The organism is Streptomyces sp. NK15101 (genome assembly GCF_020400725.1).
GTDB lineage: Bacteria > Actinomycetota > Actinomycetes > Streptomycetales > Streptomycetaceae > Streptomyces.
The window spans coordinates 1-49,768 of the sequence record NZ_JAINVG010000056.1; the positions used below are offsets into that span (position 1 = coordinate 1).

The following is a 49,768-nucleotide window of genomic DNA, read 5'->3' on the forward strand; positions in this document are numbered from 1 at the left end:
GAAGAGCGTGGAGGCGGCCATGGTGGCGCCCCAGTCGCTGCCGAACGCGGTCTGGAACTGGGTCAGCCAGAGCGTCAGGGTCTGCGACTCCTTCTCCTTGTTCAGCATCAGGATCATGGCGAACTCGTTCCAGGCGGTGATGAAGCCGAAGAGCGAGGTCGACATCAGGCCGGGCGCGAGCAGCGGGAAGATCACCTTGCGGAAGGCCTGGCCGCGGGTGCAGCCGTCGATCTGCGCGGCCTCCTCCAGTTCGACCGGGACGGCGGCGATGAAGCCGCGCAGGGTCCAGATCGTGAAGGGGAGGACCATGACGAAGTAGATGAGCGTGAGCATCGGGATGCTGTTCAGCAGGTCGTTCTCACGGGAGATCATGTACATCGCGATGACCATGACCTCCCAGGGGGCCATCTGCGCCATCATCACGACGAGGACGATGCCCTTGCGCCCCTTGAACCTGAGGCGGGCGATCGCGAAGCTCGCGGCCAGGGCGACGACCAGGGCGAGCAGTACGGCACCGATGGTGACCGTGAGGCTGTTGGTGACGTACGTCCAGAAGAGGTCGACGCCGGTCGCGGTCCCGTAGTTCTCGAACGTGGGCGCGAAGACGAAGACCGGGTCCTTGGTCATGATCTCGTGCTGCGGCTTCAGCGAGGACGAGAACATCCAGTAGACCGGGAAGACGAAGACGACCGCGATCACGAGGGCGCCGAGGTTCTTGGCGACCGCACCGACCGTGAGGGGCTTCCTGGTGCGCAGCTTCTGCGGAGTCGGGGTGGTGGCGGCGCTCACAGCTCCTCCTCCTTCAGGATCAGGCGGAAGTAGAAGGACATGACCGCGATGAGCATCACGATCGTCAGGATGGAGATGGCGGCGGCGACGCCGTAGTGGAACTGGCCGACGCCCTCGATGTAGGCGAAGACCGGGAGCGTCTCGGAACCTCGGTCGGGACCGCCCAGGTTCATGGCGTAGACCTGCGCGAACGCCTTGAAGATCCAGATGATCTCCAGGAACGTCGTGATCATGAAGAAGGACCGGAGGTTCGGGAAGACCACGGCCCAGAAGGTCCGCCAGCCGCTCGCGCCGTCCATCTTCGCGGCCTCGTACAGCTCGGTGCCGATGGTGGTCAGGCCGGCGTACATGTTGAGGGCGACGAACGGGACGGAGCCCCAGACGAGCAGGATCAGGACGATGACCAGGGTGGAGAAGCCGGTCTCGAACCAGTTGTGCTGGTCGTAGCCGGAGAAGCCCAGCGTGCGCATCAGCCAGTTCACGACGCCGAACTGCTCGTCGAAGAGCCAGCGGAAGACCGTGACGGAGGCGACGATCGGCATGGCCCAGGCGAACATCAGGGCCAGCGAGAGGACCAGTCGCATCTTCTTGCCGAGGCGGTTGAGCAGCAGGCCGATGCCCGTGCCGATCGCCATGATGAGGGCGACGTTGACGGCCGTGAAGACGACGCTGCGGACGACGACGGTCCAGAAGTCCGCGTCACCGAGGAGCTCGGTGTAGTTGTCGAAGCCCGTCCAGACCGTCTCGCGGGTGATGAACTCCTTCCGGTTGAGCTGCTGGAAGGAGAGGATCACGTTGCGGATCAGCGGGTAGAGCAGCAGCACCGCCATGGACAGCAGGGCCGGCGCGACGAGCAGGTAGGGCAGCACCCCGCCGGGCAGGGAGCGCCTGCCGCGTGGAGGCTGAAGGACTTCCTTCGGGCCCGAAGAGGACGGCGGAGTCCGATACTTCCCTGTCGCCCTTCCGGGCGCGTCCTGGGGACCGGCGGTCGCCGTCCCCTGGGAGTCCACGGTCATGGTCTCATTCCTCGCGGTTCTGGGGCTCCCGCGCCCACCGGGGCGCGGCCCGGGGGAGCGGGCCGCTGATCACTGCATCGCTGCGACACCCCGGTGGTGCGGCCGGTGCGAACCGGCCGCACCACCGGGGCTGTGGATTACTGCTGGTTGATGCGCTCGTCGATGACCTTGTCGGCCGCCTCGCCGGCCTTCTTGGCGTCCTCGCCCTTCAGGACCTTGGTCATGTAGTCCTTGATCGGGTTCGGGGCGGTCTCGACGTTCGCCCAGCCCGGGGTGACCGGGGTGACCTTGCCGGAGACGGACGAGGCGGCCATGGCCTCGGCGAAGGAGCCCGGGGCGGGCTTGAACTGCGCGGAGTCGGTGTTCGGGAGCAGCGCGCCCTCGGTGGCGGCGGCGTACTTCGTCATGAACTCCTTGCCGGCGGCGAGGGCCAGCCACTCCTTCGCGAGCTCCTTGTTCCGGGAGCGCTCGGCGACGGCGAGGTTGGAGCCGCCGAGGAAGACGGAGCCCGGCTTGTCGGCGGTCTTGCCCGGGATCGGGAAGTAGCCGAAGTCGGCGGTCTTGCCGGCCTTCTTCATGGCGTCGATCGCGCCGCCGGCCTCCCAGCCGAGGCCGATCCAGGACGCCACGCCGCCCTTGGGGACGATGTCGGTGGACTGCTGCGGGGTCGCCTCGTCCTTGTCCTTCGGAGCGGTCGAGTAGGACGCCAGCTCCTTGTAGAAGTTCATCGCGGCGACGGCCTCGGGGGAGGACAGGTTGCCCTTCCACTTGTCGCCGTCCTTGACCGCCAGGTCGCTGCCCTCGTCCCAGATGAGGCCGGCGAGGACGTACCAGGACTGACCCGGCAGGTAGATGGCCTGCGACTTGGGGTCGGACGCCTTGAGCTTCTTCAGGCCCTCGATCCACTCGGCGCGGGTCTTCGGCGGGGTGACGCCGGCCTTCTTGAAGGCGGCCTTGTCGTAGACGACGACGCGGTTGGCGGCGTACCAGGGGGCGGAGTAGAGCTTGCCGTCCAGCTCGTTGGAGGCGACCATGCCCTTGTTCCAGGCGTCGTAGCCGAGCTTGGCCTTGTCGCCGGAGAGGTCGGCGAGGCCGCCGGTGACCGCGTAGCCGGCGGTCTGCGTGTTGCCGAGCTCCAGCACGTCCGGCGGGGTGTCCTCGGAGAGGGCGGTGGTGACCTTCTCCTGGATGCCGTTCCAGATCTGCTTCTCGACCTTGACCTTGACGCCCGGGTGCTTGGCCTCGAAGGCCTTGTTCACCTCGGCCATCCAGGCGTCCGGCGCGGACCCGTCCATCACCCAGACGGTCAGGGTCTTGTCGCCGCCGGCCGTCCCCTTGCCGCCGTCCTTGCCGCTGTCGCTGTCCGAACCACACGCAGCGATGGAGACCATCATGCCCGCGACGCCGATCGCCGCGATGAGCTTGCGCTTCACGCCACCCTCCTCAGGGATGCCTGCAACCCCTGCCCACCGCGCGAAGACATACGTCAGGTAATGCTCGTGGGGCTGGGACCTGGTCTTTAATGGTTTAGACCAGTACCCGGAGCTTGGCCTAGACCTTTAGGGGTGTCAAGGGTGTATAAGAAGGGCAGTCGCGTCCGTTATCGGACCGACACCTGAGGGAGGGCGACGACCCGTGACCGGTCCGTGCCACCATGTGAGCCGCGACAGACGGAGGAGCCGGTGACGGCAGCAGCACAGGACTCGGGAAGGCAGGCCATGGCCACGGACGCGGGCAGTACGGAGACAGAGAGCGGGGCACCGACCCGCACCGCGCGCGTGCCCAAGTACTACCGGCTGAAGCGGCACCTGCTCGAGATGACGGAGACCCTGCCGCCCGGCACGCCGGTCCCGCCGGAGCGGACGCTCGCCGCCGAGTTCGACACCTCGCGCACCACCGTGCGCCAGGCGCTCCAGGAACTGGTCGTCGAGGGCCGCCTCGAGCGCATCCAGGGCAAGGGCACCTTCGTGGCCAAGCCCAAGGTCTCGCAGGCCCTACAACTCACCTCCTACACGGAGGACATGCGGGCCCAGGGCCTGGAGCCCACCTCGCAGCTCCTCGACATCGGATACGTCACGGCCGACGACACCCTCGCCGGACTGCTCGACATCTCGGCCGGCGGCCGGGTGCTCCGCATCGAACGCCTGCGCCTCGCGAGCGGCGAGCCGATGGCGATCGAGACCACCCACCTGTCGGCGAAGCGCTTCCCCGCGCTGCGCCGCTCGCTGGTGAAGTACACCTCGCTCTACACGGCGCTCGCCGAGGTCTACGACGTGCACCTCGCCGAGGCCGAGGAGACCATCGAGACCTCCCTCGCCACCCCGCGCGAGGCCGGGCTGCTCGGCACGGACGTGGGCCTGCCGATGCTGATGCTCTCCCGCCACTCGCTGGACGCCCAGGGCGAGCCGGTGGAGTGGGTGCGGTCCGTCTACCGCGGCGACCGGTACAAGTTCGTGGCGCGCCTCCAGCGCCCCAACGGCTGAGCTCCCGTACGACACGAACGGCTGAGCCTCCGTACGACACGAACGGCCGCACCCCGGCGGGGGGTGCGGCCGTTCGGCGTTGAAGCGCTTCCGTTATGCGGACAGGGGTTCCCACCACGGAAGCAGTCCCCTAGATTTCCCCAGCATTACCGAGGTGATCAGCGAGGGGACGGGAATCGCCATGTCAGAGGCGCCAGATGTGACACAAGGGAAACAACCGGCCATCACTCCCCTGCGGGTGGTGATCGCGCTCTGCCTGTTCGCCCCGTTCGTGGCGATGCTCTGGGTGAGCTCCTACGCGAAGGTCGAACCGCTCTTCGCCGGCATCCCGTTCTTCTACTGGTACCAGATGCTCTGGGTGCTGGTCTCCACGGCCCTCACCATGATCGCTTACAAGCTGTGGCAGCTGGACCAGCGCGCCCGCAAGGGAGGTGACGCGCGATGAAGGACGGCGTGAACGGCGTGGCGCTCGGCGTCTTCGTCTTCTTCTTCCTGGCCGTCACGGTCATGGGCTTCCTGGCCTCGCGCTGGCGCAGGGCCGAGAACGAGCACAGCCTCGACGAATGGGGCCTGGGCGGCCGGTCGTTCGGCACCTGGGTCACCTGGTTCCTGCTCGGCGGCGACCTCTACACGGCGTACACCTTCGTCGCCGTCCCCGCGGCCATCTACGCGGCGGGCGCGGCCGGCTTCTTCGCCGTCCCGTACACCATCCTGGTCTACCCGCTGATCTTCACCTTCCTGCCGCGCCTCTGGTCGGTCTCCCACAAGCACGGATACGTCACCACCTCCGACTTCGTGCGCGGCCGCTTCGGTTCCAAGGGCCTGTCGCTCGCGGTGGCGGTCACCGGCATCCTCGCCACCATGCCGTACATCGCGCTCCAGCTCGTCGGCATCCAGGCCGTCCTGGACGTGATGGGCGTCGGCGGCGGCGAGAACACCCACTGGTTCGTCAAGGACCTGCCGCTGCTCATCGCCTTCGGCGTGCTGGCCGCGTACACCTACTCCTCCGGCCTGCGCGCCCCCGCGCTCATCGCCTTCGTCAAGGACACGCTGATCTACATCGTCATCGCGGTGGCGATCATCTACATCCCGATCAAGCTCGGCGGCTTCGACGAGATCTTCGCCAAGGCCGGCGAGGCCTTCGCGCAGACCAACCCGGCGACCGGCAAGCCGCGCGGCGCGCTGGCCCCCGGCGAGGCGGGCCAGTGGACGTACGCGACGCTCGCGCTCGGCTCGGCACTGGCGCTCTTCATGTACCCGCACTCCATCACGGCGACGCTGTCGTCCCGGAGCCGTGAGGTCATCCGCCGCAACACCACGATCCTGCCGCTGTACTCGCTGATGCTGGGCCTGCTCGCGCTGCTCGGCTTCATGGCGATCGCCGCCGGCATCAAGGTCAAGAACGGCCAGCTCGCCATCCCGCAGCTCTTCGAGACCATGTTCCCGGACTGGTTCGCGGGCGTCGCGTTCGCCGCGATCGGCATCGGCGCGCTCGTCCCGGCCGCGATCATGTCGATCGCCGCGGCCAACCTCTTCACCCGCAACATCTACAAGGACTTCATCAGGAAGGACGCCACCCCGGCCCAGGAGACCAAGGTCTCCAAGCTGGTCTCCCTCCTGGTGAAGGTCGGCGCGCTCGTCTTCGTCCTCACCATGGACAAGACGGTCGCCATCAACTTCCAGCTGCTCGGCGGCATCTGGATCCTGCAGACCTTCCCGTCGCTCGTCGGCGGTCTCTTCACCCGCTGGTTCCACCGCTGGGCGCTGCTCGCCGGCTGGGCCGTCGGCATGATCTACGGCACGGCCGCCGCGTACGGCGTCGCCAGCCCGACCCAGAAGCACTTCGGCGGCTCGGCCGCCGAGATCCCCGGCATCGGCGAGATCGGCTACATCGGCCTCACCGCCTTCGTGCTCAACGTCGTCGTCACGGTCGTCCTGACCTTCGTCCTCAAGGCCGTCAAGGCCCCCGAGGGCGTCGACGAGACCTCCCCGGAGGACTACACGGCGGACGCGGGCGACGCGGGCGTGCACGAGCTCCCGAAGGTCGGCGCCGCCACGCACTGACCGGGCGACTCCCCGCAGGGGCCCGGGACCTCACCACGAGGTCCCGGGCCCCTCGCGTGTGAGCGGGCGCGGCAGACTGGGGCGCATGGACATCATGATCAGGGCGGTGCGGCCCGAGGAGCACGAGGAGCTCGGTGACCTCACCGGGCTGACCTATCTGAACGACGGTCTGCTGCTGCACGGCGAGGACGACTTCTACCTGGACGTGCTCCGCGACACGGCCCGGCGGGCCCGCGAGAGCGAGGTGCTCGTCGCCGTCGACGCGGAGGGCGGGATCGTCGGCGGCGTGACCTTCGCCCCCGGCGGCACCCCCTGGGCGGACATCGCCGTCGCCGGCGAGGCCGAGTTCCGGATGCTCGTGGTCGCACCGGCGGCCCGCGGCAGGGGCATCGGAGAGGCGCTCGTACGCGCCTGCGTGGACCGGGCGCGGGCCCTCCCCGGATGCGCGCGCCTCGCGCTCTCCACGGACGCCAAGATGGTCTCGGCGCACCGGATCTACGAGCGGCTCGGCTTCGTCCGCACCCCCGAACGGGACTGGGAGCCGATCCCCGACCACTCGCTGAGGACGTACGCCCTGGAGCTGTAGCCCCGGGACCGACACAACATGTGGGGGGTGCCGCGAGCGGCGCCCCCCACATGTATGCTCATCCTCGCTGTCGACGCAGGGGAATCCGGCGCGAATCCGGAACTGTCCCGCAACGGTGTGCTTCGTGCGGTTTCGTACGCGGTGAGTCCGAAGACCTTCCGACAGCGCGCCCGGTCCGTCCGTTCCGGGTGCCACAGACGTCCGGGCCTCGCGGAGTGGGCCGGTGGACGCGGCGCGCCCGCGCGTACGGGTGCCCGCCTGCCCACCTCCCCGCCCGCGCGCCCCGCCGAGCGAGGGAGAGCCCCCACGTGACCATCGCGCCCGCCGATCCGGCTTCGGCCGAGGCTTCCGCGGTCGAGAGCGACGGACCCGGGACCGTGCTGCTGCGGACCCTGACCGACCTCACCGCCGATCTCCCCGACACCGACCCCGGCAAGGTCGCCGCCGCCGCGCTCCGCGGCCGCAGCGCCACGTCGGACGAGGCGGAGCTGCGCGAGCTGGCCACCGAGGCGGCCGCCGGCCTGATCGCCGAGGACCCGGCGTACTCCCGGCTCGCCGCCCGGCTCCTCACGATCACCATCGCAGACGAGGCGGCGGGCCAGGGCGCCGTCTCCTTCTCGGCCTCCGTCGCCGTCGGTCACCGCGAGGGCCTCATCGCCGACCGCACCGCCGACTTCGTCGCCCTGCACGCCGCGCGGCTCGACGCGACGATCGACGCGGCCGGCGACGACCGCTTCGGCTACTTCGGTCTGCGCACCCTCTACTCGCGCTACCTGCTGCGCCACCCGATCACCCGCAAGGTGATCGAGACCCCGCAGCACTTCATGCTGCGCGTCGCCTGCGGCCTCGCCGAGGACGACAGCGTCCGCGCCCTCGACGAGGTGGCCGCGCTGTACGGCCTGATGAGCCGTCTGGACTACCTGCCCTCCTCCCCCACGCTCTTCAACTCCGGCACCCGCCACCCGCAGATGTCCTCCTGCTACCTGCTGGACTCCCCGCAGGACGAGCTGGACTCCATCTACGACCGCTACCACCAGGTCGCGCGCCTCTCGAAGCACGCGGGCGGCATCGGCCTCTCGTACTCCCGCATCCGTGCCCGCGGTTCGCTGATCCGCGGCACCAACGGACACTCCAACGGCATCGTGCCGTTCCTGAAGACGCTCGACGCCTCCGTCGCCGCCGTGAACCAGGGCGGCCGCCGCAAGGGCGCCGCCGCGGTCTACCTGGAGACCTGGCACGCCGACATCGAGGAGTTCCTGGAGCTCCGCGACAACACGGGCGAGGACCAGCGCCGTACGCACAACCTGAACCTGGCGCACTGGATCCCGGACGAGTTCATGCGCCGGGTCAACGCCGACGCCGAGTGGTCGCTGTTCTCCCCGTCGGACGTGCCCGAGCTCGTCGACCTGTACGGCGAGGAGTTCGACGCCGCCTACCGCAAGGCCGAGGCGGCGGGCCTGGCCCGCAAGACGATGCCGGCCCGCGACCTGTACGGCCGGATGATGCGGACCCTGGCCCAGACCGGCAACGGCTGGATGACCTTCAAGGACGCCTCCAACCGGACCGCGAACCAGACCGCCGAGCCCGGCACCGTCGTCCACTCCTCGAACCTCTGCACCGAGATCATCGAGGTCACGAACGACGGCGAGACGGCGGTCTGCAACCTCGGCTCCGTCAACCTCGGCGCCTTCGTCACCGGTTCGGACATCGACTGGGAGCGCCTTGACGAGACCGTCCGCACGGCCGTCACCTTCCTCGACCGGGTCGTCGACATCAACTTCTACCCGACCGAGCAGGCGGGCCGCTCCAACACCAAGTGGCGCCCGGTCGGCCTCGGCGCCATGGGTCTCCAGGACGTCTTCTTCCAGCTGAGGCTGCCGTTCGACTCCGCCGAGGCGCGCGCCCTGTCCACCCGGATCGCCGAGCGGATCATGCTCGCCGCGTACGAGGCGTCCGCCGACCTCGCCGAGCGCAGCGGCCCGCTCCCCGCCTGGGACAAGACCCGCACCGCGCAGGGCGTGCTGCACCCCGACCACTACGACGTGGAGCTCAACTGGCCGGAGCGCTGGGCGGCCCTGCGCGAGCGGATCGCCGCCGTGGGCATGCGCAACAGCCTCCTGCTCGCCATCGCGCCGACGGCGACGATCGCCTCGATCGCCGGCGTCTACGAGTGCATCGAGCCGCAGGTCTCCAACCTGTTCAAGCGCGAGACGCTGTCCGGCGAGTTCCTCCAGGTCAACTCGTACCTCGTGGACGAGCTGAAGAAGCTCGGCGTGTGGGACGCGCAGACCCGCGAGGCGCTGCGCGACTCCAACGGCTCGGTGGCCGGCTTCACCTGGGTCCCGGCCGAGGTGCGCGAGCTGTACCGCACGGCCTGGGAGATCCCGCAGCGGGGCCTCATCGACATGGCGGCGGCGCGTACCCCCTTCCTCGACCAGAGCCAGTCCCTGAACCTGTTCATGGAGACGCCGACGATCGGCAAGCTGTCGTCGATGTACGCGTACGCCTGGAAGCAGGGCCTGAAGACGACGTACTACCTGCGCTCCCGCCCGGCGACCCGGATCGCCCGCGCGGCCCAGGCCGCGACGACCGCCGCCCCGATCCCCGTCCAGCAGGCGACCCCCGACGCGGACGCGATCGCCTGCTCCCTGGAAAACCCCGAGTCCTGCGAGGCCTGCCAGTAATGAGCTCCACCGAGAAGAAGAACCTGCTCGACCCGGGCTTCGAACTGACCCTGCGTCCGATGCGCTACCCGGACTTCTACGAGCGCTACCGGGACGCCATCAAGAACACCTGGACCGTGGAGGAGGTCGACCTCCACTCGGACGTCGCCGACCTCGCCAAGCTCACCCCCGGTGAGCAGCACATGATCGGCCGCCTGGTCGCGTTCTTCGCGACGGGCGACTCGATCGTGGCGAACAACCTGGTCCTGACGCTCTACAAGCACATCAACTCCCCGGAAGCGCGCCTCTACCTGTCGCGGCAGCTCTTCGAGGAAGCGGTCCACGTCCAGTTCTACCTGACGCTCCTGGACACCTACCTGCCCGACCCGGACGACCGCGCCGCCGCGTTCGCCGCCGTCGAGAACATCCCCTCCATCCGCGAGAAGGCGCAGTTCTGCTTCAAGTGGATGGACTCGGTCGAGAAGATCGAGAAGCTGGAGACGGCCGCGGACCGCCGCCGCTTCCTGCTGAACCTGATCTGCTTCGCGGCGTGCATCGAGGGCCTGTTCTTCTACGGCGCCTTCGCGTACGTCTACTGGTTCCGCTCCCGCGGCCTGCTGCACGGCCTGGCGACGGGCACCAACTGGGTGTTCCGGGACGAGACGATGCACATGAACTTCGCCTTCGAGGTCGTGGACACCGTCCGCAAGGAGGAGCCGGAGCTCTTCGACGACGCCCTCCAGCAGCAGGTCACGGACATGCTGAAGGAGGCCGTCGAGGCGGAGCTGCAGTTCGGCCGCGACCTGTGCGGCGACGGCCTGCCGGGCATGAACACCGAGTCGATGCGCGAGTACCTCCAGTGCGTCGCCGACCAGCGCCTCCAGCGCCTCGGCTTCCCGCCGGTGTACGGCTCGGAGAACCCGTTCGCGTTCATGGAGCTCCAGGGCGTCCAGGAGCTGACCAACTTCTTCGAGCGCCGCCCGTCCGCCTACCAGGTGGCGGTCGAGGGCTCGGTGGACCTCGACGAGGACTTCTAGCCGGTACGGCGAAGGGCCCCGCACTCCTGGAGTGCGGGGCCCTTCGCCGTGGGCTCACTCGTTCGGGACGACCGGGTAGCGCGGCGTGCCCTCTTCCATCTGGCGGAGGGCGTCCTTGCGGTCGCGCTTGGAGAGCTTGTCGATGTACAGGAAGCCGTACAGGTGGTCCGTCTCGTGCTGGAGGCAGCGGGCGAAGTAGCCGGTGCCGCGGACCTTGATCGGGTTGCCCTTCATGTCCTGGCCGGTGACCTCGGCGTAGTCCGGGCGGGGCAGCTCGGCGTACGCCGTCGGGACCGACAGGCAGCCCTCGTTGGAGTCGTCGAGGTGCCGCTGGTCGGCCGGCAGGTCGACGAGGACCGGGTTGACCACGTGGCCGACGTGGCGCTTGCCCTCGTCGTCCATGCAGTCGTAGACGAAGACCTTGAGGTCGACGCCGATCTGGTTGGCGGCGAGGCCGACGCCCTCGGCGGTGCGCTGGCTGGCGAACATGTCGTCGATGAGCTGCGCCAGCTCGTCGTCGAAGTCGGTGACGTCCTTGCACTCCCGGTGCAGGACGGGGTTGCCCACGACCGTGATGGGGCGCGAGGTGCCGCGCTCGCGGTGGGCGGTCTCGCGCTCCTCGGTGTCCTCGGTGTCGACGATGAAGCCCTCGTCGTCCACGGCGTACACGCCCGTCTGCTCCTGATCAGTGCCCTGCTGCGACATGTCCGCCGTATGCCTTCTTCCTCGAACCGGTACACCTCGTGGTAGGTGCGGAGTACAGCCTACGGGCAGCGGTCAGCAGACTTCCTCGAGATCCCGCCACTCGCGGGAGTCCGGGCTGTCCGCGACCCAGCCGTCGAGGAGGCCCCGCACCAGGCCCGCCGGGGCCGCGATGCCGCACTCGCGCTCGGGCACCCACAGCTCGCCGGGCGAGCGGTGGCCGAGCGGGCCCGGGTGGCCCGGCTCGCTGTGGTCGTGCGGGTCGGAGTGCTCGCCCTCGCCCTCGGCGCTCGGCATGGTCGACTCCGAGCAGGCACGGCAGAGCAGCCGCACGGAGGACGACCAGTCCTCGGCGGCGAAACCGGCCTCGGCGGCGAGCTGTTCCAGGGCGTCCCGGTCGGCCTCGGTGGCCGCCTCCAGGAGCACCACCCAGGTGGGGACGGGCGAGGGCGCCCACAGCTCGATCTCGTCGAAGACGGGGTAGGAGGGGCCCGCGGTGGTGGTCCGCTCGCCGTTCGGCACGCCGTCGTGGAGGACGACCTCGCCCCAGCGGCGGCCGGAGGAGGGCAGCGGGATGGAGAGGACCTCGATCCGGGCGGGGTCGAGCCGGCGGCCCCACACGACCTCGGCCTCGCCCTCGGGCGAGAGCCGGACGGCGGCGCTGCCCAGCTCCATGCCGGCGGGCTCGCCGGTGCCCGCGGCGGCGCCCGGCACCTTGAGGCCGTAGGCCTGCCAGGCCCGACGGGCCAGCGGCCAGTCCTGGAGCGCGGTGGCGGCGATGCCGACGTTCCACCAGTCGGGGGCCCCGCTCTCCTTGTCGAGCAGCGCGACCGCGCGCAGCCCGGCGGCCCGGGCCTGCTCCCAGTCGTGCCGGAACTTGTGCAGCAGCGCGAGGTTGAACCAGGACTCCGAGAGCCAGGGCTCCAGATCCGCCGCCCGCGTCAGCAATGCGCCCGCGTCCTCGTACCGGCCGTCGCCGATCAGCGTGAACGCGCGGTCGGTGGCCTGCCGCCACGAGGCGGAGGGCCGATGCCGTACCTTCCCGAAGATCTTCACGATTCCCGCCTGCCGGTCGCTTCACCCTCTTGTTCGCATCCAACCATGCCCGGTCGGACGCGCGCTCATTACCCATGGGTTACCCAGGGACCGCGGAGGTCACCCCAGTGGCTCCGCCCCGCCCCAGGACCCTGGCCAGGCATTCGACGACATCCGGGTGATAGTCGCGGGCGGTGCCGAGCCTGAGCCGCTCCAGGGCCCCGAGCGCGGCGCCCGCGCCCTCGCCCGTTCCGGCGCCCGCGAGGTCGTCGTAGGCGTTCACGGCCCGGACGATCCGGGCGGGAAGCGGCTGCTCGCGGTACGGGTCGGCCTGCCGCTCCACGACGACGGCGACGGCCTCGGGGACGCCGGTCCTGCGGACGACCTCGCCGCCCAGGAGGGCGATCCTGCGCTGCTCCTCGGCCGGGAGGAGGGCGGTGGCGCCGCCCGCGACGGGGTCCACGAGGGAGAGCTGGCCGATGTCGTGCATGAGCGCCGCGTGCTCCAGGACGGCCAGCTCGGGCCCGGACAGGCCCAGCTCGCGTCCGACGGCGGCGCTGAGGGCGGCGACCCGGTGGGCGTGCCCGGGCGGGGTGCAGCCGGCGATCTCGGTGGCGCGGGCGAGGGAGGCGATGGTCTGCCGGTTGACGGTCCGCACGGCCGCGTACCGCCGGAAGGAGACCTGGGTGAGCAGGAGGGGGACGGCGAGCACGGGCAGCGCCCAGAGTCCGGCGGCGGCGACGCCGAGCGCCATGACGGTGCCGGTGGCGCAGACGGCGGAGCCGATGCCGAGGAAGGCGCGGAGTTCGTCGCGCAGGAGGGAGCCGTACGGGAAGCCGGTGCGGGCGCGGAGCAGCAGGGCGCCGAGCACGGCGTCGCACAGCGCGGTCAGGACGAGCAGGAGGCCCAGGAAGAGGGCGTACGCGGGGCCCTGGCCGAGGTGCTCGGTGACGAGGCCCGCGTTGTAGAGGGGCTGGAAGCAGAGCGCGGCGAAGCCGACGGTGAGGACGCGGCGGGCGAGGTGGTCGAGTCCGGGGCCCCGGCCGCGGGCGATGTGCGGGACGATCCCGGCGAGGCCCGCGGCGACGACGACGGCGACGGTCTGCGGGACGCCGTGGGTGGTGGCGGTGCCGGCGCTGGTCCCGAGCAGGGCGTACGCGAGGGCGCCGGCTGCGGCCAGGGGGGCGGGCTCGCGTTCTCCGGGTGCGGCGTCCCAGCGGGCGAGTTCGCCGAGGGCGACGAGGGTGCCGAAGGCGAGGGCGTTGCCGGGTTCGTCGAGGCCGTACCAGAGGGTGCTGCCGAAGCCGGCGAGGCCGAGGAGGAGCGCGGCGCCGTGCACGGCGCCGACGGTGAGCGCCCCGGGTCTCACGCGGGTTCCTTGGAGGCCGGTGCGGGGAGGGGTCCGCGCGGCGGCGGGACGTGCTCGGGCTGCGGGGAGGCGCCTTCGTCGGCCGTGACGACGGGTTGCCAGCCGTGCCGGTCCAGGGCCCGGACGAGGGCGGTGACCATCCGGGGGTCGAACTGGGTGCCGGCGCAGCGCTCCAGTTCGGCGAGGGCGGTGGGCACCGGGCGGGCCCTGCTGTAGCAGCGGGTGGAGGTCATGGCGTCGAAGGCGTCGGCGACGGCCACGACCCGGGCGAACTCGGGGATCTGCTCCCCGTGGAGCCCGTACGGGTAGCCGCTGCCGTCCATGCGTTCGTGGTGGTGGAGGATGGCGGCCCGCGCCTCGCCGAGGAAGCCGATGCCGCGGACCATCTCGTGGCCGTACTCGGGGTGGAGTTCGATGACCCGGCGCTCCTCGGGGGTGAGGGGCCCGTCCTTGGTGAGCACCCGGGTGGGCACGCCGAGTTTGCCCACGTCGTGCAGGATTCCGGCGAAGCGGACGACGTCGAGGCGGTCCTCGGCCATGCCGAGCTCACGGGCGATCAGGACGGAGGCCTGGCCGACGCGTTCGCTGTGGCCCCGGGTGTAGCGGTCCTTGATGTCGACGGCCTGGACGAGGGCGCGGATGGTGGCCTGGTGGGCGGCGCGCTCGCGGTGGTACTGGGCGAAGACCCAGCAGGAGATGTACATGGGGAGGAGCACGAAGAGCGCCGCGACGGGACCGTACGTGCTGCGCCAGAGGACGGCCATCATCAGTCCGGCGAGGCCGTGGACGGTGTGCGGGGCGAGGGTCCGGCCGAGGAGGCCGCGCCAGGCGGCCCGGGGCGGGAGCCCGCCGACGGTGGCGCGGATGCCGCCGTCGAGGGCGGTGAGCACCAGGCAGAAGGCGAGGGCGGCGGCGCCGGCGGGCAGCAGTGCGTACGGCAGGTCGGGGGCGTCCGGGCCCCGGCCGAGGGCGGCGGGGCCGCCGAGGGCGCCGGCGGTCAGGGCGGCGGCCCAGACGGCGAGGGCCGCGGCGGCGGCCCGCCAGGCGCGGCGGGGGGCGGCGGGGGGTTCCTCGACGTGGGCGAGGAGGCTGCCGGGGATCGCGGTGAGCGCGGCGGCGGCGGGCGGCAGGAGCAGCGCGGCGGCGAGGAGGACGGGGAAGAAGGAGCCGGTGCCCGCCGGGAGGGAGCGGCCGAGCGCGCGGCCGATGAGCCGGCAGCGGGCGGGGGGTTCGCAGAGCGCGTAGAGGGCGGCGAGGAGCGCGACCGTGCCCCAGGGGACGGCCGCGCCGGAGCGCAGCGCGGGCAGGACGCAGGCCCCTGCGCCGAGCAGGGCGCAGCCGATGTACACGCGGGCCGCTCGCGGAATGACCTTCACGCCCATCACGCCCGTCACGCTAGCGAGTCGGGCGGGCGGCGACGGCGCGGCCTGAGTGATTCGCACCATCGGGTGATACAAGCTGACATATGCGTGAGGCCGCCGCGAGCGGTGCGCGACGGCCTCGGTTCCCGGTACGGGAGGGGTGCTACTCCTGCGGCGCCGGTGTGGTGGGGGCGCTCGCCGTGACGTCCTGCTCGGGCACCAGGTGTCCGGCGCGGATCAGGTCGATCCGGCCCATGACCTTGGCGCGCAGGTCGGTGGGGACGTCGTCACTGCCGCAGCAGCGCTTGACGAGCTTCTTCACCGCCTGCTCCAGGCCGTACTTCTCCAGGCACGGGGAGCACTCCTCGAAGTGCACCTCGAACTTGGTGCAGTCGCTGTCGGGCATCTCATGGTCGAGGAACTCGTAGAGATGATCCAGGACCTCTGAGCAATCCGTCTCGTGCGGCTCTCCGCAGCTCATGAGCCCGAGCCTTTCAGATCGTTCGACGACTCTCCGGCGCCCGCGGGTACCAGCCCGCGGTCGCGAGCGTAGTCCTCGAGCATGCCGCGCAGCTGGCGGCGGCCCCGGTGCAGTCGGGACATCACCGTACCGATGGGTGTCCCCATGATGTCCGCGATCTCCTTGTACGCAAAGCCCTCGACATCGGCGAGATAGACGGCGATGCGGAACTCCTCGGGAATCGCCTGGAGCGCTTCCTTCACGTCGGAGTCGGGGAGGTGGTCGAGCGCCTGGGACTCGGCGGAGCGCAGACCGGTCGACATGTGCGACTCGGCGCGGGCGAGCTGCCAGTCCTCGATCTCCTCGGCGGCGCTGCGCTGGGGCTCGCGCTGCTTCTTGCGGTACGAGTTGATGAAGGTGTTCGTGAGGATGCGGTACAGCCAGGCCTTGAGGTTCGTGCCCTCGCGGAACTGGTGGAACGACCCGTACGCCTTGGCGTAGGTCTCCTGCACCAGGTCCTCCGCGTCCGCGGGGTTGCGCGTCATGCGCAGCGCGGCCGAGTACATCTGGTCGAGGTAGCCGAGGGCGTCCCGCTCGAAGCGCGCGTTGCGCTCCTCGGTCGTCTCCTCGGGGCCGTCGTCGGTCCCTGTGTCGGTCCCAGTGACCGGACCCACCTCCTCCAGCGCGGCGGCGAGCCCGAGGGCGGACCCGCTCGTTTCGGAGGATAGACGAGGAACCGCTCCGACCGCCGCCCGAATCGGGGCGGACCGGGGCGCGGGCAGCACTGTCCAGTCGAGGTCAGCGGCCTTCGCACGCTCCGGGCAGATGGTCGAACCCATGCGACGGACTCCCTCTTCCTTGCTCTCACACCGACGCTCTCCACAACAGTGGTCCCCCGCTCAACATTCCCGGCGCGCCGGAGGAGTCAGCCGAGGACGGTGATCCACGCCGTGACGCCGTCCACGAGAGCGGCGAGCGCCTCCTCCTGACTCAGCGGCGCGCGCTTGGGGACGGCGAAGCCGTGGTCCCCGTACGGCACCTCCACGAGTTCGTACGGACCTTCCGGGTACTCCTCGGGCCGCCCGAAGGGGTCGTTGCCGCCCTGGACGACGAGGGTGGGCAGGCCGGTGGAGAGGAGCTCCTCGGCGCGGGACCTCTCGGGCCTGCCCGGCGGGTGCAGCGGGAAGCTCAGGGCGAGGACGGCGAGAGCGCCGAGCTCCCGTCCGGTCCGGCAGGCGACCCGGGCGCCGGCGCTGCGGCCGCCCGCGACGACGGGGAGGCCGGGCTTCGCGAGGGACGGCCAGAGGCCGCGCCAGCCGGTGTCGAGGGTCTTGGGCGCGGGCGCGACCTTCTTGCCGGCGACCCGCCAGGGCTGCTCGACGAGGGCGACGGTCACGCCGTGCGCGGGCAGCGCCCCGGCGAGCGCCTGGAGGTCGCGGGCCTCGACGCCGCCGCCGGCGCCGTGCCCGAGGGCGAGGACGGCCCGGGGCTCCGTCCCGGCGTACCACGTGATGCGTGCCTCACCGGCGTCGGTGGGGACGGTCTCGTACTGTGTCACGTCCCCATCCTGCCGTCCGGTCCGGCTCGCGCGTCAGAACAGCGTGCCGACTTCCGGACCGGACAGCTCCTCCAGGAGCTCGGGGCCGTTGTTGCGGACGTTGCTGACGGCGGTCGCGACGGGGTAGGCCCGCATCAGGCCCTCCGGCGGCGGGGCGAGGAGGCCGTGGAGCTCGTCGGGGTCGGTGCGCGCCGGGTCGAGCCAGGCGTCCCAGCGGTCCTCCGTCAGCATCAGCGGCATCCGGGGGTGGATGTCGTGGAGCGAGCGCGGGCCCTCGGCGGGGGCGACGCCCAGCGGTCCGGTCTCGGCCTCGGTGGTGATCACCGAGCAGGTCACCCACCACGCGGAGGGGTGTCCGTCGGGCAGGGTGCGGTCCCGCCAGAACTCGTAGAGCCCGGCCATCGCGAAGACGGAGCCGTCCGCCGGGGTCACGAAGTACGGCTGCTTCCGGGGCCGCTTCTTCCTGCCCTCGACCTCCAGCTCGCGCTCGGCGGTCCCGGTCACCCACTCGTAGTAGCCGTCGGCGGGCAGGATGCACCGGCGGGACCGGAAGGCGCGCTTGAAGGAGGGCTTCTCGTCCACGGTCTCCGCGCGCGCGTTGATCATCCGGGCGGCGCCGTCCGGCGACTTCGCCCAGGACGGCACGAGCCCCCATTTCAGCGCGCGCAGCTGGCGAACCGGGCGCGGGGATCCGGCGTCCTTCACAGGACGCTCCAGAACGGCCCAGACCTCTTTGGTGGGGGCCACGTTCCAGTCGGGGGCCAGGGTCTCCTCCGGCTCCCACTTCTCGACCCCGAAGAGGTCGACGAGTTCCTCGGGCCGCCGGCTCGATGCATAACGTCCGCACATACGTGCCACACTGCCACGTTCCCGACCACGAGCGAGGAGCCGTCCGCCAAATGACCGAGATCCTCGGCACCCAACCCGCTCCCGACACGTGGGTCGTCGGCGTCACCGCCGCCTGCGCCCTGAGCCTGGTCGTCTTCCGCCGTCCCTGGCTCCTGGCCCGCAACGCGATCACCATCGCCCACGAGGGCGGCCACGGGCTCGTCGCCCTCGCCATGCGCCGCCGCCTGCAGTCGATCCGGCTGCACTCGGACACCAGCGGGCTGACCGTCTCCCGCGGCCGCCCGACCGGCCTCGGCGTCGTCCTCACCCTGGCCGCCGGCTATCCGGCGGCCCCGCTGCTCGGGCTCGGCGGCGCCGCCCTGCTCGGCACCGGCCACGTCACCCTGCTGCTGTGGATCGCGACCGCGCTGCTGCTCGCGCTGCTGGTGATGGTCCGCAACGCGTACGGGGTCCTCACCGTCCTCCTGACGGCCGCCGCCTTCCTCCTCGTCTCCTGGCTGACCGGGCCCGACGTCCAGTCGGTCTTCGCGTACGCGGCGGTCTGGTTCCTGCTGCTCGGCGGTGTCCGCCCGGCCTTCGAGCTCCAGGCGAGGCGGCGCCGCGGCGGCGCCCCCGACTCGGACGCGGACCAGCTGTCGCGGCTCACCCATGTGCCCGCGGGCGTGTGGCTGTTCTTCTTCCACACGGTCGCCCTGTCCGCCCTGATCGGCGGCGGGCGCTGGCTCCTGGGCTTCTGACTCCCCCGTACAGTGAGTCCATGACCGCAGCAGCTTCCGCGCACACCGACCCGCCCACCGACCTCTGGCCCGCCCCGTACGCCCGCGGCGCCGTCGACGCGACCGTCACCGTGCCCGGATCGAAGTCGGTCACCAACCGCGCCCTGGTCCTCGCCGCGCTCGCCGCCGAGCCGGGCTGGCTGCGCCGCCCGCTGCGCTCCCGCGACACCCTCCTGATGGCCGAGGCGCTCCGCACCCTCGGCGTGAAGATCGAGGAGGGGGTGGGCCCCGACGGCTCGGGCGAGGCCTGGCGGATCATCCCCTCCCCGCTGCGCGGCCCCGCGACCGTCGACGTCGGCAACGCCGGCACGGTCATGCGCTTCCTGCCGCCGGTCGCGACCCTCGCCGACGGACCGGTGCGCTTCGACGGCGACCCCCGCTCCCACGAGCGCCCGCTGCACGGCGTGATCGACGCGCTGCGCGCGCTCGGCGCCCGGATCGACGACGACCGCCGGGGCGCGCTCCCGATGACCGTGCACGGCGCCGGCGGCCTGGACGGCGGCACCGTCGAGATCGACGCCTCCTCGTCCTCCCAGTTCGTCAGCGCCCTGCTGCTCTCCGCGCCCCGCTTCAACCAGGGCGTCGAGGTGCGGCACGTCGGCAGCAGGCTCCCCTCGCTCCCGCACATCCGGATGACGGTCGACATGCTGCGGGCGGTCGGCGCCCAGGTCGACGAGCCGGAGCACGGCGGCGCCCCGAACGTGTGGCGGGTGACGCCCACCGGCCTGCGCGGCCGGGACCTCGTCGTCGAGCCCGACCTGTCGAACGCGCAGCCGTTCCTGGCGGCGGCCCTGGTGACCGGCGGCCGGGTGACGATCCCCGACTGGCCGGAGCGGACCACCCAGCCGGGCGACGAGCTGCGCCGGATCTTCACCGAGATGGGTGGTTCCTGCGAGCTCACCGACGCGGGCCTGACCTTCACCGGCACGGGCCGGATCCACGGCATCGACGTGGACCTCGGCGAGGTCGGCGAGCTGACCCCCGGCATCGCGGCGGTCGCGGCGCTGGCCGACTCCCCGTCGACGCTGCGCGGGGTGGCCCATCTGCGGCTGCACGAGACGGACCGGCTCGCGGCGCTCACCAAGGAGATCAACGGGCTCGGCGGCGACGTGACGGAGACCGAGGACGGCCTCCACATCCGCCCGCGTCCGCTGCACGGCGGTGTCTTCCACACGTACCACGACCACCGCATGGCGACGGCGGGCGCGATCATCGGCCTCGCGGTCGAGGGCGTGGAGATCGAGGACGTGGCGACGACGGCGAAGACCTTGCCGGACTTCCCGACGATGTGGACCGAAATGCTCGGGGTCTGAACCATGCGGCGCTACGGCAAGCACACCGACGAGGACGACATCCGCCAGCGGCCCAACCGCAAGGGCACCCGTCCCCGCACCAGCATCCGTCCGAAGCACGAGGACGCCGTCGAGGGCATGGTCCTCACCGTCGACCGCGGTCGGCTCACCTGTCTGGTGGACGACCGGACCGTGACGGCGATGAAGGCGCGCGAGCTGGGCCGCAAGGCCGCCGTCGTCGGCGACCGGGTCTCCCTGGTCGGCGACCTCTCCGGCGAGAAGGACACGCTGGCCCGGATCGTCCGGATCGCCGAGCGCAGCTCGGTGCTCCGGCGCACCGCCGACGACGACGACCCGTACGAGCGGGTGGTCGTCGCCAACGCCGACCAGCTGGCGATCGTCACCGCGCTCGCCGACCCGGAGCCGCGTCCCCGGCTGATCGACCGCTGTCTGGTGGCGGCGTACGACGGCGGGCTCTCCCCGCTGCTCGTCCTGACCAAGTCGGACCTGGCCCCGCCGGACGCGCTCCTGGAGATGTACGGCGCGCTGGGCGTGCCCCATGTGGTGACCACCCGCGAGGAGTTCGTCGACGGGGTCGCCGCCGAGCGGGTCCACGAGCACCTCAAGGGCCGCACCACAGCGTTCGTCGGCCACTCCGGCGTCGGCAAGACGACCCTGGTGAACGCGCTGGTCCCGCCGGACCGGCGGCGCACCACGGGCGTGGTGAACGCGGTCACGGGCCGCGGCCGGCACACCACCACCTCGGCGCTCGCGCTGCCGCTGAACGACAAGGAGGGCGGCTGGGTCATCGACACCCCGGGCGTGCGCTCCTTCGGTCTGCACCACGTCGACCCGTCCCGGGTCATCCACGCCTTCCCCGACCTGGAGCCGGGCACGGAGAACTGCCCGCGCGCGTGCAGCCACGACGAGCCGGACTGCGGGCTCGACGCCTGGGTGGCGGAGGGGCACGCCGATCCGGCGCGGCTGGTCTCGCTGCGGCGGCTGCTCGCCACCCGGGAGCGACGCGAGGGCGACTGAGCCTCCGGCGTTTACGCCCGGTCTCTGCCGGTAAGTGCATAATCGCACCAAGTGCGACGGAGCAGTCACCGACGGCGTGGGAGGCACTGACGATGGCGTGGCTGCTGGTGGTGGTCGCGGGGTTCCTGGAGACGGGCTTCGCGGTCTGTCTGAAGCTCTCGCACGGCTTCACCCGGCTGTGGCCGACGATCGCCTTCGCCTCCTTCGCCCTGGGCAGCTTCGGCCTCCTCACGCTGGCGCTGCGGAAACTCGACGTGGGTCCGGCGTACGCGGTGTGGACCGGGATCGGCGCGGCCGGGACCGCGATCTACGGGATGGTCTTCCTCGGCGACGTGGTCTCCACGCTCAAGATCGTCTCGATCACCCTGGTCATCGTGGGGGTCATCGGACTCCAGCTCTCCGGGTCCGCGCACTGAGGGGTCACCGGCAGGACCGGTGCGACGACGTGGCTGAGGGCGATCCGTACGGCGAGTTCGCAGCCGGCCGCCCACTCCTCCCCCGCGCAGGCCGCGGTCTCCGCCACCAGCTCACCGGGCGCGGGCGGTCCGGCGTCGGCGCGCCGCTGGGCGGGGACGGGGGCGGGGCGGGCGCCGGGCCGGGCCGGCCGGGGCTGGGGCAGCCGCTCGTTCCAGGCGCCGGTGAGCAGGGCCCGGAGTACCGGGCGGACGGCGGCGCGGGTGACGATCCACTCGGCGACGGCGACGAGGTTCCGCTCGGGCGGGGCGGGGACGGCGAGCAGGTCCCGGACGCCCTGGAGGTAGGCGTCGGCCTCCCTGCGCACGAGAGCGCGCGCGAGCCCCTCCTTGCTGCCGAACTCGTTGTAGAGGGTCTGCCGGGAGACCCGGGCGGCGGTGGCGAGGTCGGCCATCCGTACGGCGGACCAGGGGCGGTGCGCGAGCGCGGCGAGCGCGGCGTCGAGCAGTGCCTCGCGGGCGCTCGCCATCCTCACCTCCGGAGGGAACGGTTCTCCGCACAGCGTCGGCAGGCGCGCACCCTCTGTCAAGGGGCCGCGGTGGACGGTTCGCCGGGTGTCCGCGCGTCGGGGATAGAGTGCCGACCATGGCCGATTACCACGATGATCTGCGTCTCGCCCACGTCCTCGCGGATGCCGCCGATGCGGCCACCATGGACCGTTTCCAGGCGCTCGACCTCCGGGTCGAGACGAAGCCGGACATGACTCCGGTGAGCGAGGCCGACAAGGCGGCGGAGGAGCTGATCCGCGGACAGCTTCAGCGCGCCAGGCCGCGCGACGCGATCCTCGGCGAGGAGTACGGCGTGGAGGGCTCGGGCCCGCGCCGCTGGGTGATCGACCCGATCGACGGCACGAAGAACTACGTGCGCGGGGTACCGGTCTGGGCGACCCTGATCGCGCTGATGGAGGCCGGGGAGACCGGGTTCCAGCCGGTGGTGGGCGTGGTGTCCGCCCCGGCGCTCGGCCGGCGCTGGTGGGCGGCGAAGGGGCTCGGCGCGTACACGGGCCGCAGCCTGGCCTCGGCGACCCGGCTGAGCGTCTCGAAGGTCGCGTCCCTGTCGGACGCCTCCTTCGCGTACTCCTCGCTGAGCGGCTGGGAGGAGCAGGGGCGCCTCGACGGCTTCCTCGACCTCACGCGCGCGTGCTGGCGGACCCGGGCGTACGGCGACTTCTGGCCGTACATGATGGTCGCGGAGGGCTCCGTGGACATCTGCGCGGAGCCGGAGCTGTCGCTGTGGGACATGGCCGCGGTCGCGATCGTGGTCCAGGAGGCCGGCGGCACGTACACGGGCCTGGACGGCCGGCACGGGCCGCACAGCGGGAACGCGGCGGCCTCGAACGGCCTGCTCCACGGCGAGCTGCTGAGCTACCTGAACCAGGAGGGCGCGCAGGGCTGAGCGCCGCCGGCGCTCCCCGGGGGCGCTTCGCGCGCCCCCTTGTCGAGCCACCTCCCCGGTGCAACTCTGAGAGTCCCCCCACTTGTGAACTTGTGAATTCTTTCTCGTTCGGGGGGTCACACCAAGGAGGTGGCTCCGTCCATGCTCGTCCGTGACGCCATGAGCACCGTGGTACTCACCATCGGCCCCGCCCACACCCTCCGACAGGCAGCGCGACTGATGTCGGCCCGCCGCGTCGGCGCGGCGATCGTCCTCGACACCGACGCCGGCGGCCTCGGCATCCTCACCGAGCGCGACATCCTCAACTCCCTGGCCCGGGACCAGGACCCCGACCGGGAGACCGCGGGTTCCCACACCACCCGTGACGTGGTCTTCGCCGCGCCCGCCTGGACCCTGGCGGAGGCGGCCGAGGCCATGACGCACGGCGGCTTCCGCCACCTCGTCGTCCTCGACGACCGGGGCCCCGTCGGCATCGTCTCGGTGCGCGACATCATCCGCTGCTGGATCCCGGTGCACAGCGTCGCCACCGGCTGAGCGGTCCCCCGGAGCACGCGAGGGCGGGCCGGACTCCTCACGGAAGTCCGGCCCGCCCCCTACCCACGGCAAGCGCCCTCAGCCACGCAGGGCCTGGACCGCGGCCTCCAGCCGCTTGCCGAAGTCACCGTCCGCCTTGCGGAAGTTGTCGATCGCCCGCTCGGCGATGTCGTCGCGCGAGACCTTGGCGATGAAGCCGGCCAGGTTCCCGACGAGACGTCCCTTCTCGTCCTCCGACATCAGGCGGTAGAGGTCGCCCGCCTGCACGAAGTCGTCGTCCTCGGCGTGCGTGGGGGCGGGGTGGTCGCCGGTCACGCCGGTGACCGGGGAGCCGGCCCAGAGCGGCCGGTCCGTCTGGTGCGGACCGCCGAAGCTGTTCGGCTCGTAGTTCTTCGCGCCCTTGTGGCGGCCGTCGTAGAGGAAGCCGTCACGCGCGTGGGTGCGCGCCTCGGTGGCGTGCGGGCGGTTCACCGGCAGGTGGTCGGCGTTGATGCCGACGCGGTAGCGGTGGGCGTCGCCGTAGGCGAAGAGGCGACCCTGGAGCATCTTGTCCGGGGAGGGTCCGATGCCCGGCACGAAGTGCGCGGGGCTGAAGATCGACTGCTCGACCTCGGCGAAGATGTTCTCCGGGTTGCGGTTGAGCTCCAGCTTGCCGATCTCGATCGGCGGGTAGTCGGCGTGCGGCCACACCTTGGTGAGGTCGAACGGGTTGAAGCGGTAGTTCGCCGCGTCGGCCGCGGGCATGATCTGGACCTGCACGGTCCAGCTCGGGAAGTCGCCGCGCTCGATGGCCTCGCGCAGGTCGCGCTGGTGCGAGTCCGGGTCCTCGCCGGCGAGCCGGTTGGCCTCGTCCTGGGTGAGGTTCTTGATGCCCTGGTCGGTCTTGAAGTGGTACTTGACCCAGAAGACCTCGCCGGCCTCGTTGTTCCACTGGAACGTGTGCGAGCCGTAGCCGTTCATGTGGCGGTACGAGGCGGGGATGCCGCGGTCGCCGAAGAGCCAGGTGACCTGGTGGGTCGACTCCGGGGAGAGGCCCCAGAAGTCCCAGACGTTGTCCGCCTCCTGCGAGCCGGTGTACGGGTCGCGCTTCTGGGTGTGGATGAAGTCGGGGAACTTGATGGCGTCCCTGATGAAGAACACCGGGGTGTTGTTGCCGACGAGGTCGTAGTTCCCCTCCTCGGTGTAGAACTTCAGCGCCCAGCCGCGGGGGTCGCGTACCGCGTCCGCCGCGCCGAGGCTGCCCGCGACGGTGGAGAAGCGCAGGAAGGTCTCGGTCTCCTTGCCGACCTCGGAGAGGAACTTGGCGCGCGTCCACCGCGTGACGTCACGGGTCACCGTGAAGGTGCCGTAGGCGCCCGCGCCGCGCGCGTGCACCACGCGCTCCGGGATGCGCTCGCGGTTGAAGTGGGCGAGCTTCTCCAGGAGGAGCTGGTCCTGGACGAGGACCGGACCGCCGACGCCCGCGGTCTCGCTGTTCTGGTTGTCGGCGACCGGAGCCCCGGCCTCCGTGGTGAGCGGTCCCTGCGTCACGTGCGCCTCCTGCGTCATCCCTGCGAGTCCTGTCTCCCGGCCGGACCCTCGAACGAGCCCTCGGCCAGTGCCTGCCCAGATCCTACATTGGACAATGTCCAAGTCAAGTTGAGGTCCAAAGTCACATACGTTCGGGATCTTGTTCCCGGCTGTTACCCTGGCTCCCATGAGTGACCTGTTGGAACGACTGCGCGGACGCGGCTGGCGGATGACCGCGCAGCGCCGCGTCGTGGCCGAGGTCCTCGACGGGGATCATGTGCACCTGACCGCCGACGAGGTCCACGCCCGCGCGGTGGCGAAGCTGCCCGAGATCTCCCGCGCGACCGTGTACAACACGCTGGGCGAGATGGTCACCCTCGGCGAGGTCATCGAGGTCGCCACCGACGGCCGCGCCAAGCGGTACGACCCCAACGCCCACCGGCCCCACCAGCACCTGGTCTGCGGCCGCTGCGGCGCGATCCGCGACGTGCACCCGGCCGGCGACCCGCTGGCGGACCTCCCGGACACCGAGCGCTTCGGCTTCACGATCTCGAACGTCGAGGTCACCTACCGGGGCATCTGCCCGAACTGTGCCGCGACGGCCTGACGACGCACCGAGGAGGCCCCCGCTCCGGCGGGGGCCTCTCCGTGTCCCGGGGCACGCGGGAACGCCGAAGGCCCGGATCCAGTGACTGGATCCGGGCCTTCGGTGCTACTGAGTAGCGGGGACAGGATTTGAACCTGCGACCTCTGGGTTATGAGCCCAGCGAGCTACCGAGCTGCTCCACCCCGCGTCGGTGAACCCAACCCTACGGGACCCCCGTCACCAGCGCAAATCCGTTAACGCTCGGCACCCCGCTACGCCGTGAGCTCCTGGTGCAGCGCCTCGCTCAGCCGGGCCGCCCGCTCGGCGACCTCCGCCGGGCCCAGCTCCACCGCGCGATCGCACCAGCGACGCCCCTCGGTGAGCTCCCCCCGGCGCGCCGCGAGCAGCGCGAGCCGGAGCGCGGCGCGGCCGTGGCCGGCCCGGGCCGCCCGGGTCCACCAGAGGGCCGCCTCCCGCTCGCTGCCCTCGCGGGCGAGGAGCAGGCCGAGGTTGAAGGCGCCGTTGCGGCTGCCCGCCTCGGCGGCCTCGCGGTACCAGCGGTCGGCCTCGGCCAGGTCGCCCCGCCCGGCGGCGAGCATCCCGACCCGCACCTGGGCACGCCGGTGCCCCTGCTGGGCGGCCCGCTCGTACCACTCCTCGCACTCGGACTTCTCCTCGCGGGGCGCCCCGAGCACGGCGGGGCCGGGCTCGGGGCGACGCGCGTCGAGCACCGAGGCGAGCCGGAAGGCGGCCTCGGCGCTGCCGCCCCCGGCCGCGCACCGCAGGTGCCGCTCGGCGGTCTGCTCGTCACCGTCCCGCAGGGCGGCGATGCCGACCTGGAGGGCGGCCTCGGTGTGCCCGGCGGCCGCGGCCCGCTCGTACCAGACCAGCGCCGTGCGGTCGTCGCCGCGGCCGGCGTGGAGGATGCCCAGGTTGAAGGCGGCGTCCACGCTGCCGGCCTCGGCGGCCTTGGAGAACCAGGGCTCGGCGCCGTTGGCGTCGCCGGCCTGGAGGAGCAGGACGGCGAGCGCGTTGGCGGCCTCGCGGTGACCCGCGTAGGCGGCGCGCCGGTACCACTGCTCGGCCTGCGGGATGCGGTCCTGGGCGGCGCAGAGCAGCCCGAGGTTGTAGGCGCCGTTCACGTCGCCGGCGTCCATGGCGGCCCGGTACCAGCGCTCGGCGGTCTGCTGCTCGCCCCGGGCGGCGTGCAGGGCGCCGAGGGCGTTGGCGGCGTTGCCGTCGCCGTCCTGGGCGGCCCGCAGCCACCACACGGCGGCGCTCTCCTCGTCGCCCGCGTCGCGGAGCAGGAAGCCGAGGGCGCAGGCGGCCTTCGCCTCGCCCTCCTTGGCGGAGCTGAGGTACCAGCGGCCGGCCTCCTTGAGCTCGCCGCGGTGCTCCAGGATGGCGCCCAGGTGGAGCGCGGCCCGCCGGTGGCCGCGCGCGGCGGCCTGCCGGAACCACTGCTCGGCCTCGGCGGCCTCTCCCGCGCCCTCGCCGGCAGGCTGCCCGGGAACGGCGACCGCGGTGCCGGTCACGGCCGCGCCGGAGGGCACGCCCGCCCTGGCGCCCGGGGTGCGGAGCCGGGTGCCGGTCTCGTGCGGCCCGCGGGTGGTCTCGGTGGCGCGGCGCTCCAGGGCGAGGGCGAGGCGGTAGGCGGCCTCGCGGTGGCCCTGCTCGGCGGCGGCGCGCAGCCAGCGCTCGGCGCCGACGTCGCTGCGGTGCTCCAGGAGGTCGGCGAGGGCGTACGCGCCGAGGGCGTGACCCTGCTCGGCGGCCTGGCGGAGCCAGTACTCGGCGGCCGGCTCGTCGCCGCGCTCGCGGTGGTGGCGGCCCAGGGCGTGGGCGGCGGGGGCGGAACCGGCGACGGCGGCGACCCGCCACCAGCCGGCCGCCTCGTCGGGGTATCCGCGCTGGTGGAGCAGGACGCCCAGGTTGTTGGCGGCGGCCCGGTCCCCCTCGGCGGTGGCGGCGCGCAGGTACGGCTCGGCGCCGTCGAGGTCGCCGCGACGCAGCAGCAGTGCGCCGAGCGCGCTCATCGAGGCGAGGTCACCGCGCTCGGCGGCCCGCCGGTGCCGGGCCTCGACCTCGGTCTCGGTCTCGTTCTCGGCGTCGGTCTCGGCGGTGGTGCCGACGACCGCATCGACGGCCCCCACTGCCTCGATGATCTCGTCCGCGGCGTTTCTGGCGTGCCGCTGCACAAACCGCCCTGTCTCCAACAGAGTTGCCCTGTCCCCCATAAATACCATCGTCGCACCACCCGCAACCCGAGCACACCTGGTATACCGCAGCCAGTGAGGTCACTCAGCGTTTTGTCGACATGCCCACAGAGAGACAAGTCAAACACGACTCACGCCAACTCGCCCCTTCCCTACCGCTCTTCGGCACCCCCCGGCACGTCGACACACGACAAGGGCCCGGATCCTTATGGATCCGGGCCCTTGTCCTCTGAGTAGCGGGGACAGGATTTGAACCTGCGACCTCTGGGTTATGAGCCCAGCGAGCTACCGAGCTGCTCCACCCCGCGTCGGTGAAACCACAGTATCACGACGCGGGGACGGAAAACCTCAGGTCAGCCGCCTGACCCCGGCTTCTTGAGCTTCGCCCCGGCCTCCGCGGCCTTCTGGAGCGCCGCCTGGAGGTCCTCCTGGGCCTTGCCGTACGCCGCCCAGTCGCCCTTCTGCAGAGCGGCCTCGCCCGCGTCGTACGCCTTCTGGGCGTCGGCGATGGCCTGCTGCAGGGCCGCGTCGTTCGAAGCGGGCGGCTGGGTCGTGCCGGGCGGCTGCGTGGTGCCCGGCGGGGTCGTCGGCGGGTTGGGCGCCTCCACCCCGAAGACCGCGTTGAGCGCCTCGGTGAGGTTGTCCTCGAACACCGTGGTGTCCTTGGTCGTGTCACCGTCCGGCTGGTCCGCGTCCACGTACGACACCGCGACCTTCTTCAGGAGCGGGTAGAGCGCGTTGCGTCCCTGGGCGTACACCGGCTCCACGTACAGGAACCCGCCGTCGAGCGGCACGGTCAGCAGGTTGCCGTACTGGATGTCGGAGTCGGCGCCCTTCATGTCCCGCACGAAGGTGGCCACGGAGGGCAGACCGTTGAGCTTGCTCTGCACCTGGACCGGGCCCGGCACGTCCTCGGTGACCCGCAGCAGCCTCAGCCGGCCGTACTCCTTGCTGGTGGCGTCGGCGTCGACCGCCATGAAGCCGCCCAGGTTGGGCCGCCCGTTCGGCGTGAACGTCGTCGTCAGCGAGAAGCGCTGCGCCGTGTCCCCGGGCATCTTCATGTTCAGGTAGTACGGCGGGACCGCGTTGCCGTCCTTGTTGGTCGGGTCGTCCGGCACCTGCCAGGCGTCCGAACCGCTGTAGAACTGCGCGGGGTCGGTGACGTGATAGCGCGTCAGCAGCTCGCGCTGCACCTTGAACATGTCCTGCGGGTAGCGCAGGTGTGCGAGCAGGTCGCCCTTGATCTCGGACTTCGGCTTGACGGTGTCCGGGAAGGCCTTCATCCAGGTCTTCAGGACCGGGTCCTGGGTGTCCCACTGGTAGAGCTTCACCGTGCCGTCGTAGGCGTCGACGGTGGCCTTGACCGAGTTGCGGATGTAGTTGACCTGGTTCTGCTGGGCGACGACCGTGCGCTGCTGGTTGCCGACGGTCAGCGAGTCGGCCGTGGTGTCGCCGAGCGTGGTGCGCGAGGCGTACGGGTAGCCGTTGGTCGTCGTGTAGGCGTCGACGATCCACTGGATCCGGCCGTCGACGACCGCCGGGTAGGCGTCGCCGTCGATGGTCAGCCAGGGCGCGACGGCCTCGACGCGCTCCTTGGGCGTGCGGTTGTAGAGGATCCGCGAGCCCTCGCCGATGGCTCCCGAGTAGAGGATCTGCGGCTCGCTGAAGGCCACCGCGTACGCGGCGCGGTTGAAGGTGCTGGAGAGGCTGACGCCGCTCTTCTCCTTGTAGCTGGTGGTCTTCTCGCCGTTCTCCTCGTAGTCCAGCTCCTTCTGCGGGCCGCCCACGATCGAGTACTGGTCGGTCTTCTCGCCGTAGTAGATCCGCTGCTGGTACGTGCCGAGCGAACCGGTCGTCGGCAGTCCGGACTCGGTGAAGACCGGGGAGCCGTTGGCGTCCGTCTGCGTGCCCGAGGCCATGATCGCGCCGAAGCCGTGGGTGTAGGTGAAGTGGTCGTTGATCCAGTTCCGCTTCGGGATGCCCCGGATGTTCAGCTCGCGCAGGCCGACGACGGTGTCCTTGCCGGCGTAGCGGTCCACGTCCAGGGTGGTCGGGAACTGGTAGTACTTCCGCTTCTGCTCCAGCTGCTGGAACGTCGGCGACACGATGTTCGGGTCGAGGAGGCGGTAGCCGGCCGCCGTGTCGGCGTCCGCCCGCAGCTTGTCCTTGGCCTTGACCGTCGACTTGCCCGAGTAGTTCTCGGGCTTCGTCCCGTCGATCGCGTATGCCTTGCGGGTCGCGTCGATGTTCTTCTGGATGTACGGCGCTTCCTTGGCCTGCTCGTTCGGCTGGACCTGGAACTTCTGCACGATGGCCGGGTACAGGCCGCCGATCAGGATCGCGGAGAGGACCATCAGGCCGAAGCCGATCACCGGCAGCTGCCAGGTGCGGCGCCAGAGCGTCGCGAAGAACAGCAGCGCGCAGATGACGGCGATGCAGAACAGGATCGTCTTCGCCGGCAGGTACGCGTTGGCGTCGACGTACCGCAGGCCCGTCCAGTTGCCCGTCGCCTTGAAGTCGCTCGACTTCACCGCCAGGCCGTACCGGTCGAGCCAGTACGCCACGGCCTTGAGCGCGACGAAGAGGCCGAGCAGCACCGAGAGGTGCCCGGTCGCGGCGGCGGTGGCGCGCGCCCCCGGGCTGGTGATCCGCAGCCCGCCGTACAGGTAGTGCGTGAGCGCGGCGGCGACCAGCGACAGGACGGCGGCGGCGAAGCCGAACGCGAGGAGGAAGCGGTACCAGGGCAGGTCGAAGGCGTAGAACGACACGTCGAGCCCGAACTGCGGGTCCTTCTGGCCGAACTTCACTCCGTTGACCCACATGAGCCAGGTGCGCCACTGGCCGGACGCGGAGGCGCCCGCGATCAGGGCCACCAGGGCGGTGACCGCGAGCAGCACCCACTTCTTGAAGGGGGCCAGGCCCATCCGGTACCGGTCGAGGCTCTGCTGCTCCAACGACATCGCGCTGAGCGGCGGCCGCAGCCGGTACGCCAGCCAGACGTTGAAGCCGACGGCGAGCCCCATCAGCAGGCCGAAGACCAGGAAGAGACCGATCTTGGTCCACAGGGTGGTGGTGAAGACGGACGAGTACTCGACCGAGCGGTACCAGAGCCAGTCCGTCCAGAACCCGGCGAACATCACGAACGCCATGGCGAGGACGGCCAGCACCCCGAGTGTCATGAGCAGGGTGCGGGCCCGCCGGGACGGCCGGCCGACTCTCACCCTCGGCCCGGACGGGCCTTGGCCACGGTCCGGCATCTGGAAAGCCAACGTGCGCCCCTCGATGTTGATGCGTCTGAAAGCAGGCCCCGCGATCGTAGAGCCCACTGATGCAACTTACTGAGGCTTTACCTAGTTCCCGCCTTCCGGGGAAGAGGAGGCAGGATATTGGTCATGTCCAACCTTTCCCCCTCCGGCCCGGCGATGGCCGCGAGCCCCCTCACCCGCGCGGTGCTCGAGATCGACGAGTACGCCTCGGGCCTCGGCTGGGACCAGCCCGCCCGCCTGTTCGCCCTGGTCGACACCGCACGGCTGCGCGCCCAGGAACCCAAGCTCGCCTCCCAGCTCGGCCTGGGCGACGACGCCACCTCCTACACCCCGATCGAGCAGGACAAGCTGCCGCGCGGCAAGGCCCTCGACGAGTTCCTCGGCACGATCGCCTGGCCCGACGCCGTGGCCGGCTGCGCCCTGACCGTGGAGCGGCTCATGCTGCCCCCGTCGGCCGAGGCCCAGGTCCCGCAGGGCCTGAACGAGAAGCAGCTCGCCAAGTGGGTCGCCGGGCACCCGGACCGCCAGGAGGTCCGGATGACCGTGGCGGTGCTGCGGAACGGCACCCGCGAGGCGGCGATCCGGCTGCGCGAGAAGGACTCCCCGACCGAGGTGCTGACCGGCCCCGACCTGGTGCCGGGCCTCGCCGAGGCGCTGGCGGCGACCTTCGAGGGCTGAGCCGTCCGGGTGGGGCTCCGAGAGCGCCGCGCCCGCGTACGAGGAGGGGCGCCCCGTCGATGACGGGGCGCCCCTCCTCGTACGCGCGTGCGCTCAGCTCTTCGAGCAGCTCGGCAGCGACTTCGTGTCGCCCGCGCGGAGCTTCTCCAGCGACTTCGTGGCATCGTCGATGGTGCCGACCTTGATCAGGGTGAGCCCGTCGGGCGTGTCGGCGGCGGCCGCCTCGCAGTTGTCGGCCGGGGTGAGGAAGTACTCGGCGCCCGCGTTCCGCGCGCCGACCAGCTTCATCTCGATGCCGCCGATCGGACCGACCTCGCCCTTGTCGTCGATGGTGCCGGTGCCGGCGATGAACCGGCCGTCGGTGAGGCTCTCCGGGGTGAGCTTGTCGACGATGCCGAGGGCGAACATCAGACCGGCGCTCGGGCCGCCGACGTCGGCCAGGTTGATGTCGATCGTGAACGGGAAGACGTGGTCGGTGCCGGCCTGGATGCCGACGACGGCCCGGTCGCCCTCCTCCGACGTGGTCGTCGTGATGACCACCTTCCGGGTGACGGTGGGCTCCTTGTGGGCCTTCTCGGCGGCGGCCGCCTCCTTGGCCGGGACGATCGTGAACACGACGTCCTGGCCGGGCTTCCGCTTCGTCACCTGCTTGGCGACGTCGCCCTGCTCCTTGACCGGCACGCCGTCGACGGCCTTGATGACGTCCCCGGCGTGCAGCTTGCCCTCCGCCGGGGCGCCCTTGACGACGGTCGCGACGACGACCCGGGCGACCACCGGGATGCCCAGCTCCCCGAGGGCCGCCACCTTGGCGCTCTCCTGGGACTGGGTGAACTCCTCGGCGTTCTCCTGGCTCGACTCCTCCTCGGTCTTCCCGTCCGGGTAGAGGGTGTCGTGCGGCACCACCACGTTGTCGTGGGCCAGCCATCCGTAGACGGCCTCGACGGCGTTCATCCTGTAGTCCGCGCTGGTGACGCGGACCGTCGTCATGTTGAGGTGGCCGTCGGTCGGGTAGGTCTTGCGTCCGGAGATCCGGAGGACCGGTTCCCCCCTGGCCTCGCCGAGGGTGTTGACCGTGGGACCCGGGCTCATCTCCGCGTAGGGCACCGGGATCAGAACGCCCGCGATGAGCAGACAGATCAGGACCAGGGTGGAGGCGAGCATCGTCGCGGTGCGGCGTGGCATGGAACGACAGTACGGGACTCGTCTGTGGGTGCACCCCTGGGGCGGTCCGTACGAGACCGCTCCGCGTCAGCCGGACGGCGACGTGGTGACGGCGGAGGCCGTCGCGGCCGGTTCGCGCTCCTCACGAGCGGAATCGGTGATCGCGGTGTGGGACCGCTCCATGGCGTCCCGGAAGCGCGCATAGCCGGCGAGTTCCGCCACGTCGCCTATGGTCTTGTTCCTCGAAGCCCAGCTTCCCCATATCGCCGCGCCGACGACTGCGAAAAGCGGAATCAGCAACCAGGCCAGCGCTGCCATCCCGACCTCCCATCCCCAGTGAGTTGATCAGCAGACTGTCTCATCTGTGAGGTCAACGCTCGCCCTTGGGGGCCGGTTACGCAAATCGGGCGTTCGACTACACCCTGTCGGCGCGCCGCCTTGCCGTCGTCCGACGGGTCCCGGCCCTCCGCCGGCCCCCGGCCGGGGAGGGACCGCCGGGCACGGGGCGGAGGCTCAGCAGGCCCCGACCCACTCCTCGGTGCCGTCCGAGAACTTCTGGTGCTTCCAGATGGGGACCTCGTGCTTGAGGTCGTCGATGAGCTTCCGGCAGGCCTCGAAGGCCTCGCCGCGGTGGGGACAGGAGACGGCGACGACGACCGCGAGGTCGCCGACGCGCAGGTCGCCGACGCGGTGCACGGCGGCCAGGGCACGGACCGGGTAGTTCGCGACGACCTTCTCGGCGACGCGGCGCAGCTCCGCCTCGGCGGTCGGGTGACAGGAGTAGCCCAGCGCGTCGACGTCCGCGCCGCCGTCGTGGTTGCGCACGGTGCCGACGAAGAGGGTGGTGCCGCCGGCGGCGTCGTCGCCGACGGCCCGGAAGACCTCGTCGACCGAGAGCGGGGTGTCACGGATCGCGAGCAGCTTGATCGGGTCGTCCGCCGCCTGCTCGCCGGGGTGGTCGTGCGTCTGCGCCATGAGCCCATGGTGCCGTACGGCTCCGGCATCCGGTAAGGGACCTTTCAGCCTGTGGACGGGACCCCCCGTAGGAGGGTCCTACAAGCCGGAGGGCTACAGACCGCGCCGTTTCCGCATCTGCCGCACCAGGGCCGCCGTGCCGAGCAGCGCCACCGTCGCACCGGCCGCACCGGCCGCCGTGGCGTCCTTGCGGCCCAGGCGGCGGCCGGCGACCGTGTGACGGCCCTCGACCTCCTCCAGGAGCGCGGCGAGGACCTCCTCGTTCGTCCACTTGGGGCGCCAGCCGGCGTCGTGCAGGCGTCCGACGCTCACCACCCAGGGGTGCATGGTGTACGCGAGGTCGCCCGCCGGGGACGGGGTGAGCCCGATCCGGTGGAGGCGGGCCGCCGTGCCGAGGGCGACGGCGGAGGGCAGCTCCATGCGCCGGATCCCGGAGAGCTCCTCGACCTCCTCCTGTTCGAGCCAGCCCTCGCAGCCGACCGCGAGCTCCCCGTCGACCTTCTCCAGGGCCGCGTACTCCAGTGCGCTCACCAGGTCCTCGACGTGGCAGAACTGCCAGGTGGGCCGGGAGCCGGCGACGACGAGCAGCCGGGGCGACTCGAAGTAGCGGGTCAGCGCCGTGTCCGTACCGCCCACGAGGACGGCCGGGCGGACGACGGTGACGTTCAGGCCGGGGTGCGCGCGGGGGGCGCGGCGGCCGAGGCGCTCGATCTCCAGCATGTCGCCGACGCCGGTGGCCTCCGCCGTCGCCCTGAGCTCGGCGTCCTCGGAGAGCGGGATGTCGTTGTCGGGCAGGGCGCCGTAGACCATGGTGGAGGTGCAGAGCACCACCCGGTGGACGCCGGCCGCGGCGGCGGCGGTGAGCACGGTCTGCGTGCCGCGCACGTTGTAGGCCGTCCGGGCGGCGGGGTCGGTCTCCAGGTCGAGGTCGACGGCGAGGTGGACGACGACGTCCGCGCCGCGCAGCTTCTCGGCGATGGCCGGATCGCGCACGTCGAGGATGTGCCACTGCGCCTCGTCGACCTCGCCGCGGCGCTCGTCGATGGCGACGACCCGCTTGACCTCGTCGGAGGCGGCGAGGCGCCTGGTGAGCAGGTCACCGACACCGGAAGCGGCGCCGGTGACCGCGACGACGGGGCCGCGCACGGCGGACCGGGTTGAGTGGTTTCGCGCTCCGCGAACCTGTGGATCTGGGGAACTCACCGGGCGTCTCCAGCGGTTGTCTTCAGTACGCACGCGCATGACGCGTACGGACCAGGTGGCGTCCATCCTGCCGCAGGGCACGGCCCGGCGGAGCACCGAGCCCATTTCCGGCCCGGATGTCTACGCTGGTGGTGTGCGGGGCCTGTCTGGACAGGCCCTGGTCGGGCAGTCGCCGTCGGCAGGAGGCCGGCGGCCCTACGAGCCGAGGAAACCTGTGAGTGACACCCCATTCGGATTCGGCCTTCCGCCGGAGGAGCCGGAGAACGGCGACGAGGGCAAGAAGAAGGACCCCGCCGGAGGTGGCCAGGGGTCCGGTGGCAACCCGTTCGGCGCGAACCCCTTCGGCTTCGGCGGGCTGCCGGGCATGGGCGGTCCCGGCGGCGCGGACAATCCGTTCGCCGCGATGTTCGGCTCCCTGAACCCCAACGACCTGGGCGCGGCCTTCCAGCAGCTCGGGCAGATGCTGAGCCACTCGGGTGGTCCCGTGAACTGGGACATGGCCAAGCAGATCGCGCGCCAGGTGGTGGCCCAGGGCACCGCCGACGGCACCAAGGACGCCAGCGTGGGCCCGGCCGAGAAGTCGGCGGTCGAGGAGGCCGTGCGCCTGGCCGACCTCTGGCTGGACCAGGTCACCTCGCTGCCCTCCGGCGCGGGCACGGCCGTCGCGTGGAGCCGTGCCGAGTGGGTCGAGGCGACGCTGCCGGCGTGGCAGCAGCTGGTGGACCCGGTCGCCGAGCGGGTCGGCTCGGCGATGGGCGACGTCCTGCCGCAGGAGATGCAGGCCATGGCCGGCCCGCTGATCGGCATGATGCGCTCCATGGGCGGGGCCATGTTCGGCCAGCAGATCGGGCAGGCCGTGGGCGCGCTCGCCGGTGAGGTCGTCGGCTCGACGGACGTCGGTCTGCCGCTGGGCCCGGCCGGGCGTGCCGCGCTGCTGCCGCTGAACATCGAGGCCTTCGGCAAGGACCTGGGCGTGCCCTCGGACGAGGTGCGGCTCTACCTGGCCCTGCGCGAGGCCGCGCACCAGCGCCTCTTCGCGCACGTGCCGTGGCTGCGGGCGCACCTCTTCGGCGCGGTCGAGGGGTACGCGCGCGGGATCAAGGTCGACACCTCGAAGCTGGAGGAGGCCGTCGGGCAGCTCGACCCGACGCACCCGGAGCAGCTGCAGGAGGCGCTCCAGCAGGGCATGTTCCAGCCGGAGGACACCCCGGAGCAGAAGGCGGCCCTGGCCCGTCTGGAGACGGCGCTCGCGCTGGTCGAGGGCTGGGTGGACGCGGTGGTCCACGAGGCCGCGAAGGCCCGGCTGACCTCGGCGGACGCGCTGCGCGAGACGCTGCGCCGGCGCCGGGCCTCGGGCGGTCCCGCCGAGCAGACCTTCGCGACCCTGATCGGTCTGGAGCTGCGGCCGCGGCGACTGCGGGACGCGGCGCGCCTGTGGGCCTCGCTCACGGACGCGCGCGGGGTCGACGGCCGGGACGCGCTGTGGGAGCACCCGGACATGCTGCCGACGGCGACGGACCTGGACGACCCGGACGGCTTCGTGCACCGCGAGCACCTCGACTTCTCCGAGCTGGACAAGATGCTCGGCGAGGCGGCCAGGGGCGACGCGCCGGAAGACGGGGACGGCAAGGAGTGACCCTGCACGACGACGCGGTCCTCGTCCTGAAGGGGTACGAGGACCAGCCGGAGCTGCGCGATGTCTACCTGGACCATCTCGCCCGGCATCAGGACGGCATGTACAAGCCCTGCGAGGCCGGGCATCTGACCTCCAGCGCGCTGGTGATCGACCCTTCGCGGGGGCGGGTCCTCCTGACCCTGCACAAGAAGCTGGGCATGTGGCTCCAGATGGGCGGCCACTGCGAGCCGGGCGACCCGACGGTGGAGGCGGCGGCGCTGCGCGAGGCGACCGAGGAGTCCGGCATCGCGGGCCTCGGCCTGCTGCCGGGCGGTCCGGTGCGGCTGGACCGGCACCCGATCCCGGCGCCCTGCCACTGGCACCTGGACGTGCAGTACGCGGCGCTCGCCCCGGCGGACGCGGTGGCGGAGATCAGTGACGAGTCACTGGACCTGCGCTGGTTCGCGTACGACGAGGTGGCCTCGGTGGCCGACACCTCGGTGGTCGAGCTCCTGAAGGGCACGCTGGCGCGACTGGCGTGACGGACAGCGGTGAGGGGCCGGTCGCCACGGCGACCGGCCCCTCACGTGTGCTCAGTTCCAGGCGTTGTTCTGGTTCTGGGCGTGGGAGCCGTGCTGGCCGGCGCCGAACTGGGCGGCGATGCCCTGCCCGATGGCCGCGTGCTGCGGGGGCATGACCTCGCTCGGCTGGACGAGCGCGAAGCCCTGGCCGAGGAAGCTGAGCTCCCAGCCCTCGCCCGTGTCGCCGCGGCGGCGGCGGATGCTGGAGTTGGTCGTCTGCGCCTGCATCTGGACGCGCAGTCCGGTGGACCAGGCGACGATCGCGTCCGCGTCGACGCTGACGTACTTCTCGGGCGTGACCTGCATCATCAGCGGCTGCCCCGAGGTCATCAGGGCGACCTTGCCGCGGCCGGAGATGTTGAGCTGGTACTTGCCGGAGCCGGAGATGCCGTACTGGCTGTCGACGGCGATGACCTCGGTGTGGAGGGTCGAGTCGAGCGCCAGGACGTAGGCGCTGTCGACGGTCAGGCCCTCCTGCTCGACCTCCACGATGTGGACGTACTGGGCGAGGTTGGCGAAGTAGACCGTGCCCTGGCCGGAGCAGCGCATCAGGTCCAGGCCCTCACCGGTGCGGGCGCGGGCCCGCCGCTGGCTCGGCGTCTGGTACTCGCCGTCGAAGTCGACGAGGCCCTGGTACGCGACCATGGCGCCCTTGCGGGCGAGGACGTCGTCCTGGCCGGTCAGGCTGACCCGCAGGAGCTGCGGGTTCTGGACGACGTACCGCTCCTGGCTCTGCTGTTCGGCGTGGTTGAAAAGCGGGCTCTGCATGGTGTGTTCTCGCTCCCCCTCAGCCCCGGATCCGCAGGCGGTCGGTGCTGTCCTCGCTCGGCTGTACGACGACGATGCCCTGGCCCGAGAAGGCCATCTGGTATGCCTCGCCGCTGCCCCGCCCGATGAGGGAGGAAGCCTTGAAGCTGCGCTTGCCCTTGACCTTGAGCGCGGGCGACCAGGCGACGAGCGCGTCGGGGTCGACGTACGTCTCGTCCTCGCCGCGGCCGCAGTCGACGACGATCGGCGTGCCGCGCGAGGTGAGCGCGACCCAGCCGGTGCCGGCGATCTCCACGTTGAACAGGCCCTGGCCGGCGAACTTGGCGAGCCCCTTGACCCGTTCGACGCCCCACTGGAGGTGGGCGTCGAAGGCGAGCACGTTGGTGCCGTTCACCGAGATCGAGTCGTTCTGGAGGTTGATGACGACGACGTCGGCGCCGTAGTCGGCGAGGTAGAGCAGTCCGTCGCCGGAGCACTTCATGATGGGCGCGCCCTCGCCGGTGGCCCACTGCTGGGCGACCTGGCGGACGGCGGGCGGGTTGGGCTCGTAGGTGATGAAGCCCTCGTAGGCGACCATCGAGCCGGTCCGGGCGTACAGGTCCTGGCCGGAGGCCATGGCGACCTTGAGCATGGTGCGGCCGTGGTTCTCCATCCGGGCCGCGACGGGGGTCGGGGCGTAGCCCGCGAGTTGCTGGTTCATGACGGGCTCCCTCTAGACCTCGTAGGGCTGGACGACGATGAAGTTGCCGGGGGCTCCCCGGAACTGGAGGTTCACGGTCTCCCCGCTGTGGCCCGGGTAGGCGTTGCGGCGGAGCCGCACCTGGCTGGAGAGGATGACCTGGGACGCGGACGACCAGGCGACGACGGCGTTGCAGTCGGCGAAGGTGGTCGGCGTGACGGGCAGGACGACGGGGATGCCGTGCGTCTTCACGACGACGGTGCCGGTGCCCTGGAACTGCATGGTGAACAGGGCGCCGCCGGGGATGCCGTGGCCCTCGATGCGGCGGACCTCGTACTGCAGGGACTCGTCGAACGCGAGGACGTTCTCGGCGGAGACGCAGATGCCGTCGCCCTGGAGCTCGATCGGGTGCAGATGGGCGCCGTCCTCGGCGAGGAAGACCTGGCCGCGGCCGGTGCAGCGCATGAGCTGCATCTCCTGGCCGGTGGCGTTGCCGACGATCCGGCCGGCGAAGCCCGCGCCCTTGTAGCCGAAGTCGACCTTGCCCTGGTACATGACCATGGAGCCCTGCCGGGCGAGGACGGGCACGCCGCCCATGGCGAGGTCGACCCGCATGAGCTGCTGGTTCTGCGGGGTCCAACGGGTGCCGGTGGGGGTCTCCTTGTACGGCGCGAGCGCGGCGGCGAGCCCCGCTCCGGTCGCCGGCACGCCCTGCGGGACGCCGGGCTGCTGCCCGTACGCCGGCGGCTGCTGCCCGTACGGGGCGGGCGCGGCCTGCCCGTAGGGGGCCTGCGGCGGCTGGCCCTGACCGGGGTACTGGCCGGGGGGCTGGGCCGGGACCTGGCCCGGGTACTGGCCGGGAGGCTGGCCCGGGACCTGGCCGTACTGCGGCTGCTGCGGCGGCTGCCCGTACGGGGCGGGGGCCGGGGCGGGCGGCGGCACGGGCGCCGGGGCCATGGGCGCCACCATCGTGGGCGCCGTGTGGACCGGCGGCGCGGGCGGGACGGGCGCCTGCGGGGCCTGCGGGGCGCCGAACGCGGGCGCGGGGGCCGGGGCGGGCGCGGCGGGGGCACCGAAGGCCGGGGGCGCCGCCGCCTGCGGCGGCGGGGCGAAGCCGGGGGTCGCGGCCTGCTGCGGCGGGGCGGCGGCCGGCTCGTCCTCGGCGACCTCGCCGCCGAAGTTCCGCAGGAGCGCCTCCAGGCCTCCGTCGAAGCCCTGGCCGACGGCGGCGAACCGCCACACGTCCTTGAGGTAGAAGTCGCCGAGCATCACCGCGCGTTCGGTGGAGAACTCCGCGCCCGTGAACGCGTAGCGCGCGACCTCCTCGCCGCCCGCCACGATCCGCAGGTGACCGGGGCCGACCTGGGACATCTGGCCGGCGCCGTCGATCGTCGCGGTGAACGACAGCTTGTGGATGTGCGCGGGGATGCGGTCGAGGGTGACGCGGAACGACTCGGTGTCACCGGACTGCGCGCCGAGCAGCTGGATGGACTCCTCGGGCGACTTCGGCTGGTTGAAGAAGACGAAGTACCGGTCGTCGGAGAGCCGCTCGTCCGCGTCGAGTCCGAAGCAGCTGATGTCGAAAGTCAGTCCGGGGGCCGCGATCTGCACACCGACGTACAGATCGGTCCCCGCGGTCAGATCACTGATCTTGGCCTTGTGGCCGCGTTGGAATTCCCTGGCCATGCGTAACGACCGTCCCCCATCCCGAATGGCGAATGCTCGCGCCAGGCTAACCGCTGGGCACGACATTGAGACAGGCCAGGTCCTTTTCGGTACGGAATCGGGAAACAGGCGCCCGCGCGCGTGGCGGCGCCGTCACTCCTCGTCGGCGGCCGGAAGGTGCGGCAGGCGCCCGGCGGCGACCACGCCCTCCAGGTAGCCGCGCGCCCGCTCGGTGCGGGGGTACGCCTCCAGGAGCCGCCAGAACCGCGGCCCGTGACCGGGGACGAGGAGGTGTGCCAGCTCGTGCAGGAGGACGTAGTCGACGACGTACTCGGGCATGCCCTGGAGCCGGTGGGAGAGGCGGATGCTGCCCTCGGAGGGCGTGCAGGAGCCCCAGCGGGTGTTCTGGTTGGTCACCCAGCGGACGGAGCCGGGGCGGGCCCGGCCGTCGAAGTACTGCTCCGAGAGGCGCAGGGCGCGCTCGGCGAGCTCACGGTCGCCGAGGACGCTCCGGCTCTCCTGGGCGGCGAGCTTGTCCAGCATGACGCCCACCCAGCGGCGCTCCTCCGCCTCCGACATGCGGGCCGGGATGAGCACGACGGTCCGGTCGCCCTCGCGGTAGGCCGAGACGGTTCTCCGCCGCCGCGGGCTTCTGCGGACCTCGACCGCGCTCGTTCCCGCCCCGCGGGGCGGTTCACTGGTCACGCTGCGCTGTGGGTCGGCGGGCACGGCCCCGACGTTACCCGCCGGCGGCGGGGGAAGTCCCGCCCGGGAGCGGTTTCGGAACGATCCGACCCCACCGCGCACCATTTGAATGACTAATCCCCCTGGTCTGTGGACAACTTTCGGCGACCGGCACGGCGGCGGGGCATTCTCACTTCGGGGCGGCGGAATGCCGTTGTCGATCATGAATGCGGTCACGGGCGAGGACGGACGTCGAGGACGGACATGGGGACGGACGGGGGCGGGGAAATGCATCCGATGGTGAAACCGGCGTTGCGGCGGGCGTGGCGGAGTCTGCAGTGCGTGCAGTTCGGCGTCGCCCCCGCGCACGCGGTGGTGCTCGACCCGGTCGACCAGGTGACGGGGGCGGTGCTCGGGCTGCTCGACGGCACCCGCGGGACCGCGCTGCTGCGGGCCGAGGCACGGGCGCTCGGCCTGCCGGACGGACGCCTGGAGGGGCTCCTGGGCCGGCTGGAGTCGGCCGGACTCCTCACGGACGCCGCGACCGGGCGGCCGGGGAAGACGGGTCCGGCCGCCGGGGCGGTGGACGTGGCCCTCGATCCGCTCCGCGCGGACCTGGCCTCCCTTTCCGTGGTGCACCCGGGGCCGGAGCGGGCGGCGCGGACCCTGGCGGCCCGGCGGGCCCTGCGCGTCCAGGTCCGGGGCGCGGGGCGGGTGGGGACGACGGTGGCGTCCCTGCTCGCCGCGGCGGGCGTCGGTTCGGTCGAGGTCCTCGACTCGGGCCGGGTCGAGCCCTGGGAGACGGCCCCGGGCGGGCTGCCCGCCGAGTCCGTCGGCGAGCGCCGCGCGACGGCGGCCCGCCGCCTGGTCAACCGCTGGACACGGGAACCGGGGCGCGGGGCGCGGACGGGAGCCGGGCCCGGCGGACCGGGCGGGCCTGACGGACCCGGCGGGGCCGGTGGGTCCGGCGGACGTGTCGGTGCCGGTGGAACCGGCGGATCGCGCCGCCGGGGCGGTCGGGGCGGCCCGGGTGAACTGGCGGGCGAGCCCGGGCTGTCACTCGTCGTGGTGACGCCGCGGGACGGGCTCGGCGCGTACGTCCCCGATCCGCTCCCCGCCGAGCCGTGGATCTCCACCGGCACCCCTCATCTGTACGCGGGTGTCCTGGAGGCGACGGGGACGGTCGGGCCGCTCGTGCTGCCCGGCGGCACGGCCTGCGCGCGGTGCCTCCAGGAGGAGCGGGCGGACCGGGAGCCGGTGACGCCCCGGCTGCTCGCCCAGTGGCGCTCCGGCGCCCCGCATCCGCTGCCCGCCTGCGACCTCGGCCTGGCCACGGCGGTCGCCGGGCTGGCCGCCGCGCACGCGCTGGCCTTTCTGGACGGGGACCTCCCGGCGAGCACGGGCACCCGCTGGGAGGCGTCGCTGCCGCTGCTCGAGTGGCGGGCGGAGCGGCTGAGACCGCACCCGGCCTGCCCCTGCGGGGCGGCGCGGGGAGGAGAAGGGGAGCGCGCCTCGGCGGCCGGGGAAGCGCACGACACAATGGCGGGGTAACGGCCCTGCGCGGCACGGCAGTCTGGGTTTTGGAGGGGCGCATGTCTGATCTTCCCCGGAAGGCGGTCACCCGGACCGCCAAGTTGGCCGCGTTGCCACTGGGCTTCGCGGGCCGGGCCACCTGGGGTCTTGGCAAGCGGATCGGCGGCAGATCGGCGGAGCTGGTCGCCCGCGAGCTCCAGCAGCGCACGGCGGAGCAGCTGTTCAAGGTGCTCGGCGAGCTCAAGGGCGGGGCCATGAAGTTCGGGCAGGCCCTGTCCGTCTTCGAGTCGGCCCTGCCGGAGGAGGTCGCCGGGCCGTACCGGGCGGCCCTGACCAAGCTTCAGGACGCGGCGCCGCCGATGCCGACGCGCACGGTGCACACGGTCCTGGAGGAGCGGCTCGGGGCCGAATGGCGGGAGCTGTTCCTCGAGTTCGAGGACAAGCCCGCGGCGGCGGCCTCGATCGGGCAGGTGCACCGGGCCGTGTGGCACGACGGCCGCGAGGTCGCGGTGAAGGTGCAGTACCCGGGCGCCGGGGAGGCGCTGCTCTCGGACCTGACGCAGTTGAGCCGCTTCGCCCGGCTGCTCGGTCCGCTGATCCCGGGCATGGACATCAAGCCGCTGATCGCCGAGATGCGGGACCGGGTCTCCGAGGAGCTGGACTACGCCCTGGAGGCGGAGGCGCAGCGGATCCACGCGGAGGAGTTCGCGGACGATCCCGACGTGGTGGTGCCCGCGGTGGTGCACCAGTCGGAGCAGATCCTCGTGACCGAGTGGATGGACGGGGTGCCGCTCGCGGAGGTGATCGCGGACGGCACGGAGGCGCAGCGGGACCGGGCGGGCCAGCTCCTCGCCCGCTTCCTCTTCTCCGGCCCCGCGCGCACGGGGCTGCTGCACGCCGACCCGCATCCGGGGAACTTCCGGCTGCTGCCGGGCGGCGAGGACGAGGGGCCGGAGGGCTGGCGGCTCGGCGTCCTCGACTTCGGCACCGTGGACCGGCTGCCGGGCGGGCTGCCGGAGACGATCGGCACCTGTCTGCGGATGACGGTCGCGGGCGAGGCGGAGACCGTCTACGAGCTGCTGTGCGAGGAGGGCTTCGTGAAGGAGTCCGTCGCGCTCGACCCGGACGCGGTCCTGGAGTACCTGCTGCCGATCATCGAGCCGGCCGAGGTGGAGTCCTTCGCCTTCACCCGTGGCTGGATGCGCACCCAGGCGGCCCGGATCGCCGACCCCCGCTCCCCCGCCCACCAGTTGGGCAAGCAGCTGAACCTGCCGCCCTCGTACCTGCTGATACACCGTGTGACGTTGAGCACCATCGGGGTGCTCTGCCAGCTGAACGCGACGGTGCGGCTGCGGGACGAGCTCGCCGAGTGGCTGCCGGGCTTCGAGGACCCGCACCCCGCCTAGGAGTTCGGGGCGGGCTTGCGCCACACGAGGGTGTAGCGCCAGTAGAGGCGGCGGCGGATCCGGGCGCCGGGGAGGACCCGCCGGGCGACGAGGGTGATCTCGGCGAGGGTCTCCTCGGCGTCGCGGGTCGCGGCGGTCATGGCCACGGGCCGGGGCGCCGGGCGGCCCCGGTTCCTGAGCCACCCGGTGGCCGCGTTCAGGGGGATCGCGAGGAGGCCGAGGAGGTGGTCCCCGACGGTGTCGGGGCGGGAAAGCCCGAGGACGACCAGGGTTCCGCCGGGGGCCAGCCGGTCCCTGAACCGCTGGAGGGCCGGGGCGAGCGGCAGGTGGTGGAGGGTCGCCACGCAGGTGACGGCGGCGTAGTCACCGTCGTCACCGGTGTCGGCGAGGGCGTCCGCGACGTCGAAGGACACCGGGGCGACCGGGGCGGTGAGCGCGCGGGCACGGGCGACGATCGCCGGGTCGGCGTCGACGGCACGGACGGCCGTGGCACGGCCGGCGAGGAGCCGGGCGAGGTCACCGCTGCCGCAGCCGACGTCCAGGGCACGGTCGACGCGGCGCGGCAGCTGCCTCAGGATCCACCGGTGGTAGTGGGCGTTGTGGTCCCAGGGGTGGGCGGCGTTGAACCGTTCGAGTGCGCGCAGGAGGCGATCTGTGAGGGCTGCCATCGGGGGAGTCCATCACACGGGTGCGGGTGCGGGTCCAGGCGCGGGAGCCCGGGCCCGGCAGGCGCCGCCCGCGGCGCCCGCGACGGGGCGGGCGGGGATCACCACCAGGAGGAGTCGAGGCGGCCCTCGATGGAGCGGATGTTGGCGCGGGCGCACTCCTCGCAGAAGTACTCGCGGCGGCCGTTCTCGACGGAGCAGGTCCAGGTCACCGGGAGGGGGTCGGCGGTCCTGCCGCAGCGGGCGCAGGAGACGGGCTCCTGGGGGACGCGGGCTTCGTTCACCCTGGTGACGATAACGCGGGGCGGGGGCACGGTGCGAGCAACGCACCGCGGGGGCCGGTCCGTTCGGACCGGCCCCCGCGAGGGCATCACGGAGACGCTCAGTTCATGACGGCCATGGCGAGCGCGCGGCGGGCGCGCAGCGAGACGCGCTCGGCGCGACGCTGCATGCGCCGGGCGGCGACCAGGCGCGCGGCCTGGCGTTCCGCGTCGGCCTCACGCTGTCGCTCGTGCATATGGGCACGGGCCAGGGCTTCTGGGGCGAGTTGCATTTCACGGGTCCTGTTCTGACGCGCGGTGTGCGCGGCGGCGGGGGAGAAAACCGGGGTCGCGGAGCCGACGGGCTCGCTGGTGGAAGAGGTCATCGGGGCCTGCTTCTGGGGATCGTGCGTGAGGGGGCGGTCGATGGTTCCGGTGGCGCTCATGCCGCGACCGGGTTCTTGCGCGGGCGGCCACGGGGCCGCTTGCGGGCGACGACCACGCCCTGGACGAAGAGCTCGCCACCCCAGACGCCCCAGGGCTCGCGGCGCTCCTTGGCGCCGGCGAGGCAGGCGGCCACGAGCGGGCAGGTCCGGCAGAGGGACTTCGCGTACTCGACGTCGGCCGGGGACTCCGCGAAGAAGACCTCGGGGTCGTAGGCGCGACAGGGGACGGGTACGCCGAGGTTCTCGATGGCGTCGTCGAGCGCGGTGAGCGCGGTGAGGGGGGTCAAAGCGGGGTCCTCCGTGAGGCCGGGCAGGGGGATCGATTCGGAATGCGGTACGGACGGGGCGTGCGCTTCGAGTTGCACGGTGGTCTTTCCTCGTCTGGTCGTTCCGGCCTGTTGGCCGGGGTTTCGGCTGGTACCGGGTGGTGTCTTTCCCGAGGCCCCTTCGCGCCGTCGTCCCCGTTCGAGGACAAACAGAAGGGCCGCGGATCCCGGGTGGGGTTCCGCGGCCCTGAAGGCGCCGGCCTGATCATGGATCAGGCTGGATCACTCCAGGGTTCGAGCCCACGGAAGGCCCACATCATGTGGTGGTGCGTCGTCGTCTGCTGCTGGGTTCCGGCACCGGTCGCCGCAAAGCCATAGGCCGTGGCCTTGCCTGCTACTCCTGCTTCCAGTGCCTTGGTCGGTCGCTCATTGCGCCGCTCCGCGGCGACCAGACCGAGACCGGAGAAACCGGTGACGGGAAGGCCGGCGACGGGCAGACCGGTGCCAATGAGAGCCGAGGCGGAGAGGCCGAGCGAGCAGGCGGAGACGACCGAGCGATCGGTCATTTTGGCCGTGCCGACGAAGCCGACGGTGCCGGCGGTGCTGGTCTGGATGGTGTAGCTGATCACTGGAATCGCCTCCTCTCGGCGTCTCGGAGGGCTCGGGTGCGAGCCGGACCCTCATGTTTATTTGGACAAGTACAGCACGAAGACAGGGCTTCGAAGAAGCCGCCGTTTCCGTGGTTAAGAACCTATGGGGCTTGACGGGGCGGGCGCAAACTATTTTTCCGACGAGTTTTCCTCAGACTTCGCCCTCGTCCGTGCCACCGTCCTCACCTGCGCAGATGGCCAGGACCTCGGCTCCGAAGCGGTCCAGCTTGCGGACGCCGACGCCGGAGATCGAGGCGAGCTCTCCGTCGGTGGCGGGGACCCGCTCGGCGATCGCCATGAGCGTCTTGTCGGTGAACACGCAATAGGCGGGCTGGCCGAGCTGCCTGGCCTGTTCCGACCGCCACTCCCGCAGTCGCTCGTACAGGCCCTCGTCCATGTCCGAGGGGCAGTCCTCGCAGCGCATCAGCTTCATCGCGCCGGCCTCGGTGAGGGTCGCGCCGCAGACCCGGCACAGGACGGGGCCGCGGGGCCCCCGCCGGCGCAGGCCGCTCCCCCGCTCGACGGAGCCGGAGGCGCCGCCGGAGCCGACGGTGCCGAGGGAGCCCGAGCCGGGCCGCAGGCCCTGGAGGAAGCGGCTGGGGCGCCGGCCGGGCCGGCCGCCCGGGGAGCGGGAGAGCGCCCAGGAGAGCGTGAGGTGGACCCGGGCCCGGGTGACGCCCACGTACAGCAGGCGCCGCTCCTCCTCGACCTGCTCGTCCGTCTTGGCGTAGGTGATCGGCAGCATGCCCTCGGTGAGGCCGACCAGGAAGACGGCGTCCCATTCGAGGCCCTTGGCCGCGTGCAGCGAGGCGAGGGTGACGCCCTGGACGGTCGGGGCGTGCTGGGCGGCGGCCCGCTCGTCGAGCTCGGCGACCAGGTCGGAGAGGGTGGCCCCGGGCTTGGCGCGGACGAAGTCCTCGGCGAGCCGGACGAGGGCGGCGAGGGACTCCCAGCGGTCGCGGACGGCGCCGGAGCCGGCGGGCGGCTCACTGGTCCAGCCCTTGGTGGAGAGGACGGCCCTGACCTGGGCGGGGAGGTCCTCGGCGTCGTCGAGGAGCGAGTCGTTGGCCCCGGCGCGGGCGGCGCCGCGCAGGGCGATGCCCGCCTCCCGCACCTCCTGGCGCTCGAAGAAGCGCTCGGCGCCGCGGAGCTGGTAGGGCACTCCGGCGTCGGCGAGGGCCTGCTCGTACACCTCGGACTGGGCGTTGATCCGGTAGAGGACGGCGATCTCTCCGGCGGGGACGCCGGCGGCGATGAGGTCGCGGATGCGGCGGGCGGTGCCCTCGGCCTCGGCGGGCTCGTCGGCGTACTCCGCGTAGACCGGCTCGGGGCCGGGGTCGCGCTGGGAGATCAGCTCCAGGCGGTGCTCGGCGGCCCGGCCGCGGGCCTGGCCGAGCAGCCCGTTCGCCAGGTGCACGACCTGCGGGGTGGAGCGGTAGTCGCGGACCAGCTTGACGACGGTGGCGGCCGGGTGCCGGGTGCGGAAGTTCAGCAGGTGGTCGGGGGTGGCACCGGTGAAGGAGTAGATCGTCTGGCCGGCGTCGCCGACGACGCAGAGGTTGTCGCGGTCGCCGAGCCACAGGTCGAGCAGCCGCTGCTGGAGCGGGGAGACGTCCTGGTACTCGTCCACCACGAAGTGCTGGTACTGGCGGCGGATCTGGTCGGCGATGTCGTGCCGGTCCTGGAGGATCCCGACGGTGAGCAGCAGCACGTCCTCGAAGTCGATCACCGAGCGGTCGCGCTTCAGCTGCTCGTACATGGCATAGATCTGGCCGATCTCGGCCGGGTCGCGGGGGGCGTCCCTGACGGACTTGGCGACGGCGGCCGGGTAGTCGGCGGGGACGGTCTGGGTGACCTTGGCCCACTCGATCTCGCCGGTCACGTCCCTGAGCTCGTTTCGGTCGAGCCGGATCCGGCAGCGGGCCGCGGCCTCGGCGACCAGCTGGACCTTGCGCTCCAGGAGGCGGGGCAGCTCGCCACCGACTGCTTTCGGCCAGAAGAACTGGAGCTGTCGGAGGGCCGCGGAGTGGAACGTGCGGGCCTGGACGCCGCCCGCGCCGAGCTGTCGGAGCCGGCCGCGCATCTCGCCCGCGGCACGGTTGGTGAACGTGACGGCCAGCACGCTGGCGGGCTGCAGGATGCCGGCCCGCACCCCGTACGCGATGCGGTGGGTGATGGCCCGCGTCTTGCCCGTCCCGGCTCCCGCGAGGACGCACACCGGGCCGCTCAGGGCAAGGGCGACCTCGCGCTGCTCGGGGTCGAGCCCGTCGAGCACCGCGTCGGCCGTCTCCGGGACCTGCGGGAAGAGAGTGGAGTGCGTTGCTGCTGTCACCCCGCCATGCTGCCAGGTCGCCGAGGCCGGTGCGGCGGCCCGTCCACAGGGGGGAGACGCCGGTCATACGAATTCCGGGAATGGCGCCGGGAGGGCGTACGTTCTCCCTCTCGGCACCCGTCCGCGAACAAGAGGAGCGCCTGGCCATGCAGGGCACTGTGACGATGTACAGCACCACGTGGTGCGGCTACTGCCGTCGGCTGAAGAGCCAGATGGACCGCGAGGGCATCGCGTACACGGAGATCAACATCGAGCAGGACCCGGATTCGGCCTCGTTCGTCGAGAAGGCCAACGGCGGCAACCAGACGGTGCCGACCGTCCTCTTCCCGGACGGCTCCACCCTGACGAACCCGAGCCTCGCGCAGGTCAAGCAGAAGATCGGCGTCTGAGCGAGCGCGACGCGACGGAACCCCCGGCCGGACGGCCGGGGGTTCCGCGCTTCCCGGGCCGAGCGCGGTTCCGGGGGCGCGTCCGGGGCTCGCGCGGCGGGAGCGGGTGACCGGTCTTCGTTCGTGGGGGGATCGGACGACCGTTCGGTGAAGATCGCGAAACGTTCGCGAGGAGACCGCGAGGAGCGGCGGCGGGACCGCGGTCGACGGGAGGCGAGCATGGTGCCCTTGTACAGGGATTTCGCCGGAGCGAACCTTGCCGAACCCCTTCCAATGTGAAGGGCGTCACGCTTCCGAGCGCTTTTGTAAGGCTCCCGAAACCGCCCCTATGCTCTCGCCCCGAACGAGATTTGCGACTGCATATCCAGGTGGGATGCCCCTTGCTCGACCAGACAGCGCCTGCCGCTCCGGCATCCCTCGAACCCGGGAGCCCCCCGCGCCTCACGACGGTCCCCGTGAGCAGGGGGCGCGGACGTCTCCACGCCCTCGACGGTCTGCGCCTCGCCGCCGCCCTCATGGTGGTCGCCTACCACTACCTGGCCTTCGGGGAAGGCTGGCCGACGCCGGTCGAGGACCTCTTCCCCACCGCCTTCCCCCTCGCCTCCTACGGCTATCTCGGCGTGGAGTTCTTCTTCCTCATCAGCGGCTTCGTCATCTGCATGAGCGGCTGGGACCGGCGGGTGAAGGACTTCTTCGTCTCCCCCCCGGGGGGGGTCCCCCCGTCGGGAGGACGGCGGGTGGGGAGAGAGGGGGG

At 71.9% G+C, this 49,768-nt stretch carries 49 protein-coding genes, 2 tRNA genes and 1 riboswitch; of the genes, 20 read left to right on the forward strand and 31 right to left on the reverse strand.

All coding sequences use genetic code 11. The features are described 5' to 3' along the window. The 3 genes from K7G60_RS26000 to K7G60_RS26010 all read right to left on the reverse strand — a co-directional run. Positions 1 to 789 (reverse strand): carbohydrate ABC transporter permease (locus tag K7G60_RS26000; RefSeq protein ID WP_374115686.1); only part of this gene is annotated, 789 nt, incomplete at its 3' end. Next, positions 786 to 1,805 carry a carbohydrate ABC transporter permease gene (locus K7G60_RS26005; protein WP_225803374.1) on the reverse strand — a complete coding sequence of 340 codons (1,020 nt, stop codon included), beginning with the start codon at positions 1,803 to 1,805 and terminating at the stop codon, positions 786 to 788. The genes K7G60_RS26005 and K7G60_RS26000, both read right to left, overlap by 4 nt. A gap of 137 nt (positions 1,806 to 1,942) precedes the next feature. After that, complete coding sequence (locus K7G60_RS26010; RefSeq protein WP_225803375.1) at positions 1,943 to 3,238, reverse strand: extracellular solute-binding protein; 1,296 nt, start codon at positions 3,236 to 3,238, stop codon at positions 1,943 to 1,945. Positions 3,239 to 3,523: 285 nt separating this feature from the next. Between K7G60_RS26010 and K7G60_RS26015 the strand changes: the two genes are divergently transcribed. The 6 genes from K7G60_RS26015 (at position 3,524) to K7G60_RS26040 (ending at position 10,638) form a co-directional block, all read left to right on the forward strand. Continuing rightward, positions 3,524 to 4,288 (forward strand): GntR family transcriptional regulator, encoded by a 765-nt coding sequence (locus tag K7G60_RS26015; protein ID WP_225803414.1) that lies wholly within the window; start codon positions 3,524 to 3,526, stop codon positions 4,286 to 4,288. Positions 4,289 to 4,469: 181 nt separating this feature from the next. Beyond that, entirely contained in the window at positions 4,470 to 4,733 is a 264-nt protein-coding gene (locus K7G60_RS26020) for a DUF3311 domain-containing protein (protein WP_225803376.1), read from the forward strand. Beyond that, positions 4,730 to 6,352 (forward strand): monocarboxylate uptake permease MctP, encoded by a 1,623-nt coding sequence (gene mctP / locus K7G60_RS26025; RefSeq protein WP_225803377.1) that lies wholly within the window; start codon positions 4,730 to 4,732, stop codon positions 6,350 to 6,352. Before K7G60_RS26020 ends, mctP begins: the two co-directional genes overlap by 4 nt. 85 nt (positions 6,353 to 6,437) lie before the next feature. Next, positions 6,438 to 6,938, forward strand: coding sequence for a GNAT family N-acetyltransferase (locus tag K7G60_RS26030; RefSeq protein ID WP_225803378.1), 501 nt, complete (start codon positions 6,438 to 6,440; stop codon positions 6,936 to 6,938). Between the two features lie 79 nt (positions 6,939 to 7,017). Beyond that, positions 7,018 to 7,094, forward strand: a riboswitch (cobalamin riboswitch). 152 nt (positions 7,095 to 7,246) lie between these two features. Then, positions 7,247 to 9,622 (forward strand): ribonucleoside-diphosphate reductase subunit alpha, encoded by a 2,376-nt coding sequence (locus tag K7G60_RS26035; RefSeq protein WP_225803379.1) that lies wholly within the window; start codon positions 7,247 to 7,249, stop codon positions 9,620 to 9,622. Beyond that, positions 9,622 to 10,638 (forward strand): ribonucleotide-diphosphate reductase subunit beta, encoded by a 1,017-nt coding sequence (locus K7G60_RS26040; RefSeq protein WP_225803380.1) that lies wholly within the window; start codon positions 9,622 to 9,624, stop codon positions 10,636 to 10,638. Before K7G60_RS26035 ends, K7G60_RS26040 begins: the two co-directional genes overlap by 1 nt. 54 nt (positions 10,639 to 10,692) lie before the next feature. On the opposite strand, the gene def is transcribed toward K7G60_RS26040, so the two are convergent. The 8 genes from def to K7G60_RS26080 form a co-directional block, all read right to left on the reverse strand. After that, the gene (gene def / locus K7G60_RS26045) at positions 10,693 to 11,343 is read right to left on the reverse strand and encodes a peptide deformylase (RefSeq protein ID WP_225803381.1); all 651 of its coding nucleotides are present in this window, start codon (positions 11,341 to 11,343) and stop codon (positions 10,693 to 10,695) included. A gap of 72 nt (positions 11,344 to 11,415) precedes the next feature. Continuing rightward, complete coding sequence (locus tag K7G60_RS26050) at positions 11,416 to 12,396, reverse strand: hypothetical protein (protein WP_055600922.1); 981 nt, start codon at positions 12,394 to 12,396, stop codon at positions 11,416 to 11,418. A gap of 79 nt (positions 12,397 to 12,475) precedes the next feature. Beyond that, the gene (locus K7G60_RS26055; RefSeq protein ID WP_225803382.1) at positions 12,476 to 13,744 is read right to left on the reverse strand and encodes an HD domain-containing protein; all 1,269 of its coding nucleotides are present in this window, start codon (positions 13,742 to 13,744) and stop codon (positions 12,476 to 12,478) included. Then, entirely contained in the window at positions 13,741 to 15,120 is a 1,380-nt protein-coding gene (locus K7G60_RS26060; protein ID WP_374115687.1) for an HD-GYP domain-containing protein, read from the reverse strand. The genes K7G60_RS26055 and K7G60_RS26060 overlap by 4 nt, the downstream gene beginning before the upstream one ends. A 148-nt stretch (positions 15,121 to 15,268) precedes the next feature. Continuing rightward, positions 15,269 to 15,586: a mycothiol system anti-sigma-R factor gene (rsrA, locus tag K7G60_RS26065; protein WP_225803383.1), complete on the reverse strand. Its 318-nt coding sequence runs from the start codon at positions 15,584 to 15,586 to the stop codon at positions 15,269 to 15,271. Further along, the gene (locus K7G60_RS26070) at positions 15,583 to 16,239 is read right to left on the reverse strand and encodes a sigma-70 family RNA polymerase sigma factor (RefSeq protein WP_030207302.1); all 657 of its coding nucleotides are present in this window, start codon (positions 16,237 to 16,239) and stop codon (positions 15,583 to 15,585) included. The genes rsrA and K7G60_RS26070 overlap by 4 nt, the downstream gene beginning before the upstream one ends. Before the next feature lie 251 nt (positions 16,240 to 16,490). Next, positions 16,491 to 17,123, reverse strand: coding sequence for an alpha/beta family hydrolase (locus K7G60_RS26075; protein ID WP_225803384.1), 633 nt, complete (start codon positions 17,121 to 17,123; stop codon positions 16,491 to 16,493). Positions 17,124 to 17,156: 33 nt separating this feature from the next. Then, positions 17,157 to 17,972 (reverse strand): SOS response-associated peptidase, encoded by an 816-nt coding sequence (locus K7G60_RS26080; RefSeq protein WP_225803385.1) that lies wholly within the window; start codon positions 17,970 to 17,972, stop codon positions 17,157 to 17,159. Positions 17,973 to 18,022: 50 nt separating this feature from the next. On the opposite strand from K7G60_RS26080, the gene K7G60_RS26085 reads away from it, so the two are divergent. The 4 genes from K7G60_RS26085 (at position 18,023) to K7G60_RS26100 (ending at position 21,494) form a co-directional block, all read left to right on the forward strand. Next, complete coding sequence (locus K7G60_RS26085) at positions 18,023 to 18,709, forward strand: M50 family metallopeptidase (RefSeq protein WP_225803386.1); 687 nt, start codon at positions 18,023 to 18,025, stop codon at positions 18,707 to 18,709. Positions 18,710 to 18,729: 20 nt separating this feature from the next. Then, a complete protein-coding gene (gene aroA, locus K7G60_RS26090; RefSeq protein WP_225803387.1) occupies positions 18,730 to 20,061 on the forward strand; it encodes a 3-phosphoshikimate 1-carboxyvinyltransferase in 1,332 nt (443 codons plus the stop codon). Between the two features lie 3 nt (positions 20,062 to 20,064). Beyond that, complete coding sequence (rsgA, locus tag K7G60_RS26095) at positions 20,065 to 21,078, forward strand: ribosome small subunit-dependent GTPase A (RefSeq protein ID WP_225803388.1); 1,014 nt, start codon at positions 20,065 to 20,067, stop codon at positions 21,076 to 21,078. Between the two features lie 92 nt (positions 21,079 to 21,170). Continuing rightward, positions 21,171 to 21,494, forward strand: a complete 324-nt coding sequence (locus K7G60_RS26100; protein ID WP_125658544.1) for a multidrug efflux SMR transporter — start codon at positions 21,171 to 21,173, stop codon at positions 21,492 to 21,494. Here K7G60_RS26100 and K7G60_RS26105 read toward each other — a convergent pair. Beyond that, the gene (locus tag K7G60_RS26105; protein ID WP_225803416.1) at positions 21,386 to 22,021 is read right to left on the reverse strand and encodes a TetR/AcrR family transcriptional regulator; all 636 of its coding nucleotides are present in this window, start codon (positions 22,019 to 22,021) and stop codon (positions 21,386 to 21,388) included. The genes K7G60_RS26100 and K7G60_RS26105 overlap by 109 nt on opposite strands. A gap of 116 nt (positions 22,022 to 22,137) precedes the next feature. Between K7G60_RS26105 and hisN the strand changes: the two genes are divergently transcribed. Together hisN and K7G60_RS26115 are read left to right on the forward strand one after the other, a co-directional pair. Next, positions 22,138 to 22,947, forward strand: coding sequence for a histidinol-phosphatase (gene hisN / locus K7G60_RS26110; RefSeq protein ID WP_225803389.1), 810 nt, complete (start codon positions 22,138 to 22,140; stop codon positions 22,945 to 22,947). Positions 22,948 to 23,088: 141 nt separating this feature from the next. Next, on the forward strand, positions 23,089 to 23,481 hold the full coding sequence (locus tag K7G60_RS26115; protein ID WP_225803390.1) for a cyclic nucleotide-binding/CBS domain-containing protein: 393 nt from the start codon (positions 23,089 to 23,091) through the stop codon (positions 23,479 to 23,481). Between the two features lie 78 nt (positions 23,482 to 23,559). Here the strand turns inward: K7G60_RS26115 and K7G60_RS26120 are convergent, their stop codons facing one another. After that, positions 23,560 to 25,029 carry a catalase gene (locus K7G60_RS26120; RefSeq protein WP_225803391.1) on the reverse strand — a complete coding sequence of 490 codons (1,470 nt, stop codon included), beginning with the start codon at positions 25,027 to 25,029 and terminating at the stop codon, positions 23,560 to 23,562. Between the two features lie 148 nt (positions 25,030 to 25,177). Here K7G60_RS26120 and K7G60_RS26125 point away from each other — a divergent pair, with 148 nt between their 5' ends. Further along, a complete protein-coding gene (locus K7G60_RS26125) occupies positions 25,178 to 25,597 on the forward strand; it encodes a Fur family transcriptional regulator (RefSeq protein WP_225803392.1) in 420 nt (139 codons plus the stop codon). 113 nt (positions 25,598 to 25,710) lie between these two features. Here the strand turns inward: K7G60_RS26125 and K7G60_RS26130 are convergent. From K7G60_RS26130 to K7G60_RS26145, 4 genes are all read right to left on the reverse strand, one after another. Then, a tRNA-Met gene (locus tag K7G60_RS26130) sits at positions 25,711 to 25,784 on the reverse strand. Between the two features lie 64 nt (positions 25,785 to 25,848). Then, positions 25,849 to 27,822, reverse strand: coding sequence for a tetratricopeptide repeat protein (locus K7G60_RS26135; RefSeq protein WP_225803393.1), 1,974 nt, complete (start codon positions 27,820 to 27,822; stop codon positions 25,849 to 25,851). A 204-nt stretch (positions 27,823 to 28,026) separates the two neighbouring features. Then, a tRNA-Met gene (locus tag K7G60_RS26140) sits at positions 28,027 to 28,100 on the reverse strand. A gap of 45 nt (positions 28,101 to 28,145) precedes the next feature. Further along, a complete protein-coding gene (locus tag K7G60_RS26145; RefSeq protein WP_225803394.1) occupies positions 28,146 to 31,049 on the reverse strand; it encodes a UPF0182 family protein in 2,904 nt (967 codons plus the stop codon). A 135-nt stretch (positions 31,050 to 31,184) separates the two neighbouring features. Between K7G60_RS26145 and K7G60_RS26150 the strand changes: the two genes are divergently transcribed. Next, on the forward strand, positions 31,185 to 31,736 hold the full coding sequence (locus K7G60_RS26150) for a PPA1309 family protein (RefSeq protein WP_225803395.1): 552 nt from the start codon (positions 31,185 to 31,187) through the stop codon (positions 31,734 to 31,736). Between the two features lie 93 nt (positions 31,737 to 31,829). Here K7G60_RS26150 and K7G60_RS26155 read toward each other — a convergent pair whose 3' ends face one another. The 4 genes from K7G60_RS26155 to K7G60_RS26170 form a co-directional block, all read right to left on the reverse strand. Further along, positions 31,830 to 32,918, reverse strand: a complete 1,089-nt coding sequence (locus tag K7G60_RS26155; protein ID WP_225803396.1) for a PDZ domain-containing protein — start codon at positions 32,916 to 32,918, stop codon at positions 31,830 to 31,832. A 66-nt stretch (positions 32,919 to 32,984) separates the two neighbouring features. Beyond that, positions 32,985 to 33,215 carry a hypothetical protein gene (locus K7G60_RS26160; protein ID WP_225803397.1) on the reverse strand — a complete coding sequence of 77 codons (231 nt, stop codon included), beginning with the start codon at positions 33,213 to 33,215 and terminating at the stop codon, positions 32,985 to 32,987. Between the two features lie 195 nt (positions 33,216 to 33,410). Further along, on the reverse strand, positions 33,411 to 33,872 hold the full coding sequence (locus K7G60_RS26165) for a molybdenum cofactor biosynthesis protein MoaE (protein WP_123455317.1): 462 nt from the start codon (positions 33,870 to 33,872) through the stop codon (positions 33,411 to 33,413). Between the two features lie 93 nt (positions 33,873 to 33,965). Further along, complete coding sequence (locus K7G60_RS26170) at positions 33,966 to 35,075, reverse strand: SDR family oxidoreductase (RefSeq protein ID WP_225803417.1); 1,110 nt, start codon at positions 35,073 to 35,075, stop codon at positions 33,966 to 33,968. 214 nt (positions 35,076 to 35,289) lie between these two features. On the opposite strand from K7G60_RS26170, the gene K7G60_RS26175 reads away from it, so the two are divergent. Next, complete coding sequence (locus K7G60_RS26175; RefSeq protein ID WP_225803398.1) at positions 35,290 to 36,711, forward strand: zinc-dependent metalloprotease; 1,422 nt, start codon at positions 35,290 to 35,292, stop codon at positions 36,709 to 36,711. Then, a complete protein-coding gene (locus tag K7G60_RS26180) occupies positions 36,708 to 37,232 on the forward strand; it encodes an NUDIX hydrolase (RefSeq protein WP_225803399.1) in 525 nt (174 codons plus the stop codon). The genes K7G60_RS26175 and K7G60_RS26180 overlap by 4 nt, the downstream gene beginning before the upstream one ends. 51 nt (positions 37,233 to 37,283) lie before the next feature. Here K7G60_RS26180 and K7G60_RS26185 read toward each other — a convergent pair whose 3' ends face one another. The 4 genes from K7G60_RS26185 to K7G60_RS26200 form a co-directional block, all read right to left on the reverse strand. After that, on the reverse strand, positions 37,284 to 38,039 hold the full coding sequence (locus K7G60_RS26185; RefSeq protein WP_225803400.1) for an AIM24 family protein: 756 nt from the start codon (positions 38,037 to 38,039) through the stop codon (positions 37,284 to 37,286). Positions 38,040 to 38,058: 19 nt separating this feature from the next. Further along, positions 38,059 to 38,739: an AIM24 family protein gene (locus K7G60_RS26190; protein WP_225803401.1), complete on the reverse strand. Its 681-nt coding sequence runs from the start codon at positions 38,737 to 38,739 to the stop codon at positions 38,059 to 38,061. A 12-nt stretch (positions 38,740 to 38,751) separates the two neighbouring features. After that, positions 38,752 to 40,404 (reverse strand): TerD family protein, encoded by a 1,653-nt coding sequence (locus tag K7G60_RS26195; protein WP_225803402.1) that lies wholly within the window; start codon positions 40,402 to 40,404, stop codon positions 38,752 to 38,754. 132 nt (positions 40,405 to 40,536) lie between these two features. Next, positions 40,537 to 41,112 (reverse strand): M48 family metallopeptidase, encoded by a 576-nt coding sequence (locus K7G60_RS26200; protein WP_225803403.1) that lies wholly within the window; start codon positions 41,110 to 41,112, stop codon positions 40,537 to 40,539. Between the two features lie 243 nt (positions 41,113 to 41,355). Between K7G60_RS26200 and K7G60_RS26205 the strand changes: the two genes are divergently transcribed. Together K7G60_RS26205 and K7G60_RS26210 are read left to right on the forward strand one after the other, a co-directional pair. Next, entirely contained in the window at positions 41,356 to 42,618 is a 1,263-nt protein-coding gene (locus tag K7G60_RS26205) for a TOMM precursor leader peptide-binding protein (RefSeq protein WP_225803404.1), read from the forward strand. A gap of 41 nt (positions 42,619 to 42,659) precedes the next feature. Then, the gene (locus K7G60_RS26210; protein WP_225803405.1) at positions 42,660 to 44,006 is read left to right on the forward strand and encodes an AarF/ABC1/UbiB kinase family protein; all 1,347 of its coding nucleotides are present in this window, start codon (positions 42,660 to 42,662) and stop codon (positions 44,004 to 44,006) included. On the opposite strand, the gene K7G60_RS26215 is transcribed toward K7G60_RS26210, so the two are convergent. The 6 genes from K7G60_RS26215 to K7G60_RS26240 all read right to left on the reverse strand — a co-directional run bounded on the left by K7G60_RS26215 (position 44,003) and on the right by K7G60_RS26240 (position 48,625). Further along, positions 44,003 to 44,674: a bifunctional 2-polyprenyl-6-hydroxyphenol methylase/3-demethylubiquinol 3-O-methyltransferase UbiG gene (locus K7G60_RS26215; protein ID WP_225803406.1), complete on the reverse strand. Its 672-nt coding sequence runs from the start codon at positions 44,672 to 44,674 to the stop codon at positions 44,003 to 44,005. The two genes, K7G60_RS26210 and K7G60_RS26215, sit on opposite strands and share 4 nt — an antisense overlap. Positions 44,675 to 44,772: 98 nt before the next feature. Beyond that, on the reverse strand, positions 44,773 to 44,955 hold the full coding sequence (locus K7G60_RS26220; RefSeq protein WP_030688656.1) for a hypothetical protein: 183 nt from the start codon (positions 44,953 to 44,955) through the stop codon (positions 44,773 to 44,775). 98 nt (positions 44,956 to 45,053) lie between these two features. Further along, positions 45,054 to 45,377: a hypothetical protein gene (locus tag K7G60_RS26225; RefSeq protein ID WP_225803407.1), complete on the reverse strand. Its 324-nt coding sequence runs from the start codon at positions 45,375 to 45,377 to the stop codon at positions 45,054 to 45,056. Next, positions 45,374 to 45,742, reverse strand: a complete 369-nt coding sequence (locus K7G60_RS26230; protein ID WP_225803408.1) for a WhiB family transcriptional regulator — start codon at positions 45,740 to 45,742, stop codon at positions 45,374 to 45,376. Before K7G60_RS26230 ends, K7G60_RS26225 begins: the two co-directional genes overlap by 4 nt. A gap of 173 nt (positions 45,743 to 45,915) precedes the next feature. Beyond that, entirely contained in the window at positions 45,916 to 46,272 is a 357-nt protein-coding gene (locus K7G60_RS26235) for a hypothetical protein (protein WP_225803409.1), read from the reverse strand. A gap of 172 nt (positions 46,273 to 46,444) precedes the next feature. Further along, positions 46,445 to 48,625: an ATP-dependent DNA helicase UvrD2 gene (locus tag K7G60_RS26240; RefSeq protein ID WP_225803410.1), complete on the reverse strand. Its 2,181-nt coding sequence runs from the start codon at positions 48,623 to 48,625 to the stop codon at positions 46,445 to 46,447. Positions 48,626 to 48,771: 146 nt separating this feature from the next. Here K7G60_RS26240 and K7G60_RS26245 point away from each other — a divergent pair, with 146 nt between their 5' ends. Together K7G60_RS26245 and K7G60_RS26250 are read left to right on the forward strand one after the other, a co-directional pair. Further along, positions 48,772 to 49,014 carry a mycoredoxin gene (locus K7G60_RS26245; RefSeq protein WP_225803411.1) on the forward strand — a complete coding sequence of 81 codons (243 nt, stop codon included), beginning with the start codon at positions 48,772 to 48,774 and terminating at the stop codon, positions 49,012 to 49,014. A 455-nt stretch (positions 49,015 to 49,469) separates the two neighbouring features. Further along, a partial coding sequence (locus K7G60_RS26250; RefSeq protein ID WP_225803412.1) for an acyltransferase family protein occupies positions 49,470 to 49,768 on the forward strand: 299 nt, incomplete at its 3' end.

Bases quoted from the DNA above. Each gene is read 5' to 3' on its own strand.
- K7G60_RS26225 (WP_225803407.1), bottom strand. From the start codon at position 45,377: ATGAGCGCCACCGGAACCATCGACCGCCCCCTCACGCACGATCCCCAG.
- K7G60_RS26030 (WP_225803378.1), top strand. From the start codon at position 6,438: ATGGACATCATGATCAGGGCGGTGCGGCCCGAGGAGCACGAGGAGCTC.
- K7G60_RS26080 (WP_225803385.1), bottom strand. From the start codon at position 17,972: ATGTGCGGACGTTATGCATCGAGCCGGCGGCCCGAGGAACTCGTCGAC.
- K7G60_RS26195 (WP_225803402.1), bottom strand. From the start codon at position 40,404: ATGGCCAGGGAATTCCAACGCGGCCACAAGGCCAAGATCAGTGATCTG.
- K7G60_RS26205 (WP_225803404.1), top strand. From the start codon at position 41,356: ATGCATCCGATGGTGAAACCGGCGTTGCGGCGGGCGTGGCGGAGTCTG.
- K7G60_RS26100 (WP_125658544.1), top strand. From the start codon at position 21,171: ATGGCGTGGCTGCTGGTGGTGGTCGCGGGGTTCCTGGAGACGGGCTTC.
- def (WP_225803381.1), bottom strand. From the start codon at position 11,343: ATGTCGCAGCAGGGCACTGATCAGGAGCAGACGGGCGTGTACGCCGTG.
- K7G60_RS26115 (WP_225803390.1), top strand. From the start codon at position 23,089: ATGCTCGTCCGTGACGCCATGAGCACCGTGGTACTCACCATCGGCCCC.
- K7G60_RS26190 (WP_225803401.1), bottom strand. From the start codon at position 38,739: ATGAACCAGCAACTCGCGGGCTACGCCCCGACCCCCGTCGCGGCCCGG.
- K7G60_RS26160 (WP_225803397.1), bottom strand. From the start codon at position 33,215: ATGGCAGCGCTGGCCTGGTTGCTGATTCCGCTTTTCGCAGTCGTCGGC.
- K7G60_RS26125 (WP_225803392.1), top strand. From the start codon at position 25,178: ATGAGTGACCTGTTGGAACGACTGCGCGGACGCGGCTGGCGGATGACC.
- K7G60_RS26105 (WP_225803416.1), bottom strand. From the start codon at position 22,021: ATGGCGAGCGCCCGCGAGGCACTGCTCGACGCCGCGCTCGCCGCGCTC.
- K7G60_RS26245 (WP_225803411.1), top strand. From the start codon at position 48,772: ATGCAGGGCACTGTGACGATGTACAGCACCACGTGGTGCGGCTACTGC.
- K7G60_RS26155 (WP_225803396.1), bottom strand. From the start codon at position 32,918: ATGCCACGCCGCACCGCGACGATGCTCGCCTCCACCCTGGTCCTGATC.
- K7G60_RS26185 (WP_225803400.1), bottom strand. From the start codon at position 38,039: ATGCAGAGCCCGCTTTTCAACCACGCCGAACAGCAGAGCCAGGAGCGG.
- mctP (WP_225803377.1), top strand. From the start codon at position 4,730: ATGAAGGACGGCGTGAACGGCGTGGCGCTCGGCGTCTTCGTCTTCTTC.
- K7G60_RS26150 (WP_225803395.1), top strand. From the start codon at position 31,185: ATGTCCAACCTTTCCCCCTCCGGCCCGGCGATGGCCGCGAGCCCCCTC.
- K7G60_RS26165 (WP_123455317.1), bottom strand. From the start codon at position 33,872: ATGGCGCAGACGCACGACCACCCCGGCGAGCAGGCGGCGGACGACCCG.
- hisN (WP_225803389.1), top strand. From the start codon at position 22,138: ATGGCCGATTACCACGATGATCTGCGTCTCGCCCACGTCCTCGCGGAT.
- K7G60_RS26210 (WP_225803405.1), top strand. From the start codon at position 42,660: ATGTCTGATCTTCCCCGGAAGGCGGTCACCCGGACCGCCAAGTTGGCC.
- aroA (WP_225803387.1), top strand. From the start codon at position 18,730: ATGACCGCAGCAGCTTCCGCGCACACCGACCCGCCCACCGACCTCTGG.
- K7G60_RS26020 (WP_225803376.1), top strand. From the start codon at position 4,470: ATGTCAGAGGCGCCAGATGTGACACAAGGGAAACAACCGGCCATCACT.
- K7G60_RS26015 (WP_225803414.1), top strand. From the start codon at position 3,524: ATGGCCACGGACGCGGGCAGTACGGAGACAGAGAGCGGGGCACCGACC.
- K7G60_RS26135 (WP_225803393.1), bottom strand. From the start codon at position 27,822: ATGGTATTTATGGGGGACAGGGCAACTCTGTTGGAGACAGGGCGGTTT.
- rsrA (WP_225803383.1), bottom strand. From the start codon at position 15,586: ATGAGCTGCGGAGAGCCGCACGAGACGGATTGCTCAGAGGTCCTGGAT.
- K7G60_RS26145 (WP_225803394.1), bottom strand. From the start codon at position 31,049: ATGCCGGACCGTGGCCAAGGCCCGTCCGGGCCGAGGGTGAGAGTCGGC.
- K7G60_RS26120 (WP_225803391.1), bottom strand. From the start codon at position 25,029: ATGACGCAGGAGGCGCACGTGACGCAGGGACCGCTCACCACGGAGGCC.
- K7G60_RS26215 (WP_225803406.1), bottom strand. From the start codon at position 44,674: ATGGCAGCCCTCACAGATCGCCTCCTGCGCGCACTCGAACGGTTCAAC.
- K7G60_RS26005 (WP_225803374.1), bottom strand. From the start codon at position 1,805: ATGACCGTGGACTCCCAGGGGACGGCGACCGCCGGTCCCCAGGACGCG.
- K7G60_RS26040 (WP_225803380.1), top strand. From the start codon at position 9,622: ATGAGCTCCACCGAGAAGAAGAACCTGCTCGACCCGGGCTTCGAACTG.
- K7G60_RS26085 (WP_225803386.1), top strand. From the start codon at position 18,023: ATGACCGAGATCCTCGGCACCCAACCCGCTCCCGACACGTGGGTCGTC.
- rsgA (WP_225803388.1), top strand. From the start codon at position 20,065: ATGCGGCGCTACGGCAAGCACACCGACGAGGACGACATCCGCCAGCGG.